This window comes from Janthinobacterium violaceinigrum, assembly GCF_009208555.1.
GTDB lineage: Bacteria > Pseudomonadota > Gammaproteobacteria > Burkholderiales > Burkholderiaceae_D > Janthinobacterium > Janthinobacterium violaceinigrum.
Map to the genome: position 1 here is coordinate 170801 of NZ_WFLI01000007.1, position 49697 is coordinate 220497.

General features: G+C 63.0%; 44 protein-coding genes (1 of these 44 cut by a window edge). 9 read left to right on the forward strand and 35 right to left on the reverse strand.

Annotation, left to right across the window (positions count from 1 at the left end; translation table 11 throughout):
• The 8 genes from GCN75_RS08625 to GCN75_RS08660 form a co-directional block, all read right to left on the reverse strand.
• On the reverse strand, positions 1-606 hold the 5' portion of the coding sequence (locus GCN75_RS08625; protein WP_152282180.1) for a succinylglutamate desuccinylase. 420 nt of this gene lie to the left of the window's left edge; 606 of the gene's 1026 nt are visible here — the first part of the coding sequence; its start codon is at positions 604-606; its stop codon lies beyond the left edge, outside the window.
• The gene (locus GCN75_RS08630; protein WP_152282181.1) at positions 606-5333 is read right to left on the reverse strand and encodes an NAD-glutamate dehydrogenase domain-containing protein; all 4728 of its coding nucleotides are present in this window, start codon (positions 5331-5333) and stop codon (positions 606-608) included. Before GCN75_RS08630 ends, GCN75_RS08625 begins: the two co-directional genes overlap by 1 nt.
• Before the next feature lie 150 nt (positions 5334-5483).
• Entirely contained in the window at positions 5484-6824 is a 1341-nt protein-coding gene (gene astB, locus GCN75_RS08635) for an N-succinylarginine dihydrolase (protein WP_152282182.1), read from the reverse strand.
• Between the two features lie 18 nt (positions 6825-6842).
• The gene (astD, locus tag GCN75_RS08640; RefSeq protein WP_152282183.1) at positions 6843-8339 is read right to left on the reverse strand and encodes a succinylglutamate-semialdehyde dehydrogenase; all 1497 of its coding nucleotides are present in this window, start codon (positions 8337-8339) and stop codon (positions 6843-6845) included.
• Positions 8332-9384, reverse strand: a complete 1053-nt coding sequence (gene astA, locus GCN75_RS08645; RefSeq protein WP_152282184.1) for an arginine N-succinyltransferase — start codon at positions 9382-9384, stop codon at positions 8332-8334. Before astA ends, astD begins: the two co-directional genes overlap by 8 nt.
• 13 nt (positions 9385-9397) lie before the next feature.
• Entirely contained in the window at positions 9398-10429 is a 1032-nt protein-coding gene (locus tag GCN75_RS08650; protein ID WP_152282185.1) for an arginine N-succinyltransferase, read from the reverse strand.
• Between the two features lie 94 nt (positions 10430-10523).
• Positions 10524-11765 carry an acetylornithine/succinylornithine family transaminase gene (astC, locus tag GCN75_RS08655; RefSeq protein WP_152282186.1) on the reverse strand — a complete coding sequence of 414 codons (1242 nt, stop codon included), beginning with the start codon at positions 11763-11765 and terminating at the stop codon, positions 10524-10526.
• A gap of 141 nt (positions 11766-11906) precedes the next feature.
• The gene (locus tag GCN75_RS08660; protein WP_152282187.1) at positions 11907-12851 is read right to left on the reverse strand and encodes a GlxA family transcriptional regulator; all 945 of its coding nucleotides are present in this window, start codon (positions 12849-12851) and stop codon (positions 11907-11909) included.
• Positions 12852-12983: 132 nt separating this feature from the next.
• On the opposite strand from GCN75_RS08660, the gene GCN75_RS08665 reads away from it, so the two are divergent.
• From GCN75_RS08665 to GCN75_RS08675, 3 genes are all read left to right on the forward strand, one after another.
• Complete coding sequence (locus tag GCN75_RS08665) at positions 12984-13418, forward strand: MarR family winged helix-turn-helix transcriptional regulator (RefSeq protein ID WP_193317421.1); 435 nt, start codon at positions 12984-12986, stop codon at positions 13416-13418.
• A 45-nt stretch (positions 13419-13463) separates the two neighbouring features.
• A complete protein-coding gene (locus tag GCN75_RS08670; protein WP_152254785.1) occupies positions 13464-13748 on the forward strand; it encodes a hypothetical protein in 285 nt (94 codons plus the stop codon).
• 214 nt (positions 13749-13962) lie between these two features.
• Entirely contained in the window at positions 13963-14811 is an 849-nt protein-coding gene (locus GCN75_RS08675; RefSeq protein WP_152282188.1) for an HDOD domain-containing protein, read from the forward strand.
• Here GCN75_RS08675 and GCN75_RS29135 read toward each other — a convergent pair.
• The 9 genes from GCN75_RS29135 to queA all read right to left on the reverse strand — a co-directional run bounded on the left by GCN75_RS29135 (position 14808) and on the right by queA (position 23211).
• On the reverse strand, positions 14808-14969 hold the full coding sequence (locus tag GCN75_RS29135; RefSeq protein ID WP_193317422.1) for a hypothetical protein: 162 nt from the start codon (positions 14967-14969) through the stop codon (positions 14808-14810). The two genes, GCN75_RS08675 and GCN75_RS29135, sit on opposite strands and share 4 nt — an antisense overlap.
• Before the next feature lie 211 nt (positions 14970-15180).
• Entirely contained in the window at positions 15181-15807 is a 627-nt protein-coding gene (locus GCN75_RS08680; protein WP_152282189.1) for a glutathione S-transferase family protein, read from the reverse strand.
• 74 nt (positions 15808-15881) lie between these two features.
• Positions 15882-16583, reverse strand: coding sequence for a helix-turn-helix transcriptional regulator (locus tag GCN75_RS08685; RefSeq protein ID WP_193317423.1), 702 nt, complete (start codon positions 16581-16583; stop codon positions 15882-15884).
• The gene (locus GCN75_RS08690; RefSeq protein ID WP_152282190.1) at positions 16580-17329 is read right to left on the reverse strand and encodes a hypothetical protein; all 750 of its coding nucleotides are present in this window, start codon (positions 17327-17329) and stop codon (positions 16580-16582) included. Before GCN75_RS08690 ends, GCN75_RS08685 begins: the two co-directional genes overlap by 4 nt.
• 74 nt (positions 17330-17403) lie before the next feature.
• On the reverse strand, positions 17404-18426 hold the full coding sequence (gene secF, locus GCN75_RS08695) for a protein translocase subunit SecF (RefSeq protein WP_152282191.1): 1023 nt from the start codon (positions 18424-18426) through the stop codon (positions 17404-17406).
• Positions 18427-18516: 90 nt separating this feature from the next.
• Positions 18517-20382 (reverse strand): protein translocase subunit SecD, encoded by a 1866-nt coding sequence (secD, locus tag GCN75_RS08700; RefSeq protein WP_152282192.1) that lies wholly within the window; start codon positions 20380-20382, stop codon positions 18517-18519.
• A 96-nt stretch (positions 20383-20478) separates the two neighbouring features.
• Positions 20479-20811 carry a preprotein translocase subunit YajC gene (gene yajC / locus GCN75_RS08705; RefSeq protein WP_034745505.1) on the reverse strand — a complete coding sequence of 111 codons (333 nt, stop codon included), beginning with the start codon at positions 20809-20811 and terminating at the stop codon, positions 20479-20481.
• Between the two features lie 196 nt (positions 20812-21007).
• Complete coding sequence (tgt, locus tag GCN75_RS08710; RefSeq protein WP_034745502.1) at positions 21008-22147, reverse strand: tRNA guanosine(34) transglycosylase Tgt; 1140 nt, start codon at positions 22145-22147, stop codon at positions 21008-21010.
• A gap of 2 nt (positions 22148-22149) precedes the next feature.
• Positions 22150-23211, reverse strand: coding sequence for a tRNA preQ1(34) S-adenosylmethionine ribosyltransferase-isomerase QueA (gene queA, locus GCN75_RS08715; protein WP_152282193.1), 1062 nt, complete (start codon positions 23209-23211; stop codon positions 22150-22152).
• Positions 23212-23410: 199 nt separating this feature from the next.
• Here queA and recG point away from each other — a divergent pair, with 199 nt between their 5' ends.
• Positions 23411-25513, forward strand: coding sequence for an ATP-dependent DNA helicase RecG (recG, locus tag GCN75_RS08720; RefSeq protein ID WP_152282194.1), 2103 nt, complete (start codon positions 23411-23413; stop codon positions 25511-25513).
• Between the two features lie 15 nt (positions 25514-25528).
• Here recG and GCN75_RS29830 read toward each other — a convergent pair whose 3' ends face one another.
• The 13 genes from GCN75_RS29830 to GCN75_RS08780 all read right to left on the reverse strand — a co-directional run bounded on the left by GCN75_RS29830 (position 25529) and on the right by GCN75_RS08780 (position 37490).
• Positions 25529-25654 (reverse strand): hypothetical protein, encoded by a 126-nt coding sequence (locus GCN75_RS29830; RefSeq protein WP_257620246.1) that lies wholly within the window; start codon positions 25652-25654, stop codon positions 25529-25531.
• Entirely contained in the window at positions 25654-26868 is a 1215-nt protein-coding gene (locus tag GCN75_RS08725; protein WP_152282195.1) for an MFS transporter, read from the reverse strand. The genes GCN75_RS29830 and GCN75_RS08725 overlap by 1 nt, the downstream gene beginning before the upstream one ends.
• An 11-nt stretch (positions 26869-26879) precedes the next feature.
• Positions 26880-27869, reverse strand: coding sequence for a Gfo/Idh/MocA family protein (locus tag GCN75_RS08730; RefSeq protein WP_152282196.1), 990 nt, complete (start codon positions 27867-27869; stop codon positions 26880-26882).
• A gap of 1 nt (position 27870) precedes the next feature.
• Positions 27871-28689, reverse strand: coding sequence for a DUF3025 domain-containing protein (locus tag GCN75_RS08735; protein WP_152282197.1), 819 nt, complete (start codon positions 28687-28689; stop codon positions 27871-27873).
• Positions 28690-28696: 7 nt separating this feature from the next.
• Complete coding sequence (gene pyrC, locus GCN75_RS08740) at positions 28697-29761, reverse strand: dihydroorotase (RefSeq protein ID WP_152254772.1); 1065 nt, start codon at positions 29759-29761, stop codon at positions 28697-28699.
• A gap of 89 nt (positions 29762-29850) precedes the next feature.
• Positions 29851-30186, reverse strand: a complete 336-nt coding sequence (locus GCN75_RS08745; RefSeq protein WP_152282198.1) for a helix-turn-helix domain-containing protein — start codon at positions 30184-30186, stop codon at positions 29851-29853.
• Positions 30164-30562, reverse strand: coding sequence for a type II toxin-antitoxin system RelE/ParE family toxin (locus GCN75_RS08750; protein ID WP_152282199.1), 399 nt, complete (start codon positions 30560-30562; stop codon positions 30164-30166). The genes GCN75_RS08745 and GCN75_RS08750 overlap by 23 nt, the downstream gene beginning before the upstream one ends.
• A gap of 163 nt (positions 30563-30725) precedes the next feature.
• On the reverse strand, positions 30726-32174 hold the full coding sequence (locus GCN75_RS08755; protein WP_226941202.1) for an amidohydrolase family protein: 1449 nt from the start codon (positions 32172-32174) through the stop codon (positions 30726-30728).
• A gap of 37 nt (positions 32175-32211) precedes the next feature.
• On the reverse strand, positions 32212-32937 hold the full coding sequence (locus GCN75_RS08760; RefSeq protein ID WP_152254770.1) for an amino acid ABC transporter ATP-binding protein: 726 nt from the start codon (positions 32935-32937) through the stop codon (positions 32212-32214).
• An 18-nt stretch (positions 32938-32955) separates the two neighbouring features.
• Complete coding sequence (locus GCN75_RS08765; RefSeq protein WP_152254769.1) at positions 32956-33648, reverse strand: amino acid ABC transporter permease; 693 nt, start codon at positions 33646-33648, stop codon at positions 32956-32958.
• Position 33649: 1 nt separating this feature from the next.
• Positions 33650-34399: an amino acid ABC transporter permease gene (locus GCN75_RS08770; protein ID WP_152254768.1), complete on the reverse strand. Its 750-nt coding sequence runs from the start codon at positions 34397-34399 to the stop codon at positions 33650-33652.
• Positions 34400-34484: 85 nt separating this feature from the next.
• Complete coding sequence (locus tag GCN75_RS08775) at positions 34485-35441, reverse strand: amino acid ABC transporter substrate-binding protein (RefSeq protein WP_152254767.1); 957 nt, start codon at positions 35439-35441, stop codon at positions 34485-34487.
• 195 nt (positions 35442-35636) lie between these two features.
• Positions 35637-37490 (reverse strand): ABCB family ABC transporter ATP-binding protein/permease, encoded by a 1854-nt coding sequence (locus tag GCN75_RS08780; protein WP_152282201.1) that lies wholly within the window; start codon positions 37488-37490, stop codon positions 35637-35639.
• Positions 37491-37626: 136 nt separating this feature from the next.
• Here GCN75_RS08780 and GCN75_RS08785 point away from each other — a divergent pair, with 136 nt between their 5' ends.
• Both GCN75_RS08785 and GCN75_RS08790 read left to right on the forward strand, forming a co-directional pair.
• Positions 37627-37992, forward strand: a complete 366-nt coding sequence (locus tag GCN75_RS08785; protein WP_226938791.1) for an acyl-CoA thioesterase — start codon at positions 37627-37629, stop codon at positions 37990-37992.
• Between the two features lie 24 nt (positions 37993-38016).
• Positions 38017-39606: an alkaline phosphatase D family protein gene (locus GCN75_RS08790; protein ID WP_152282202.1), complete on the forward strand. Its 1590-nt coding sequence runs from the start codon at positions 38017-38019 to the stop codon at positions 39604-39606.
• Between the two features lie 3 nt (positions 39607-39609).
• Here the strand turns inward: GCN75_RS08790 and GCN75_RS08795 are convergent, their stop codons facing one another.
• The 4 genes from GCN75_RS08795 to GCN75_RS08810 all read right to left on the reverse strand — a co-directional run bounded on the left by GCN75_RS08795 (position 39610) and on the right by GCN75_RS08810 (position 46447).
• Positions 39610-41292, reverse strand: coding sequence for a long-chain-fatty-acid--CoA ligase (locus tag GCN75_RS08795; protein WP_152282203.1), 1683 nt, complete (start codon positions 41290-41292; stop codon positions 39610-39612).
• Positions 41293-41352: 60 nt separating this feature from the next.
• Positions 41353-43035, reverse strand: a complete 1683-nt coding sequence (locus GCN75_RS08800; protein WP_152282204.1) for a long-chain fatty acid--CoA ligase — start codon at positions 43033-43035, stop codon at positions 41353-41355.
• 276 nt (positions 43036-43311) lie between these two features.
• Entirely contained in the window at positions 43312-44319 is a 1008-nt protein-coding gene (locus GCN75_RS08805; RefSeq protein WP_152282218.1) for an aminopeptidase, read from the reverse strand.
• 52 nt (positions 44320-44371) lie between these two features.
• Positions 44372-46447: a molybdopterin-containing oxidoreductase family protein gene (locus GCN75_RS08810; RefSeq protein ID WP_152282205.1), complete on the reverse strand. Its 2076-nt coding sequence runs from the start codon at positions 46445-46447 to the stop codon at positions 44372-44374.
• Positions 46448-46653: 206 nt separating this feature from the next.
• Between GCN75_RS08810 and GCN75_RS08815 the strand changes: the two genes are divergently transcribed.
• Positions 46654-47847, forward strand: coding sequence for a M20 aminoacylase family protein (locus GCN75_RS08815; protein WP_152282206.1), 1194 nt, complete (start codon positions 46654-46656; stop codon positions 47845-47847).
• Position 47848: 1 nt separating this feature from the next.
• Here GCN75_RS08815 and GCN75_RS08820 read toward each other — a convergent pair whose 3' ends face one another.
• Positions 47849-48751, reverse strand: a complete 903-nt coding sequence (locus tag GCN75_RS08820) for an NAD(P)-dependent oxidoreductase (protein ID WP_226941206.1) — start codon at positions 48749-48751, stop codon at positions 47849-47851.
• A gap of 90 nt (positions 48752-48841) precedes the next feature.
• Here GCN75_RS08820 and GCN75_RS08825 point away from each other — a divergent pair, with 90 nt between their 5' ends.
• Both GCN75_RS08825 and GCN75_RS29515 read left to right on the forward strand, forming a co-directional pair.
• Positions 48842-49414, forward strand: a complete 573-nt coding sequence (locus GCN75_RS08825; protein ID WP_226941203.1) for an acyloxyacyl hydrolase — start codon at positions 48842-48844, stop codon at positions 49412-49414.
• 80 nt (positions 49415-49494) lie between these two features.
• Positions 49495-49697: hypothetical protein (locus GCN75_RS29515; protein WP_226941204.1), on the forward strand; the 203-nt coding region annotated here is incomplete at its 3' end.

Here is a 49697-nt window from a genome sequence, read left to right on the forward strand (position 1 = left end):
GGCGCCGATGGCCGCCTGGCCCAGCCAGTCGACCAGCTGCGCCTTGGCCTCGTCGGCCACCAGGTCGGGCACGATGGCAAACGTGGGATACACGGAAGGCCGGATGGCCGTGTGCAGATCCAGGTGCCAGCGCACGGGACCGGCCGCGCCGAAGAACGCTGCCGTGGCGGCGATCATTTCATCGGCGCGCGCGCTTTCCGCCGCCTGCGCCAGGCTTCCCCGCACGGGGCGGAACATGCGATTGAGGTCGGCGTCGATGAAACGCTTGCCGGCCCGGATCGCATCGACATTGCCCACGCAAACGAGCAAATCGACGGCCAGCTTCGACGCATCGCGCGACAGGGCGTCGAGCAGATGCGCGAGCACCTCGATCGGCCCCGTTTCGTCGCCATGCACGCCCACCGAGACGGCCACGCTGACGCGGCCCTCTCCCGGCTTGAGCACCTGCAGCATGCCGGGCGCCGGCAAGGCCACCGTGAAACCGGCGTCCGAGAACAGCTGCGCCACGGCGCCGAAATCGGCCTGTGCCAGCGCCTGCACCGCCGGCGGCAAGCCGCCGGTACCCTGCACTGCCTGTGTTACTGCTTGTGTTGCTGCTTGCGTCATTACACCGTCGCTTCCGCGGTAGGTTTCGCCGTGATTTTATTCACGGCTTCCGACAAGGTCCACACGTCCAGCATGGCTTGCTCCAGTTCCGTCGCCGCCACATAGGCCGACAGGCCCAGCGCGCCCGTCACCGCATCGACGGCCTTGCCCGCGTTGCCTTGCTCGGCACGCGCCAGCACCTGCGTCAGCAAACGCTGTTGCGTACGGCGCAGCGCCTGCTGCGCGTAGTTGCGCAACTGTTCCTGCGACTTGCCTTGCGCGGCCAGCTTCAGGCCGCGTTCCAGCGTATCGATGCCCGCCTGGCTGCGCAGGGCCAGGCCCACTTGCAGGAAGGCCGCCAGGTCCATCGAAGCAGGACGCGGCACGGACAGGGCAGGGAACAGGAAGCCGGAGACGACTTCCAGCGCATCGACCGCATCCCACGCCTGCACGAAGGCCGGCTTGAGGCCCGGCACCAGCGCTGCCTCGGACTTGATGCCGACGGCTTGCAGCAGCTCGCGCTTCGATTCCGCGCCAAACAGGCGCGTGAGTTCGGCCAGGCCCGCGCCGCGCAATTGCTCTGCCGGCACGGACAGCACGCCGGCGATCATCGTTTGCTGCAGCACGCGCGTTTGCGCATCGACCTTGATCGACACGGCACGCGGAATCGTCAGGGCATCCGCATCGAGCGCGTCGAACACGGGCGCCAGGTTCAGCGCCACCCAGGCCTGGCCCCAGGCCAGGATCACTGCCGATTCGTCCACGCCATGCTCGGATGCCAGGTTGCGTATCATCAGCGGACCGCAGCGGTTGATCACTTCATTGGCCAGCACGGTCGCCAGGATGGCGTTGGCCAGCGGGTGGTCGAGCGCCGAACGGGTTTCCACCAGCAGGGACGGGAAGTAGGGTTTGAGCACCGGCTCGGCCCACGTTTCGTCCGTCAGCGGCAGCGCGGACAGAATGCGCTTGAAGCGGTTCTTCACGTTGGCGATCACCACCGCCAGTTCCGGCGTGGTCAAGCCACGGCCGTCGGCCTTGCGGCGCGCCAGTTCGGCCACCGAAGGCAATTGCTCCAGCTCGCGCGACAGGGCTCCCTCTTCTTCCAGGCTGGCGATCAGGGCGGCATAGCCATCCTGCACGGCGCTCTCGCCTTGCGCCTGCAACTCGCGCACCAGCAAGTGCGTCTGCTGCGTGTTGTCGCGCAAGACCAGGCGCTCGACGTCGTCCGTCATCGCATACAGCTCGCGGTTGCGGTCGGCTTCCGTCAGCTTGCCCGCATTGACTTCCACGTCCAGCCAGATTTTCACGTTGACTTCATGGTCCGAGCAATCCACGCCAGCCGAGTTGTCGATCGCATCGGTGAAGATGCGTCCGCCCGCCAGCGCGAACTCGATGCGGCCTGCCTGCGTCGCACCCAGATTGCCGCCTTCGGCGACGACCTTCACGCGCAGCTCATTGCCGCTGACGCGGATATGGTCATTCGCGCGGTCCTTCACCTGGGCATGGGTCTCGCTGGAGGCCTTGATGTAGGTGCCGATGCCGCCGTTGTAGAACAGGTCCACGGGCGACTTCAGGATGCGGTGCATCAGTTCTTCGGGCGGCAGCGAGGTCTCGGCGATATCGAGCGCGGCGCGGATTTGCGGCGACAGCTCGATCGTGCGGGCGGAGCGCGGATACACGCCGCCGCCTGCCGAGATCAGCTCCTTGTTGTAGTCGTCCCACGAGGAGCGCGGCAAGGCAAACAGGCGCGCGCGCTCGTCGAACGAGACGGCGACGTCCGGCGTCGGGTCGAGGAAGATGTGGCGGTGGTCGAACGCGGCCACCAGTTTCAGCTGGCGCGACAGCAGTACGCCATTGCCGAACACGTCGCCCGACATGTCGCCCACGCCGACCATGGTGATCGGGGTGGTGTTCAGGTCGTGGTCCATTTCATAGAAATGGCGTTTCACGGCTTCGAACGCGCCCTTGGCGGTGATGCCCAGTTTCTTGTGGTCGTAGCCGTTCGAACCGCCCGAGGCGAACGCGTCGCCCAGCCAGAAACCGCGCTGCACGGCGATACCGTTGGCGATGTCCGAGAAGGTGGCCGTGCCCTTGTCGGCAGCCACCACCAGATACGGGTCGGCGTCGTCGAAGCACACGGTGTCGACGGGCGGGACGATATTGCCCAGCGAGCGGTTGTCCGTCACTTCCAGCAGACTGGAAATGAACAGGCGGTACACGGCTTCGCCTTCGGCCGCGATGGTTTCACGCACGGCGTCCTTCGGCATCATCTTGCAGACAAAGCCGCCCTTCGCGCCGGCCGGCACGATGACGGCATTCTTGACCATCTGCGCCTTCACCAGGCCCAGCACTTCGGTGCGGTAGTCTTCCATGCGGTCGGACCAGCGCAAGCCGCCGCGGGCGACAGGGCCGCCGCGCAGGTGCACGCCTTCGAAGCGGCGCGAGAACACAAAGATCTCGCGGTAAGGACGCGGTTCCGGTACCAGCGCCAGGCTGCTGGTGTCGAACTTGAAGATGATCTTGTCGCCGGCTTGATTGTTCTGGAAGTAGCTGGTGCGCAGGGTGGCGGCCATCAGGTCGGCCAGCGCGCCGAGAATTTCCTCGGTGTCAGCGTGGTTCACGGACGGCAGGCCGGCCTTGATGGTGGCGATGGCTTCCAGGGCGGCAGCATGCTGCGCGTCCGACAGCGACGGATCGAAGCGCTGCAGGAAGGCGTCGACCAGGGCTTTCACGTGGGCCGGCTGCTTGCGCAGGCTTTCGGCAATGTAGCGTACCGAGAAGCGGCTGCCCGTCTGGCGCCAGTAGCTGGTGTAGGCGCGCACCAGCTGCACTTCGCGCGTCGACAGGCCGCCTTCGATGACCAGGCCGTTCAGGCGGCCATCTTCGGCTTCATCGTTGAACAGGGCGGCAAACAGTTCCTGCGCCACGGCGACGACGGATGGCTGCGCCAGTTTCGCCGCGCTGGCGGCATCGACCGTCAGGCTGGTGACGAAATAGCGCGTGCCGTCCAGCGGCGAAATCGAAAATGCCTGCTCGCGGTCGATCGCCACGCCCGCGTTATGCAGCGCCGGCAGGATGGCCGACAGCGGCGGCACCTTGTTGGCCGAATACAGGCGGATGGTGGTGACGGCACCCGTCTCGATGCGCACGGCCACGTGCGATGGATCGGTGTTGCGCAAGATGGTGTCGAGGTCGCGGAAAGCGACGGCCGGCGCGGTAGCGGCCACGTAGTCGAGCGGCAGGGTGGCGCAGAGTTTGCGCAGGCTGGTGCGCAGGGCCACGTCGGGCACGGCGTCGGCCACGGCGGCAAAGCCGTTATGCCAGCCATCGAGCACGCCCAAGAGCGGCTGTTCGATATCCGTTTCCAGGTCCAGCGGGTAGCGGGCGGCGTGGGCGATCAGATAGACGCGCGCCAGGGGGCCGTCGGCCACCAGGGTCTGCGTGCTCACATGCGTGGCGCCGGAACTGGCTTGCAGCGCCTTGGCCAGGCTCGATGCCACGCTGGCGCTGTAGCGCTCGCGCGGCAGGTACACCAGCACGTTCAGGTGGCGCGCGTACACGTCGCGGCGCGCGAAGACCTTGGTGCGCGGCTGCTTGTACAGCGAGACGACGGCGCCGCATACTTGCGCCAGCCAGTCGAGGTCCGCTTCCAGTGCTTCGGTGCGCGGCAGGGATTCGAGGATCTCGCGGAATTTCTCGGCGCGGAAGCCTTGCTGGCGCACGCCGGCCAGGCTCAGTACCTTGGCCACGCGGCCGCGCGCAAAGGGCAGCGCCGCCAGCGGGGTGGAATTGCCGGCGCGGGTAAACAGGCCGACGAAGCAGTGTTCGCCCAGAATGGCGCCTTGCGCATCCGTGTCGCGCACGCCGATGAAATCGAGCTGCTGGTCGCGGTGCAGGGTGCCGGCCACGTCGGCCTTGACGATGGACAGCGCCGATTCGCGCTTGGCCAGGGTATCGAAATCGCCCGGGATATTCGCCAGGCAGGTGCCGTAGACGGGGTGCGCCGTATCCTGCAGCACGCCCACGCGGCTCGGGATGTCGCGTTCCAGTTCGCGCACGCCCGGCTTGACGCGGTAATACGCGTAGCCGAACACTTCAAAGCCGCCGCTGCGGGCCCATTCCAGGAAGGCGGCCACTTCCGCGCCTTCTTCGCCATGCTGGGCGGCGGCCGTGGCGACGGCTGCCAGGCGCTCGCTCATGGCGGCGCTGTCGCGGCGCACGACGGCGGCGTCGCGCGCCACCATGTCGATCGAGGCGACCAGCGCGGCCAGCGCATCGGGCGCCAGTTCTTCATCGAGCAGCACCAGCACGTACGATTCGAGCGGGTCGCCAGGCTGGCGCACCGCTTCCACGCTGCCGTCGGCGGCGCGGCGCACGGGCAGCACGGTATTCATCACGCCGCGCACGGCCAGGTGCTGGCGGCGCATGGCCATGACGATGGAATCGACCAGGTAAGGCATGTCTTCGTTCAGGATCAGCAAGGCGCTCGCCATGCCGCCACGGCCATCCGCATAGCGCAGGGTGGCGATTTGGCAGCCGCTGCCGGTGCGCTTGGCCGCTTGCGTAAAACCGTCGACCAGCACGGGCGCCAGGCTGCCGGGCGCGATGTCGGCCAGGTCTTCGGCGTCAAGCGAGTCCAGCCATGCCTGCACCAGTTGTACGACAGGCGCTGCCGCCTTGTTCGCATTGCCAGCCGCGTTAATCAGCTCCAGCGTTTGTGTACGCAAATCTTGTGGCGTGTGATTCATCTTGCATCTCCATTACGGTAATGTGAATGTCCAACGCTGTCGTTCGGGCTTGTGGCTGGGCGGCAGCGGTGTCAAGAGACGGGGGTCGCCCGTCCAATTCTGTGCTACGGATAGTCTGTCTCGGATTTTTTCTGTGTGTTTTTCTATCGCCTACAAGTCGTACAATCCCGGTAAGTTGAGGATGATCGTCAATTCTTCAAGCGCCGCATGCACTTCCAGCGCCAGCTGCGGGTCGGCCAGGTCGCTCGGCTCCAGATGGTCGCGGTAGTGCTTCTCCACCCACTGCACCAGCCGATGGTACAGCGCTTCCGTCATGATCACGCCCTGGTGCATGGCGCGCGCCTCGGTTTCCGTCAGGGCCACGCGCAAGCGCAGGCAGGCGGGCCCGCCGCCGTTGCGCATGCTCTGGCGCAGGTCGAAATGAATCAGTTCATCGACCGGGCCGCCGCTGGCCACCAGGCCTTCCAGGTAGCGCGCCACGGCGCGGTTTTCCTGGCATTCCTGCGGAATCACCAGCGCCATCCTGCCGCCCTCTTTCGTCAGCAGCTGGCTGTTGAACAGGTAGCTGCTGACGGCGTCCGCGATCGGCACCTGGCCCGTGTCCACGCGCAGCGCCTGCAAATCGGCCCCCGTGGCGGCAACGGCACGGTGCAACTGCGACAGGCTTGCCTCTTCGTCCGCAAACGCCTGCTCGTGATAGAACAGCACATTGCCATTGCCGACGGCGATGACGTCGTTATGGAACACGCCCTGGTCGATCACGTCCGGATTCTGCTGCACGTACACGGTGCGCTTCGCATCCAGGCCATGCAGGCGCGCCACGGCTTGCGACGCTTCCAGGGTCTGGCGCGCCGGGTAGCGCTTCGGCGACGGCGCCGATGGATCGAACTCCACGCGACCATACACGAACAGCTCGACCGATGGCGCGCCGTGGTTCGCGCCCAGGCGCGTGTGGTTGGCCGCGCCCTCGTCGCCAAAGGCGGGCGTCGACGGCAGCGCGTCATGCACGGCAAAGTGCCTGTCGTCGCTGAAAATGGCGCGCAGGCTGCGCGCCGACTGCGCGTGCTCGAAGGCGCGGTGCAACTTGTTATTCAGGTTGGCGGCCGTAAAATGCACGCGGCCATCGTGCGTGTCCGCCGACGGGCTGACCGTGGCGGCGTTCGCCGTCCACATGGGCGAGGCCGAATACGCGCAAGCGAGGATGACGGGCGACTCCTTGTAGGCGCGCGCCAGCACCTCGGCGTCCGTGCCCGTGAAACCGATGGAGCGCAGCAGGCGGAAATTGGGCCGGTCCTGCGGCGGCAGCAAAGCTTGCGCAAAGCCGCGCGCGGCCAGCGCACGCATCTTGGCCAGGCCCTGCAAGGCGGCCTGCTTCGGATTCGAAGCGCTTTTCACATTGCTGAACGAAGCCACGTTGCCAAACGAGAGCCCCGCATAGTTATGCGATGGGCCCACCAGGCCGTCAAAATTGTATTCGCGCGTGCTGTGCATGGGTATGTCCTTCAAAACTTAAAAATTCAGGCCGGGCGACAGCTTGGCCGGCATTTCCAGTGCGCTGTTCTCGATCGAGGCGACCGGATAGGCGCAGTAGTCAGCCGCGTAATAGGCGCTCGGACGGTGGTTGCCCGACTTGCCGATGCCGCCGAACGGCGCCGTGCTGGCCGCGCCCGTGGTAGGACGGTTCCAGTTGATGATGCCGGCGCGCGCGCGCACCTGGAAGGTTTGCCACAGGGCCGGATCGTCGGACAGCAAGGCGGCGGCCAGGCCGAATTCGGTGGCGTTGGCCACCTTCAGGGCCGCATCGAAATCGGCCACGCGTATCACTTGCAGCAAGGGGCCGAACCACTCTTCGTCCGGAATGCCAACGGCGCCGGTGACGTCGACGATGCCGGCCGTCACAAAGCCCGCCTGCGGATTCAACTGGCGCATCTGCAGCAGGGTGGTGCCGCCCTTGGCCACCATGTCCGCCTGCGCCTGCACCAGGCGCGCGGCCACGGCGCTCGATACCACTGGACCCATGAAGGGCTGCGGCTGCGCATCGGATGCGCCGATGCCCAGCTTCGCCGCCACTTCCACCAGGCGCGCGACAAACGCTGCACCGGCTGCATTGTCCTGCACCACCAGGCGGCGCGCGCAGGTGCAGCGCTGGCCGGCCGAGACAAAGGCGGAAAAGATCGCGTGATGCACGGCCGCATCCACGTCCTGCACATCCCACACGACGAGGGCATTGTTGCCGCCCATTTCCAGCGCCAGCATCTTGCCCGGCTGGCCGCCGAACTGGCGGTGCAGGCTGATGCCCGTCTGGCAGGAACCCGTAAACAGCACGCCGTCGAGGTGCGCATTGGCGCCCAGGGCCACGCCAGTGTCGCGCCCGCCGTTGACGAGGTTGACGACGCCGTCCGGCAAGCCCGCCTGCTGCCACAGCTGCACGGTTTTCACGGCCGTGCGCGGCGCATATTCGCTGGGCTTGAAGACGATGGTGTTACCGGCGATCAGGGCCGGCACGATGTGGCCGTTCGGCAGGTGACCGGGGAAGTTATACGGGCCGAACACGCCGAACACGCCATGCGGGCGGTGGCGCAGCACGGCGTCGCCATCGGCGATCTTGCTTTGCGTGACGCCCGTGCGCGCGTGATACGACTGCACCGAGATATCGATCTTGTTGGCCATCGTGGCCACTTCCGTGCGCGATTCCCACAAGGGTTTGCCCACTTCTTCCGAGATCAGCAGCGCCAGCGCTTCGGCGTGCTCCTTCAGCAGCTCGCGGAAGCGCACGCAGATGGCGATGCGTTCTTCGACGGGCGTATCGGCCCACGCTTCGAACGCTGCGCGGGCGGCCCGGCAAGCCTGTTCCACTTCGTTGTCCGTCGCTTCCAGGCTGGCCCAGGTCTGCTTGCCGTTCGACGGATCGATGGTGACCAGTTCGCGGCCCGTGCCTGGCAGCCAGGCGCCGTTGATGAAGTTCGATGCTGCGGTAGATGAATGAAGGTCGGACGATTTAGACATGGAGATGCTTCCTCGGGTTGAGTGACAAGGTGCGCACGGTGTCGCCATTGCGGCTACGCAGCAGATGCAGTTCATCGTCATCGAGCGCGATCTTGCCGCTGTGCGGATTGGCGCTGGTGACGATCATGCGGAAATCTTTCAGGTCGGTGTTCGACACCAGATACGGCTCGGCCTGGGCAAGGTCGCTACAGGCTTCCGGTACCGCCTCGGCGTCGAGCACGGCAGGCATGCTGTCGCGCATGGCACGCAGCTCGGAGACGCGCGCCTGCAGCACGGGACCGGCGTCGAAAATATCGACATAGCCTTCGAAGTGCAAGCCTTCCTGTTCCAGCAGGCGGCGCGCGGGCGCCGTGCTCAGATGCACCTTGCCGATGACTTCCTGCGCCTCGTCGGGCAGGTAGGCCACGTACATGGGCTGGCGCGGCATCAGTTCGGCGATGAACGATTTTTTTCCCAGGCTCGTCAGGTCGTCGACGTGGTGGAAATCCATCTTGAAGAAGTGGCGGCCCAGGCCCTCGTAGAACGGCGAGCTGCCGTCCGGCGCCTGGTAGCCGCGCATTTCCGCGATCAGCTTTTCCGTGAACAGGTGCGGGAACTGGGCGATGAACAGAAAGCGGCTTTTCGACAGCAGCTTGCCGTTGTTGCCGCTGCGGTAATCGGGGTGCAAAAACAGCGAGCACAGTTCCGTGCTGCCCGTCAGGTCGTTCGACAGGTACAGCGTTTCCATGCGCGTAAACACATCAAGCTCGCGGCTCGAGTGCACGAGCGTGCCGATGCGGTAGTTGTAGAACGGTTCGTCCAGGCCCACGGCGCCCTTGATGGCGCACACGCCGGCCAGGCGGCCCGTGTCGGTATCCTCCATGACGAACATATAGTCGCGCTTTTCGGGCGGGATCGTTTCGGCGAACGAGGCGCAGGCGATGGCCAGGCGGTCGCCCAGCATTTTCATGTCCGGCTTGAGGGTGGTCATGCCGGTGCCGACCTGGCTGGCCAGGCCGTACAGGGCGTCCAGGTCAGAAGCGTTGATGGCGCGTACTACTAGCATAATGTTCTCTCGGTTAGATGCGTACGCAGATGACGCTGTCGCCTTCGGCCACGGCCAGCGCCTCGAGCAGCTCGGCCGGCAAGCCGACGGTGTCCTGCCCTTCGAGCGCATCGCAGGTGAAGGTGACGGCGCGGAAGTTGCGCTCCGCGCCCGAAGCGATCGCGTAATGCACTTTCAGGCCCGTGCGGCTGGGCGTGACGCCTGCGACGACACGGCGCGTGAGCGAGCCCGTAAACGAGCGCAGCGAATTCTTGTGCGCCTGCAGGATCGGGCCGCCATCGAAGATGTCGATGTAATCGTCGGCTTCGAAACCTTCTTCCGTCAGCAGATTGAACGCCAGTTCGCCGCTCGGGTGGATCTGGCCCATGGCCGCCTGCGCGTCGCCGGGCAAGAGCGGCACGTACACGGGGTAATGCGGCATCAGCTCGACGATCAGGGTGCGGTTGCGCGCGCCGCCGATGACTTTCTCCGCATCGAGGAAATCCATCTGGAAGAACTTGCGGCCCAGCGCATCCCAGAACGGCGACTGGCCGTTGGCGTCCGTGATGCCGGCCAGCGGCACGAAGAAACGATCGCCGAAACGGTGCGGTGCCAGCACGGCGAACAGCAGCCGCGCGCGCGACAGCAAGGCCGCCTCCAGGCCCGCCTGCTCCATATTGCGCACATAGAAGCCGGACAGCTGCGAGTACGCCGTCAGCTCCGAACACAGGGTCAGCGCATGCACGCTGTGACTGATGTTCAGGTCGCGCGAGACTTGCTGGATGACGTCGTTGCGAAAGGAAAAATAAGTACCGTTCGAGCCGGCCGAGGCGAAGATGGCGGCCGTACCGAGGATGCTCTTGTCGAGCAGGGATTCAAGCACGAAGAGATACGACTCTTCGCTGGGGATGTCGACATGGGCGGCAAACGAGGCGATGGAGCGCTCGACGGAGGCGGCGATTTTTTCACGCGTCTTCGGCAGGGTATGGACACCCGGCATGGTTACCGCGGCCAGCGCTTCGAGGGCTGCGATATCCGCAATTTCTACCGGACGGACAACATACATGGATACTCCTTCAGTGCAGACAATGCCAGGGTAGAACCAAGCCGGCCCGCAGCAAAGCGGCGGGCCGGTGATCAAACAGGGAGCGAGGCTAGCCTCAGGCTTTCAGCATGCCGTCGATGGCCACGCGCAGCAGGCGGCCCGCTTCGGCAATCTGTTCGTCCGAGACGATCAGGGCCGGCGCCAGGCGCACCACGTCCATACCGGCGATCAGCACCATCAAGCCTTGCGCTTCGGCCGCTTTCTGGATGTCCTTCGCGCGGCCCTTCCAGGCATCGCTGACTACCAGGCCCAGCAGCAAACCGCTGCCGCGCACGGCGGAGAATACTTGCGGATAATCCGTGATCAGGCCTTGCAGCATGGCGATGGTATTGACGCTCGCATCCTTGACGCGGGCCAGGAAGGCCGGCGTGTTGATCGTCTCCAGCACGGTCAGGGCCACGGTGGCGGCCAGCGGGTTGCCGCCGTAGGTGGTGCCGTGCGTGCCGACGGCCAGGGTTTGCGCCAGTTCATTGGTGGTCAGCATGGCGCCGATCGGGTAGCCGTTGCCCAGCGCCTTGGCGGCCGTCAGGATGTCCGGCGTGACGCCGTAGCCCATGTAGGCGAACAACGCGCCAGTGCGGCCCATGCCGCACTGGACTTCGTCGAAAATCAACAGGGCGCCCGTCTTGTCGCACAGGGCGCGCAGTTCCTTGAGGAACTCCGGATTGCCGGGCACCACGCCGCCTTCGCCTTGTACCGGCTCGACGATCACGGCGCACACGTCATCGCCGATGGCGGCGCGCGCCGCTTCGATGTCGTTGTAGGCGATGTGGTCGATCGATGGCGGCAGCGGCTCGAAGCCTTCCGTGTACTTGGCCTGGCCGCCGACGGACACCGTAAACAGGGTGCGGCCGTGGAAAGAGCTGAAGCACGAAATGATGCGCGACTTGTGCGCGCCGAACCTGGTGTGCGCATACTTGCGCGCCAGTTTCAGGGCCGCTTCGTTGGCTTCCGCGCCCGAGTTGCAGAAGAAGGCGCGGTCGGCAAACGTCGCTTCCGTCAGGGCCAGCGCCAGGCGCAGCACCGGTTCGTTGGTGTAGCCGTTGCCCAAATGCCACAAATTATTGATTTGCTTGGTCAGCACGTCGACCAGGGCCGGATGGCAGTGGCCCAGGCTGTTGACGGCGATGCCGGAGGTGAAATCGAGGTAATGCTTGCCTGCCTGGTCCCACAGATCCAGTCCGGAACCGCGCACGGGCACCATGGCTGCAGGGGCGTAGGTAGGAACGAGGACCTGGTCAAAGGTTTCCCGGGTGACTGGACGAGCCGTTACGGTCGAATCAAGCTTGGCATTCATAGCATTTCCCCATCAATATGTTAGGTACTCCGCAGCTACGACAGCTACGTGTGTACTGCATTATAAAAAGCGGGATGCTAAAACTCTTTTGAATCTGCGACAAGGATTTTCACAATTCATCACAGCTGCCTTGACACGGGGCTAGGCAGGCGGCATCAGCTTGCGCTGCCGCTCTTCACGGGGGGTATTGCCAAATAAAGTGCCAAACGCCGTGGAAAAATGGGAACCGGAGGAAAAGCCGCACATCAGGCCCACTTGCACGATGGAATAATGTGTATCGAGCAATAGTTGCCGCGAGCGCTGCAGGCGCAGCTCCAGGTAGTAGCGCGACGGCAGGCTGCCCAGGTATTGCTTGAACAGCCGCTCCAGCTGGCGCCGCGACAGGCCCACCAGGCTGGCGATGTCATCGGTCGACAGCGGTTCTTCGATATTGGCTTCCATCAAGGTCACCGCTTCGGACAATTTCGGCTGCAGCACGCCAAAGCGCGCCTGCAGGGCCACGCGCTGGCGCTCTTCCTTGCCGCGCACCTTGTCCACGCACAACGCTTCCTTGACGAGCGCCTGCACGTCGGCGCCAAACACGGTCTCGATCAGGGTCAGCGAAAAGTCGATGCTGGCCGCGCCGCCGCAGCAGGTGATGTGGGGGCCGTCGATGTCGAACAGGTGCGGCGTCAGAATGGCCCGCTCGGCCTTGGCCTCCGCATCCGCGTACAGGGCCCAGGGCAAGGCGATGCGCACGCCATCCATCACGCCCGCGTCGGCCAGCCACAGCACGGCCGCGCCCACGCCGCCCCAGAACGGCGCCGAACGGCAGCGCTCGATCACAGCCCGGCACAGCTCGGCGCGCAGCGGCGCCTCCGTTTCATCGGCCACCAGCAGCGCGATATGCCAGTTGCCGCCCTGCTGAGCCACCTGCTCGGGCGTACGCACGTCCAGTTGCAGGGCTTCCGGTCCCAGCGCCCGCGCGCACAGGCGCAGCGGCTGCACCAGGCCCGCCCAGGTAATCGACTCGGCATCGCCGGCATGGACCAGCAGCAAACGCAACGGTTTATCGAGGCCGATACGGGAGAGATTTGCGAAAGACATCGGCGGGGCAGGATACGGACAAGGGCTGAGTTGCACACATGATACCGGAGTTCGGCCCCATCGAAGCCCTGTTGCAACCGCGCCTCCCGACGCGGCGGAAAAAAGCGGAACGGAAGGATATAATCACGCTCTATGGGTGAACGATATTTAAAAAGTATCCGGCTGCTGGCCGAATGCATGCAGGGCTTCGAGCGGTTTTCTAGCGACTTCGTGCGCCAGTACGGCTTGACGCATGCGCAATTCGACATCATTGCCACGCTCGGCAACACCTGCGGCATGTCCTACAAGGAACTGGGCCAGAAAACCCTGATTACCAAGGGCACCTTGACGGGCGTGGTGGACCGGCTCGAACAAAAGGGGCTGGTGCTACGCGAACGTTGCACGAAAGACAAGCGCTCCTATTTTGTGCGCTTGAGCTGCGAGGGCGAACAGGTGTTCCATGACGTGTTCCCCAAGCTGACAAAGCAGGGCCAGCGCTTGTTTGACGGCTATACGGAAGACGATTTCATGCGCCTGGAAACCACCCTGGCAGGCTTGAAACACGCCATCGCCAACGGCCACAGCTGACCATTCATCAAGCACAGACATTCAAACAAGACAAAGGAAACCAAGTTGAAAACCACACTGCTCGAAGGCAAAAAGCCCGCTCATTTCGATAAAAGCATCATCGGCAACCTGCTGCTCAACGCCAGCACGCCGGAGTTGGTCCGCCAGGAAAAACTGATCATCGGCGTGCGCAACGAAGACGGCGAAATCTACCGCCTGATCGGCGCCACCAAGCACAACAGCTTCATGAACGCCGTCGAAGAATTGTTCGACCTGGGCCTGACCGATGAACTGGAAGACAGCGACGAACTGGTCGAAGGCTGCGACGCCATCTTCAGCGAATCGCTGTAGGAGCACTTAGCAGGACCTGCTGCGCCGTGGGCTGTGCGGCCGGCGGCTCCTGTTCAACGCCCTGACGATCGCTATCGTTAAAAAAGGCATGCCCCTGATCCAGCGGCATGCCTTTTTCCGTTTACGGGGCTTTGCTTGCCTTTTGCCCGGCTGTTTGCGAAAAGATCACGGTTAAAAAGTTCCGTACGGAAATATTGCGAGTATAATTTTTTCAATGAACAGACTCGACGCCTTTAAAAGCATCGCCGCACAAGCCGCTCGTGGCGAGCTGACCTTTCCTGCCAATGTGGACGCTTCGCTCAAGCTGCAAGAGGCGCTGGCCGATCCCGACTGCCATATCGAGGCCGCCGCCAAGCTGGTGCAGGCCGACCCGCTGCTGGCCGCGCGCACGGTGGCCATCGCCAATTCGGTGGCGTTCAACCGTTCCGGCAACGAAATCACCAGCGTGCGCAATGCCGTGCAACGGCTCGGCGTGCGTACCCTGCAATCGGTGGTGGCATCGCTGATCGTGCGCCAGCTGGGCAGCACCATCACCGATCCCGCGCTGCAGGCAAAGGCCAACCAGCTGTGGGAACACACGGCCCACGTGGCGGCCCTGTCGCAGGTACTGGCCCGCCGCGTCACCAAGGTGGACCCCGATACGGCCCTGTTTGCGGGCATCATGCATGAAGTGGGCGGCTTTTATCTGCTGTCGCGCGCGGCCGAATTTCCCGGCATCCTGGACGGCGAACCGCAGGACTGGGTCGAACATGGCGAACAGGCGATCGGCCATGGCGTGCTGACCAAACTGAAGGTGCCGGAAGCCGTGATGGGCGCCATCGATGCGCTGTGGGAAGGCTTGCGCGCCATCCCGCCCGAATCGCTGGGCGACACCCTGCTGCTGGCAAACGACTTGGCGCCCGTCTCGTCCCCCCTGAACGAAAGTCCGGCCGCCATCGCCGTGCGGGCCGCGCGCGCCGCACGCAGCATCGATTGCCTGATCGGCGACGATGCGACCTTGTCGAGCATCATGGAAGAATCGGACGATGAAGTGCAGTCGCTGCTGAAGGTGCTCGTGCACTAGCCTGCCGGCTTGTTGGCCACTGGCGGCGGCGCCGGCTTGACCGTTTCGACGATCAGCACATGCTTGTCCATGGCCTGCGTTCCCTGTTGTTGCTGGACGACTTGCGTGGCGACCGCCCTGGTGCTCAACAGGGGCTGCGGATGGCGTGGCATGAACATGGCGTAGCTGCTGGCAGTGGGATAGGCCCCATATGCGCAGCAGGTAGCAAATTATCAAGCCTTAAATTATCCCCCCCCCTTCAAACGCCGGACAAAAAAAACCCGCTCGAAAGCGGGTAAAGTCCAAAGCTAGGGATGTCCTGAAAGAGACAGCCCTATCTTATGCGCTGCGCCACAGCGGCTCCGTGCGCTGGCACACTTAGTGCGCACATTATTGCGGCAACAGCTCCACTTCCGTTTCCTGCCAGGCCCGCAACTGCCGCACGCGGGCAAACCACGCGTGGATGTGCTGGTACTGCGCCAGCGGCAGCCGCACCGCTTCGCTGTACATCAGCGGCGCGGCCACGGCGAAATCGGCCAGGGTCACGTCTTCGCCGCTGAGCCAGCTGCGTCCCGCCAGATGCGCGTCCAGCACCACGGCGCAGGCATGCAGCTCGTGCTCGCCGCGCGCCTCTTCCAGCGGATCGGCCGGACCATTGCCCGTCATGCCCTTCCATGCGCGTTCCCAGGCCAGCACGCTGATGGCGGGCGCAAAGTGCTGCGCCGCCCAGAACAGCCAGCGGTTGACGTCGGCGCGGGCCTGCGGCGCCGAAGGATAGATGGTCTGGCCCGGCACCTGCTCGGCCAGGTATTGCATGATGGCGCACGATTCCCACAGCAGGAAAGCGCCATCGGCCAGCACGGGCACCTTGCCGTTCGGATTCAGTTCGCCCAGGCGGCGGCGGTCATCCGCATTCATCAGGTCGACTTCGGCCAGTTCCAGAGGCAAGCCCAGGTGGATCGCCGTCATCAGGGCACGGCGGGCGTTCGAGGACATGGGGTGGTGGTACAGACGCATGATGGAGTACTCCGGTGAGTGAAGAAGCCACCATCGTAGAACCAGTCACTGACAGTTTTTGTCAGGAGCAGCTATCAGGATTCCGGATCAATATCATGCGCCTTGCGCCAGGTGTCGAGCAAGGCGTGGCGGCGCGTGGGATAGCGCTCCTCGTGCCGCTGCACGCTGGCGATGCGGTCGATGCGGAAGTGCCGGTAATCGCCGCGCAGCTCGCACCAGGCGGCCAGCAGGCGCTTGCCCTCGAAAAACGCCAGGGCGAACGGCCAGACGGTGCGCGAGGTGGCGCTGCCGTGTTCATCCTGGTAACCCAGCGTGATTTTCTGTTCATAGCGGATCGCCTCGCGCACGGGCTGCACATGCAGGTCGGCCGGCTGCGTGCCATCGGCGGGACGGCCCAGCGGTACCCACAGACTGGTGTCGGCCATGCTGTCGCGCAAGTCGCGCGGCGAGGCGGCCGCGATCTTCGCCAGCGCATTGCTGGCCGCCTGCGCCAGGCCCGCATCGCCTTGCCGGCGCACCCAGCGCGCGCCCAGCACCAGCGCCTCCAGTTCATCGGGACCGAACATCAGCGGCGGCAAGAAGGCGCCACGGCGCAGCACATAGCCGATGCCGGCCTCGCCCTGCAGGGGCGCGCCCAGTTCGGCCAGGGTCTGGATATCGCGGTAAATCGTGCGCTCGGATACGCCCAGCTGCTGCGCCAGCTGGGCCGCCGTGACGGGCACGCGCCTGGCGCGCATGGCGTCCATCAGCAGGAACAGGCGTCCGCTGCGGCTCATGGACAGTCCTGCAATGCCTGGTCGCCCATGACGAGGGCCGACAGGGCCGGCACGTACAGATAGCCGTCGGGCGCCAGACGCGCCGCGCGCGGCCCCTCTTGCACGCCGGCGATGCCGTAGCAGCGCTGCAGGCGGGCCGCGGCGGGCCACCAGTAGACGGCGGCATCCTGGTCGGGAAAGCGCTGGCGCACGCTGTCGGCCTGCGCCGCCACCTGCCGGAAGTCGCGGTAAAAGGCGGGGGCAATGCCCAGTTCCGCGGCAAAAGCTGCTTCCTCCGCCGCCGACGCGGCCAGGTGCGCCGCCAGCGCCGCCGTTTCACGCTCGAGCTCATCGGCCGGCACGCCCGCCTCCACCAGGCTGCGGCGCATGTACTCCGGGCCTGCCTGCGCGCGCAGGAAGGCCGTGTCCTGCAGCGCCAGCACGGCGCCGGCAGGGATGTGCTTGCGGCGCGCGGCCGGAAAGACATACAGCGCGCAACTGCCCGCGCAGACGGTGTCGACGGCCAGGTCCCACTGCCGCTGGCGCAGGTAGCGCCCCAGCTGCATGGCCGCCTGCGGATCGCCACCGCCGCTATTCACGCGCAGCATGGCGGTTTCCGACGTGGCCAGTTGCCGCACCTTCTCCGCATCGCTGTCAGCGATGGCGCCGCGCACGACGATGGCGTCGCCGGCCGCCCGGCTGACATCCGCCGCGCCGGCCAGCGCGGTCACGCCCATCATCGCCGCCATCCATACAAAACGCTTCATCGTCATCCGTCACAAAAAAAAACGACCACCGCGAGGGGTGATCGTTCCTGGGTTCGCTGTGCAAAAACCTGCGTTTACACCACGGCGCCGTCGGTTTCGTCTTTTTCCTTGATCGGCTTGATCAAGTCTTCGCGCTTGACGCCCAGCCACATGGCGATCGAGGCCGCGACGAACACGGACGAGTAAATACCGAAGCAGATACCGATGGTCAGCGCCAGCGCGAAATGGTGCAGGGTCTGGCCGCCGAAGACCAGCATCGACAGCACCATCATCTGCGTGGAACCGTGGGTGATGATGGTACGCGAAATGGTGCTGGTGATCGCGTTGTCGATCACTTCATGCACGGAAGCCTTGCGCTGCTTGCGGAAGTTTTCACGGATACGGTCAAAGATCACCACCGACTCATTGACCGAGTAGCCCAGCACCGCCAGGATGGCCGCCAGCACCGTCAGCGAGAATTCCCACTGGAAGAAGGCGAAGAAACCCAGGATGATGACCACGTCATGCAAGTTGGCGATAATCGCCGAGACAGCGTATTTCCACTCGAAGCGGATGGCCAGGTAGACCATCACGCCCAGAATCACCATCACCAGCGCGTTCAAGCCGTTCTGCGTCAATTCGTCGCCCACTTGCGGGCCGACGAATTCGACTTTCTGCAGCACCAGCGCTTCGTTGCCGGCAGCGTCCACGCAGGCGGTCTTGATGACGTGCTCGCCCTTGTCGGTAACGGTATCGATGCCCTTGGTCGTGCCTTGCTCGACCTTGCACAGCGTTTCAAACACGCGCTGCGAAGTGTTCGCGGCAGTCACGCCCTTTTCCACCGGCAGGCGGATCATCACGTCGCGCGCCGTGTCGAAGCTGGTCACGCCCGGCTCTTCGTAGCCCATCTTGATCAGGGTGCCGCGTATGCCTTCTAGGTTGGCCGCTTTCGGGTACTTCACCTCCAGCACGGTGCCGCCCTTGAACTCCACGGACAGGTGCAAGCCCTTGTGGAACAGGAAGAAGACGGCGGCAATGAAGGTCACGGCCGAAATGACGTTGAAAATCAACGCATGGCGCATGAAGGGAATATCTTTTTTGATCCGGAAAAATTCCATGAAATCCTCTGAGTTCTGTTCTGTGCGTCCGGCGGCTGGGCCGCCGGACGCTATCGCTGTTGACGCTATTCGGTAAGTCGGAGCCCTGGCTTATTTGCTCGTGCCCGGCACCCATACCGTGCCGATCGACAGGGTCGTCAGCTTTTTCTTGCGGCCATACCAGAGGTTGACCACGCCGCGCGACACGAAGACGGAGGAGAACATCGAGGTCAGAATACCCAGGCAATGCACAACAGCGAAGCCGCGCACGGGACCGCTGCCGAAGGCCAGCAGCGCCAGGCCGACGATCAGGGTGGTCACGTTCGAGTCAAGAATCGTGGCCCAGGCGCGGTCGAAGCCGGCGGCGATGGCCGCTTGCGGCGTATTGCCGGCGCGCAGCTCTTCGCGGATACGTTCGTTGATCAGCACGTTGGCGTCAATCGCCATGCCCAGCGCCAGCGCGATAGCGGCGATACCGGGCAAGGTCAAGGTCACCTGAATCATCGACAGCAGGCCGACCAGCAGCAGCAGGTTGGTGGCCAGGGCCAGCACGCTGAAGGCGCCGAACAGCATGTAGTAGGCGATCATGAAGATGGCGATGGCAATGAAGCCATACAGGGTCGAATGGAAGCCCTTGGCGATGTTTTCCGCGCCCAGCTGCGGTCCGATCGTGCGTTCTTCGATGACGGTCATCGGTGCCGACAGGGCGCCCGAGCGCAGCAGCAGCGCCAGTTCATTCGCGTTTTCCGCGCCGCCCATGCCGGTGATCTGGAAGCGCGAGCCGAGTTCCTGCTGGATGGTCGCGACGGACAATACTTCCGGCTTGCCCTTTTCAAACAGCACGATGGCCATGCGCTTGCCCACGCGCTCGCGCGTCGCTTCGCGCATCTTGCGGCCGCCGTCGCCATTCAGGTCGATCGACACGGCCGCTTGCTGGTTCTGGTCGAAGCTGGCCGTGGCGCTGGAGATATAGTCGCCCGTCAGGATCACGTCTTTCGCCAGCACGACAGGTACGCCCTTGCCGACCGTGAACAATTCCGAATTGAACGGGATGGCGCTCGACAGTTCGGTGCCAGGCACGATGGTTTCATCGACCAGGCGCACTTCCAGGGTAGCCGTGCGGCCGATGATGGCTTTCGCGCGGGCCACGTCCTGTACGCCAGGCAGTTGCACCACGATACGGTCAGGACCTTGCTGCTGGATCAGCGGCTCGGCCACGCCCAGCTCATTGACGCGCTTGGACAGGGTGGAGATATTCTGTTTCACGCCTTCGTCGATGGTCGCTTTCAGGGCGGCCGGCTTCAGGGTGATGTTCAGTTTCAAATCGCTGCCTTCGCCCGCATCGGCGAACGCCAGTTCCGTCATCTGGTCGGACAGGACATTTTTTGCTTTCAGGCGCGTTTCCGCGTCGCGGAAGTTGATTTGCACGCTATCGCCCACGCGCTCGATGCCCGCATGGCGGATATTCTTGTCGCGCAACACGCTACGCGAGGCGGACTGGACGCCCTGGACTTTCTTGTTCAGTACGGCTTTCGCATCGACCTGCATCAGGAAGTGCACGCCACCGCGCAAATCCAGGCCCAGGAACATGGGCAAGGCATGCAATTTTTGCATCCACATCGGCGTATTGGCTTGCAGGTTGACCGTCACGATGAACGCGGGATCGGTGGAATCGGGATTCAAATCCTTTTCCAGCACCAGTTTTGCCTTGAACTGGGTATCGGGATCGGCAAAACGCACGCGCACGGAGGCCAGGTTGCCGACACCATCCATGGTGACGCCTTCCGACTTGACGTTCTCTTTCGTCAATATTTGCTCGACTTGCGTCATCAGCTCGCCCGTCACTTTGACAGTCGACTTGCCGCTGGTTACTTGCAGCGCCGGTGACTCACCGAAATAATTGGGTGCCGTATAGAGTGCGCCCAGCAATAAGGCGACGACGATGATGATGTATTTCCAGGCAGGATAGCGATTCATAGTGATTCAGCGTTCAGTGTTGAGCGTCGGAGGCGTCGCGAGGGGCGGCGGATAGCCACCCCGGTCTATCATTGCCAAGGCAATGACAGCGAGGAATTACAGCGCCTTCAGGGTGCCTTTAGGCAGCAAGGTGGTAATGGAGCTCTTTTGCACCGTGATTTCGGTGCCGGTCGCCACTTCGATAGTGACGTAAGCGTCCACTACCTTGACAACGCGGCCCAGCATGCCGCCGGCGGTGACGACTTCGTCACCCTTGGCCAGCGCGTCCATCATCGCCCGTTGTTCTTTGGCGCGTTTTTGCTGTGGGCGGATCATCAGGAAATACATGACCACGAACATCAATACCAGCGGCAGGAAGCTGGTCAGGTTGCCGCCGAGGCCCAGGGCGTCGGTTGGGGCTTGCGCATAAGCGTTGGAAATGAAAAACACGGTGACTCCAGTTCTAATCAGTTTGAAAAAATAGCGCTGTATTCTAGCATTGGCCATACGCCATAACCCGAATTGCAGGCATGGCAACTTTAAATGGGGCTAAAAAAGCATTATGCAATGCTTTATCGCCCCAGTCCAAGCACCAATACACAAAACTTCGGGCCATGCGGCAGCCAGGGCTCAAGCTAAGCTTTTCTTAAGTTCCCCGTGCGCGTTCCGCATGGAATTGCAAGGTAAATGCGTGGAAACGGTCTTCGTCCAGCGCTTCGCGCATCTGGCGCATCAGGTCCAGGTAGTAATGCAGGTTGTGGATGGTGTTCAGGCGCGCACCCAGGATTTCCTTGGAGCGGTGCAAATGGTGCAGATACGCGCGCGAGAAATTGCGGCAGGCGTAGCAGCTGCACGTCTCGTCCAGCGGCGCCTGGTCTTCCTTGTACTTGGCGTTCTTGATCTTGATGTCGCCAAAACGGGTAAACAGCCAGCCATTGCGGGCATTACGCGTCGGCATGACGCAGTCGAACATGTCGATGCCGTTCGACACGCCCGCCACCAGGTCTTCCGGCGTGCCCACGCCCATCAGGTAATGGGGCTTGTTGGCCGGCAGGCGCGGGCCCACGTGGGCCAGCATGCGCATCATGTCTTCCTTCGGCTCGCCGACGGACAGGCCGCCGATGGCGATGCCGGGGAAATCGATCTCTTCCAGCTTGGCCAGCGACTCGTCGCGCAGCATTTCAAACATGCCGCCCTGCACGATGCCAAACAGCGCATTCGGGTTCTCGCCGCGGTGGAACTCGTCCTTCGAGCGCTGCGCCCAGCGCAAGGACATGCGCATGGACTTGGCCGCTTCCTCGATGGTGGCCGGGCGGCCCTGGATCTCGTACGGCGTGCATTCGTCGAACTGCATGACGATGTCGGAGTTCAGCACGCGCTGCACCTGCATCGACACTTCCGGCGACAGGAACAGCTTGTCGCCGTTGATGGGCGAATTGAAATGCACGCCCTCTTCCGTGATCTTGCGCATGGCGCCCAGCGAAAACACCTGGAATCCGCCCGAATCGGTCAGAATCGGCTTGTTCCAGCCCATAAAACCGTGCAAGCCGCCGAATTTTTCCATGACGGTGTTGCCAGGACGCAACCACAGGTGAAACGTGTTGCCCAGGATGATCTGCGCGTCGATCTCGTTGAGTTCCAGCGGCGACATGGCCTTCACGGAGCCGTAAGTGCCCACTGGCATGAAGATCGGCGTCTGCACGACACCGTGGTTGAGTTTCAAGGTGCCGCGGCGTGCCTTGGTCAGGCCGCTCGTGTCGGTCTTGAGGAGGGTAAATTCCAGCATTCTTATTCTTTCACGGTATGGGTAAGATTCAGCGGAAGCGGCGCGCGCGATTGCGTAGTGAGCAGCATCGCATCGCCATAGCTGAAGAAACGGTAGTTCTGCGCGATCGCATGCGCATAGGCGCTGCGGATCGGCGCATAGCCGGCAAAGGCCGACACCAGCATCAGCAGGGTCGATTTCGGCAAATGGAAGTTGGTGATCAGGCGCGTCACCGTCTTGAACGCATAGCCAGGCGTGATGAACAGGGCCGTATCGGCGCTGCCCGCCACCAGCTGGCCGCTTTGCGACGCCGATTCCAGCGCACGCAGGCTGGTCGTGCCGACGGCCACCACGTCGCGTCCCGCCAGTTGCGTGGCGCGCACGGCGTCGACAGTTTCCTGCGGCATGGTGTACCACTCGGTATGCATCTTGTGCTCGGCCAGCACTTCCGTGCGCACGGGCTGGAAGGTGCCGGCGCCCACGTGCAGGGTCACATAGGCAAAGTTGACGCCCTTGGCCTTCAGCTGATCGAGCAGGGCCTGGTCGAAATGCAGGCCCGCCGTCGGTGCCGCCACGGCGCCAGGCACCTTGTTGAACACGGTCTGGTAGCGCGTTTCGTCAAATGCGTCCGCATCGTGCTCGATGTAGGACGGCAGCGGCAGCCGGCCATGCGCCTCGATCAGCTCGAACACGTCGGCGTCGAAGTGCAGGGTAAAAAATTCGCCGGCGCGCTGGCCGACCGTCACGTCGAAGGCATCGGCCAGGCGGATACGGCAACCGGGCGGCGGCGACTTCGACGCGCGCACCTGGGCCAGCACGGTGCGCTCGTCCAGCACGCGCTCGACGAGGGCCTCGATCTTGCCGCCGCTTTCCTTGACGCCAAAGAAGCGCGCTTTGAGCACGCGCGTATCGTTCATCACCAGCAGGTCGCCCGCTTGCAACAGCCCGACGATGTCGGCGAACTGGCGGTCGACCAGGGCCTCGCCGTCCAGATGCAACAGGCGCGAGGCGCTGCGCTCGGCCAACGGAGTTTGCGCAATATTTTCTTGCGGCAAATTAAAATCGAAATCGGAAAGCGAATACATGCGTTTTGCTTCAAAAGTACGTCAAAAATGATTAGGAGTGCGCAATGGAACATCTGGCACTATACTGTGCGCCTATACAGGCATTACAATAATCCGCCGCAACACGCGATGACTGCGGTACGCACAGGGTGTGCCGGACAACCCTCTATTTTACGCTAGCGGCATAAAAACCTGCGCTAATGGCACCAAAACCTTGCATATGCCCGATCCAACGCCCGATCTTCCTCCCATAGCCAAGCCCGCCGCGAAGCCGAAAGCGGTCAAAAAGGTGGTCAGCACGGAAAGCCGGCTGGCCAAACTGGGCTTGCGCACGGATATGGACCTGGTGCTGCACCTGCCGATGCGCTACGAGGACGAGACCAAGGTCTACACCATCCGCGACGCCTGCCTGCGCGGCGGCGAGTCGTGGCAGGTCGAGGGGGTCGTCACCAAGTGCGAAGTCAATTTCAAGCCGCGCAAGCAGCTGCTGGTGACGATCGCCGACGAAACGGGCAATTTGCTGCTGCGCTTCATGAATTTCTACGGCAGCCAGGTCAAGCAGCTGGCCGAAGGCACGCGGGTGCGCGCGCGCGCCGAACTCAAACACGGATTCTTCGGCGCCGAGATGGTGCACCCGACCTACAAGGTGGTCAACGAGGGCGCGCCGCTGCCCACGGCGCTCACGCCCGTGTATCCATCGGGCGAAGGCCTGTCGCAGCACGTGCTGCGGCGCGAGATTGCCGACGCCATGCGCCGCATCGACTGGCAGGACACCTTGCCCGAGCACCTGCTGCGCGAGATGCAACTGTCGCCGTTCCGCGCCGCCGTGCACCTGCTGCACTATCCGCCGCAGGACATCGACGAAAGCGCGCTGATGGACCGCTCGCACCCGGCCTGGGTGCGCATGAAGTTCGATGAGCTGCTGGCGCAGCAGCTGTCGCTGAAACGCGCCCAGCGCGCGCGCCGCTCGAAAGGCGCCGCCTCCTTGCCCATCGTCGGCACCCTGTCGGAAGCCTTCGGCGCCGCCCTGCCCTTCAAGCTGACGGGTGCGCAGGCGCGCGTGCTCGAGGAAATCCGCGCCGACCTGCGCCAGCCGTATCCCATGCAGCGCCTGCTGCAGGGCGACGTCGGCAGCGGCAAGACGGTGGTCGCCGCCCTGTCGGCAACGCAAGCCATCGACAGCGGCTACCAGGCCGCGCTGATGGCGCCCACGGAGATCCTGGCCGAGCAGCACTTCCGCAAGATCGCCGCCTGGATGGAGCCGCTGGGCGTGAAGGTGGCGTGGCTGACGGGCAGCCTGAAGAAAAAGGAAAAGACGGCGGCGCTGGCCCTGATCGAATCGGGCGAGGCGCAGCTGGTGATCGGCACGCATGCGCTGATCCAGGACAACGTGCTGTTTGCCAAACTGGGCCTGGTCATCGTCGACGAGCAGCACCGCTTCGGCGTGGGCCAGCGCCTGACCCTGCGCAACAAGGGCGACAGCGCGGCCGTGCCGCACCAGCTGATGATGTCGGCCACACCGATCCCGCGCACCCTGGCCATGACGTATTACGCCGACCTGGAAGTGTCGGTGATCGACGAGCTGCCGCCGGGCCGCAGCCCCATCGTCACGCGCGCCATCGACCAGAACCGGCGCGACGAAGTCATCGCCCGCGTGTATGCGGCCGCGCTGGAAGGCCGGCAGGTGTACTGGGTCTGCCCGCTGATCGAGGAATCGGAAGCGCTGCAGCTGCAAACGGCCACCGACACCTACATGATGCTGGCCGAAGCCCTGCCCGCGCTGCAGGTGGGCCTCGTGCACGGCCGCCTGAAGCCGGCGGAAAAGCAGGAAGTGATGGACGCCTTCATCGCCGGCCATATCCACGTGCTGGTGGCCACCACCGTCATCGAGGTGGGCGTCGACGTGCCGAACGCTTCGCTGATGGTGATCGAGCACGCCGAGCGCTTCGGCTTGTCGCAGCTGCACCAGCTGCGCGGCCGCGTGGGACGCGGCTCGGCGGCCAGCGTCTGCCTGCTGCTGTACCAGGGTCCGCTGGGCGGCGTGGCACGCCAGCGCCTGATGACCATGCGCGAAACGACGGACGGTTTTGAAATTGCCCGCCGCGACCTGGAAATCCGCGGCCCCGGCGAATTCCTCGGCGCGCGCCAGTCCGGCCAGGCCATGCTGCGCTTCGCCGACCTGGAAACGGATCAATGGCTGGTCGACCAGGCGCGCGACGTGGCGCACGACCTGCTGCACGCCACCACTGCCGCCGCCGCAGTCACCGTGGAAGCCCACCTGGCCCGCTGGCTGGGCGGGAAAGAGGAATTCTTGAAGGTGTAAAAAACCGGCTGCCTGCTACATGCACATCCAGAAGCGGTTCGCCAGGTCGAGCATGAAATCGGGCCGCAGATAGGCCAGGAAGACGATGGCCAGCAGCGCGGCGCCGGCCAGGCGCCATAGCCACGTGCGCCAGCTGGCCATTACGCGGCCACCGCCACGCGCTTGACGGCGCGCTCGTCGATGGGCAGGTTGATCAGCGCGGCAAGCAGGCCCAGGCCGATGGTGATCATCCACACGATGTGGTAACTGCCCTGGTGCTCGTACAGATAGCCGCCCAGCCACGCGCCCAGAAAACTGCCCACCTGGTGCGAGAAGAACACCATCCCGGCCAGCATCGACAAATGCTTCACGCCGAAGATGCCGGCGATGATGCCGTTCGTCAGCGGCACGGTCGACAGCCACAGCACGCCCATGCCGGCAGCGAACAGGTACACGGACCACGCCGACAATGGTGCCAGCAGGAACACGGTGATGACCACGGCGCGCGTCACGTAGATGGCCGACAGCAGATAGCGCTTGGCGATCTTCCCACCGAGCTTGCCCGCGTAATAGGAGCCGACGATGTTGAACAGGCCGATCAGCGCCAGCGCCGTGACGGCGATGTTCGGATTCATCAGGCCCTGGTCCTTCAGGTAGGCGGGCAAGTGCACGCCGATGAAGACCAGCTGGAAGCCGCAGACAAAATACCCTGCCAGCAGCAGCCAGAACGACCGGCTGGCGATGGCTTCGCCGAAGGCCGCGCCCACGCTTTGCTGCGGGCCGCTGGCATGCGACACGGGCGGCTCGCGCAAGTAGAAGGCCATCGGGATCATGGCCAGCAGCACCAGCGCGGCCAGCACATAAAAGGCGTTTTGCCAGCCCACGGCGGAAATGAGCTGCTGCTCGACCGGCATCATCAGGAACTGGCCGAACGAACCGGCCGCCGACGAGATGCCGAAGGCCCACGAGCGCTGCTCGGGCGGTGCGCTGCGGCCGATGATGCCACTGATGGCGCCAAAGGCCGTGCAGGCCAGCGCCAGCCCGATGAAGATGCCGGAACCGACGATGAACAGCGTCGGCTGCGTCACGAGCGCCATCCACACGAGGCCCGCCATGTAGCTGATGGCGCCGACGATGACGACGCGCATGGTGCCGAAGCGGTCGGCCGCCATGCCGGCGAACGGGCCGAAGACGCCCCACATCAGGTTTTGCATGGCCAGCGCCAGCGAATACGTTTCGCGCGTCCAGCCATTGGCTTGCGAGATCGGCTGCATCCAGAAACCCAGCCCATGGCGCACGCCCATCGCCAGGGTCAGCACGACGCCGCTGGCGATCAGGACGGTTTTCAGGCTGGGACGCGATGGGTGCAATGTCATGGGATTCCTGTTCACGCCTGATCGGCTGGATAAACGAGGCCGATCTGGCCACGCATGGTGTCAAGGTTGTGCATCAGCGCCACGCTGTCGGCGTGCGGCATGACGGGGCTTTCCAGCAAGCCGGCACGGATGCAGCGCATCGCCTCGATCGCCTCGTGCGCATAGCCGTTGCCCAGGTGGGGCGCGGCGACCACGCGGCGCCCGCCATCCAGCGTTTCGACGATCAGGTGGTCGGGTTTGTAAAAACGGTTGGGCAGGCGAATCCGCCCCAGGCTGCCGGAAATGGTCATTTCCGTCGGCGTTTGCGCGCGCAGGCTGCAGGCGCAGGACGAGGTGCCGCCGCCCGTGTGCAGCAGCGAAAACACGACCTGTTCATCGACGCCGGTGGCGCCCATCTCGGCCAGCGCCTGCACCTGCGATACGGGGCCGAGGAAGAAGGCGGCCATCGACAGCGGATAGATGCCCACGTCGAGCAGCGCACCGCCGCCGAGTTCCGGATTGAACATGCGGTGCTCGGGCGGGAAATTGGCGACAAAGCCGATATCGGCCTGCACCTGCTGCAGCACGCCGATTTCGCCGCTGGCGATGATGCGCCTGGCTTCCTGCACGGCCGGCAGGAAACGGCTCCACATGGCTTCCATCAGGAACAGCTTTTTATCGCGCGCCAGGTCGGCAACGGCCTGCGCTTCGCGCGCGTTCATGGTGAACGGTTTTTCGCACACGACATGCTTGCCGGCGGCCAGGCACAGCAGGGCATTTTCCGCATGCAGGGTGTGCGGCGTGGCGATGTAGATCACGTCCACGCCGGGGTCATCGGCCAGCGCCTGGTAGGAACCATGGCAACGCTCGATGCCGAATTCGGCGCCGAAGGCCTGCGCGCCGGCAGCACTGCGCGAAGCGACCGCCACCAGCTGCGCGCCGGGCGCATCGCGCAAGCCATTGGCCATCGCGCGGGCGATCTTGCCGGTGCCGAGGATGCCCCAGCGGACGGTATTTTCCATGCTATTGCTCTCTTTCTGCGCCAGCTGCCTTGCGCTTCGGGCGGAACACCGCCGCGTCGTTGTAAAAATCGTCGTCCTGGTCTGCGCACCAGCCGGGCAAACCGAGCACAGGCAGCGGCGTGAAGTCCGCCGTGGTAAGGCCCTGCTGCGCCAGGTCCTGCGCCACCCGTTCGTCGAGCCAGGCGCGCCGCGCCGCGCCGTCGAGCGCAAAGTAGGCGTCGCCGGCGAAGATCACGCGCGTGTGCGCCGTGATGGCCTTGCGCGGCGCCACCAGTTTTTCCATCAGCGCGTGGCCGAACAGCCAGACGTCGGCGTCGCCGCCCGCGCCAAATTTATCGCGCTGCGCAATGAATGCGCTGCGCCAGTCATGCCCGCGCAAAGCCGCTTCCAGCGCGCGCCCCGCGTCGCAGTCGCGCAGCACCAGCAGGGCGGAGTTTTCGTCAAAGATCGTCGCGCCGTCGCGCGCGGGGCCGCGCGACTTGCCCACGCCGGACAGGGCGATCTGCGCCGCCTGCAGCGCGTTCAGCTGCCGCTTGATGCGGGGGAAGGTAAGCCACACGAGCGCGTTGAAAAAATCGTGCAGATTGTCGCGCGTGGGCACGCCGCCCGTCGCGCCGATGAACTCTTCATAGGCTACGCCTTCGGGCAGGTCTGCTTGCGGCACGAAGGCCAGCGGCAGGCCGGATGGATTGCGCAAGTCCAGCGCCCGCGCCTGCCCGTTGAGCGCGGCGATCACCGTGTCGCGCTGCAGATCCAGCTGCCGTCGCGCCGGCAGCACCGTGGCAAACCAGGGGCGGGTCCAGTCTATCGATGGCAGCATGGAGCGATTACACCATTTTCCAGTTGATCTGCTCGCCCGCGTTGAGCGGAATCACATGGCTGTCGCCCAGCGGCAGCGACGCCGGCAAGGTCCAGCTTTCGCGCTTCAGGGTGATGGTGTCCGTGTTGCGCGGCACGCCGTAGAAGGCCGGGCCATGGAAGCTGGCGAACGCTTCCAGCTTGTCGAGTGCGCCGGCCCGTTCGAACGCTTCCGCATACATTTCCATCGCATGCAGGGCCGTGTAGCAACCGGCGCAGCCGCAGGCCATTTCCTTGGCGCCTTGCGCGTGCGGCGCCGAGTCGGTGCCGAGGAAGAAGCGCTCGTCGCCGCTGGCGGCCGCCGTCATCAGCGCCAGGCGGTGCTCTTCGCGCTTGAGGATGGGCAGGCAGTAGTAATGGGGGCGGATGCCGCCCTTGAAAATCTCGTTGCGGTTGTACAGCAGATGATGCGCCGTGATGGTGGCGGCGATCGGGCCTTCCGCTTCGGCCACGTACTGCGCCGCATCCTTGGTGGTGATGTGCTCGAACACGACCGACAGGGCCGGGAAGGCGCTGCGCAGCGGACGCATCACGCGCTCGATGAACACGGCTTCGCGGTCGAAAATGTCGATTTCCGGATCCGTCACTTCACCGTGCACGAGGAAGGGCATGCCCACTTCCTGCATCACTTCGAGGACCTTGTAGCAGTTCTTCAAATCCGTCACGCCCAGGTCGGAATTCGTCGTGGCGCCGGCCGGATACAGTTTGACGGCCTGCACGATGCCGCTGTCCTGCGCGCGGCGGATTTCGTCGGGCGAAGTGTTGTTCGTCAGGTACAGCACCATCAGCGGATCGAAATTCACGCCTTCCGGCACGGCCGCCAGGATGCGCTCGCGGTAGGCGGCAGCATCGGCCGTGGTGGTAACGGGCGGTTTCAGGTTCGGCATGACAATGGCGCGGCCGAACTGGCGCGCGCTGTGCGGCAACACGCTGGCCATGACGGCGCCGTCGCGCAGGTGCAAATGCCAGTCGTCTGGACGGGTGATGGTGATGGAGGATGGAACGGCGGTCTGGGTGTGATCGAGTGTGGACATGGCGGCTGCTCTCAGGCGGTCATTGCGAATAGCGCCATTTTACCAGCCGCGGGACTACAGCACCGGCCGGGCAAGCCTGTGGGGAATGCTCAGGCGACAGCCAGTTTCAGGTGTCCGATGGCGTCGGCGCTCGGCCTGACGCGGATCTCGATGTCGTAACCGAGGCGGTTCAGGCAATCCATCAGTTTGCGCTCGGACAGGCCGGAAAAATCGCCACGCAGCATGCCCGACACTTTCGGCTGCGCGATTCCCATGCGCTGCGCCGCTTCGTCCTGCGTCAGCTCCAGCTTGCGCATGGCATGACGGATTTCGCCAACCAGACCGGACTTGATTTGCAGCTTGTCGGCGCCAGGCAGGCCCAGGTCGGCAAAGACGTTACCGCTGGACAGTTCAAACTCTACCTCATCGGCGATGCGTTTTTTCATGGCGTAACTCCTCTATCCATTGTTGTGCACTGTGAAGGCGGGCGCGCACCAGATCCATATCCCGCTTCGGCGTCGCGATACCGCTCTTGCTCTTCTTTTGAAAGCAGTGCAGCACGAACACCGCCTCCTCGAACTTCACCGTGTAGACGGCACGGTAAGTGCCACCCGCATCGTCCTCGACGATTTCCAGCACGCCCGCGCAACCGAAGCCGTGCAATACCTTGGCGCTGTCATGACGGTCACCGCGCTGCGCCAGATCCAGCGCATGGCCAAAGAACGAACGTATGTCCACAGGCAAGGCCATTAACTCTTTCTTGGCGGAAGCGACCCACACCAGCGGCTTATGGGGCTTTGCCGGTTTCTGGACGGTCTTCATGGATTATACCTTTATTAGTATAAATCGGAAGAATTGGCTGGCAAGGAATCAGCGTACGGCGGATTGACTGGAGATCGTTTGCGGCACGCCAAGCACGGGGGCTGGCAGACGGCAAAACGGCCGGTATGCGCCGGCCGTTTTCAATATCAGGAGTACACGCGAATCAGGATTTGGCCTGAGGCGCCTCCTGCTTCGCCACCCAGGCGCGGATATCGGCCAGCATCCGGTCCAGCGCGGCGCGGTCATACACGTGGCCGCGGCTGACCACCAGGCGGATCTGGCGCGTGGCGCCGATGTCCTGCAGCGGGTTCGCATCGAGCACCAGCAGATCGGCCGCCTTGCCCGCCGCCACGCTGCCGTAGCGATCCAGCTTGCCCAGGAAGCGGGGACCGTTGATGACGGCCGACTGCAAGGCTTGCTGCGGCGTCAGGCCATACTGCACGTACAGGCCGATTTCATCGTGCAGGGCCTGGCCTGGATAGTCGAAGGAATTCAGGAATCCCGCGTCCGTGCCGGCGATGATGCTCACGCCCTGCTGCTGCAGGATCGGCAGCAGCTGCGCCGACTTTTCAAACTGCGCGTGGCGCTGGGCGATGGCTTCCGGACCATCCTTGGCAGCGCGCTGCACGCGCCAGTCGTAGGTGGCGCGCAAACCCTTGCCGATGTATTGCAGGGCCGGATCGTGCGTGTGGTCTTCGCGGTCCAGGTAAGCCGTCACGCGCGAACCCCACAGGGTCGGCACGATGGCCGTGCCGCGCGCGGCCAGGTAACTGAAGGCCTTGCGCGCCGTCGGCTCGTCGTAGCTTTGCAGGCTCTCGCGCATGGCTTCGCGGCCGGTCAGGGTACCGGCAGCCACCTTGGCCGTCAGCTCCTGTTCGCGCGGCGTGGTGGCGCGCAGCAGGTAGGACTGGTGTTCGATGGTGCCCAGGCCCGCATCGGCCATCTGCTCCAGGGTCAGCTGCACGGGGATATGACCCGAGGTGCGCATGCCCCGTTCGCGCGCCTGGTGCAGCGCTTCCAGGTACAGCTCCGGCTTCAGGGTGTTTTCCGTGATCTTCACGAAGTCCACTCGCTGCGCCTGCAGGCTGTCGAGCGCGCGCGTGACTTCCTGCGGCGTGCCCACTTCGATGGTGCCTTTCCACAGCGGCTTGATGCCTTCGAGCTTCGCGCCGGACGTAAAGATCGTCGGGCCTTCCAGCTGCCCCGCGTTGATCTGCTGGCGCCATGCCAGCACCGTGTCGGGCAAGTCGCCCGAGCAGTCGCGCACCGTGGTGATGCCATGCGCCAGGTACAGGGGCAGCAGCTGCTTGTTCTCGTCGATCAGCTCGGGGCCGCCGCCAAAGTGCACGTGCGTGTCCCACAGGCCCGGCATCAGGTATTTGCCGGGCAGGCGGATGGTCTGCTTCGGCGCGTAGTTGCGCAGCTGCGCGTCGTCGACGACGGCGACGATACTGTCGCCCTTGAGCAGTACGGATTGTCCCTTGACGGCACGGCCGCCGGCAACATCGATCAGGGTGGCGTCGCGCAGGACGATGTCGACGGCGATCTTGTCCGCCGCGTGGGCTTGGGCGAGCAAGCCCAGCGCCAGCATCGCGCCGGCTATTTTTTTCATGACAGGCATTGGTACTCTACTTCAAAGTGATGGAAATTTAATGGATGATCTTGGCGAGGAAATCGCGCGCCCGGTCCGAGCGCGTCGTGTTGAAGAAGTCATCCTTGCTGCAATCCTCGATGATCTTGCCCTGGTCCATGAAGACGATGCGGTTGGCCACGCGCTTGGCAAAGCCCATTTCATGGGTGACGACCATCATCGTCATGCCTTCCTGCGCCAGGCCCACCATCACGTCGAGCACCTCATTGATCATTTCCGGATCGAGCGCCGATGTCGGCTCGTCGAACAGCATGGCGATCGGGTCCATCGACAGCGCGCGGGCGATCGCCACGCGCTGCTGCTGGCCGCCCGACAGCTGCCCGGGGAATTTATCCTGCTGCGACAGCAGGCCCACGCGGTCCAGGTATTTCAAGCCCTTGGCATTGGCTTCGTCCGCGCTGCGGCCCAGCACCTTGATCTGGCCGATGGTCAGGTTTTCGCGGATGGACAGGTGCGGGAACAGCTCGAAATTCTGGAACACCATGCCGATGCGCGCGCGCAGTTTCGACAGATTCGTCTTCGGGTCATTGACGGTGATGCCGTCGACGATGATCTGTCCCTGCTGGATCGGCTCGAGGCCGTTGACGGTCTTGATCAAGGTCGACTTGCCGGAGCCGGACGGGCCGCAAATGACCATCACATCGCCCTTGGAAACCTTGGTGGTGCAATCGGTCAGTACCTGGAACTGGCCATACCATTTGCTGACGTTATTGAGTTCAATCATCTTATTCTTTCTTTTCGGTTAGCGAATGATGGCGACGCGTTTCTGCAGGCGCTTTACCAGGAACGACAAGGCATAGCACAGCACGAAATACACGACGGCGACAAACACGTACATCTCCACCAGGCGGCCGTCGCGCTGCGCGATCTTCGAGGCGGCGCCGACGAAATCGGGGATCGACAGCACGTACACGAGCGACACGTCCTGGAACAGCACGATGGTTTGCGTCAGCAGCACGGGGATCATGTTGCGGAACGCCTGCGGCAGCACGATGCTGCCCATCGTCTGCCGGTAATTCATGCCCAGCGCCTGGCCCGCCCACACCTGGCCGCGGGGAATCGACTGTATGCCGCTGCGCATGATCTCGCAATAGTAGGCCGCCTCGAACATGATGAAGGTGATCAGCGCGGAAGAAAACGCGCCCACTTTCACGGGTTCGTTCGCGCCGATGACCCAGGCGGCGATGTACGGCACGAGGAAGTAGAACCAGAAGATCACCAGCACCAGCGGGATCGAGCGTATCAGGTTGACGTAGCTCGACGCCACGCCAGAGACGATGCGGTTGCCGGACAGGCGCATCAGCGCCAGCAGGGTGCCCAGCACGATGCCGCCCACCATGGCCAGGGCCGTCAGTTTCAGGGTAAACACCATGCCGGTCTGGAACAGGTAGACCCACGAGCGGGAGATGACGTCGAAGTCGAAATTACCGAACATGTCAGTGTCCTCCCGTCTTGGCGCCGGCGACGATGAAGCCGGGGATGGCGACCTTTTTCTCGATCAGGTGCATCAGCACCACGACCAGCAGGTTGACGACGACGTAGATGATGGTGGCGGCGGAAAACGCTTCGAACACCTGGAAGGAAAACTCCTGGATGGCGCGCGCGCTGGCCGTCAATTCGATCAGGCCGATGGTCAGCGCCACGGAACTGTTCTTGATGATGTTCAAAAATTCGCTGGTCAGCGGCGGCATGATGACGCGCGCGGCCATCGGCAGCAAGATGAAACGGTAGGTTTGCGGCAGGGTCAGGCCCAGCGCCGTGCCGGCCAGTTTCTGCCCGCGCGGCAGCGCTTCGATACCCGTCGTCACTTGCACGGCCACGCGCGAAGAGGTAAAGAATCCCAGGCACAGCACGGCCGTGACGAACGGCGCGTTCGGCAGCGACTTGACCCAGGCGCCCAGGTCCGGCGGCAGCAATTCCGGCATGACGAAATACCAGAGGAACATCTGCACCAGCAGCGGCACGTTGCGGAACAGTTCAACATACGCATTGGCCACGCCGACCAGCCATTTATTCGGCAAGGTGCGGACGGTGCCGATCACCAGACCCAGGATCAGGGCCATGATCCAGGCCGTGCCGGCCGTGGCCAGGGTCCAGACGAGGCCGGACCACAGGGTGTCCATATACGTGCCCACGCCATCGGGAGACATCTCCCAGAAAATGCGCCAATTCCAGTTGTAATTCATGATCATCCTTCCGATGCAGCTCACAAGGCGCGGCCCCCCGCAAATGAAACGGGAGGCTTGCGCCCCCCGGTTTTTTACGCAGTCTTTACTTTTTCCGTTTGTCCGATGTCTTCTGCGCTTCGGGAACGGCCGCATACGCAGCCGGGTCGCCCGAGTCGGTCGGATTCATGAACACGGCCTTCAGCTGCGGCGGCATGGGGAATTTCAGGTTGATGTTTTTCGGCGGGATAGGCGAAGTAAACCATTTCGCGTAGATGCGGTTGATGTCTTCGCTCTTGTACAGGCGGATCAGGGCTTCGTCGACCACTTTCTTGAAGGCAGGGTCGCCCTTGCGCAGCATGATGCCGTAGGGCTCGACGGACAGCGCTTCCTTGGTGATTTCGTAGTCGTTCGGGTTTTTCGAATTGGCCACTTGCGAGGCCAGCAGGATATCGTCGTTGGCTTCGGCCACCGCGCGGCCCGTTTCCAGCATCAGGAACGATTCAGGGTGATCCTTGCCGACGGCAATCGTCATGCCCAGGTTCTTTTCCTTGTTCAGAATCGTCATCTGCTTGATGGTCGACGTGCCTGCCGTGGCGACCAGGGTCTTGCCGCGCAAGTCTTCCAGGGTCTTGATGTTCGAGGTTTTCTTCGACAGCACGCGGTTACCGATGACAAACATGGTGGGCGCGAATGCCACCTGCTGCTGGCGTTCCAGGTTGTTCGTCGTCGAGCCGCATTCGAGGTCGATGGTGCCGTTGGCCATCAGCGGGATGCGGTTGGCCGAGGTAACGGGGCTCATCACCACTTTCAGTTCGCTCATGCCCAGATGCTTTTGCAGGGCCGTGACGACTTTCATGCACAGGTCGATCGAATAGCCCTGGTATTGCTGCTTGTCATCGAGATAGGAGAAGGGAACGGAGCCGTCGCGCACACCGAGGGTGACGGAACCGGCTTTCTTGATCTTGGCCAAGGTGCCGGTCAATTCCTGGGCCTGGACTGGCGACATGCTGCTGATGACGCCAACGCTGAGCAGCGTGGCGAAGATTTTGGTCAATTTCATAAATTCTCCTGGGCGGACAAACCGGATGTACTCCGAACGAAACAACTGTGGTGCAGACGCCACCAATGGAATTAATTTTATTTCATTTTCAGCGCTGGACTAGCCGTTTTCTGCGATTGCCATCAAATAGGCGCTATACGCGCGCCTGAAGGGGCGCGGCTGTAGCATTTTTCCTACTGATTTCCCATTCCCGATTTATTTTGCTGGCGCCAGGCCCGCCAGCGCCTCGTCCTCTTCCCCCTCATCGTCCAGATTTGCCTGCTGGCGTTGCCACATCTGCGCGTACAGGCCGTCCGCTGCCAGCAATTGCAGATGCGTGCCCCGCTCGACGATACGCCCATGGTCGAGCACCAGGATTTGCTGGGCGTCGGCCACCGTCGACAGCCGGTGGGCAATAACCAGGGTGGTGCGGTTTTTGGCGATCTCTTTCAATTGCGACTGGATCGCCTGCTCGGCCTTCGAATCGAGCGCCGATGTGGCCTCATCGAAGATCAGGATGGCCGGGTCCTTCAGCAAGGTGCGGGCGATGGCCACGCGCTGCTTTTCGCCGCCCGACAGCTTCAAGCCCCGCTCGCCCACCATGGAATTGTAGCCATCTGGCAAGCTTTCAATAAAATCATGGATCGACGCCGCTTTCGCCGCCGCCACGATGGCGTCCTTGCTGGCGCCCGGCTTGCCGTAGGCGATGTTGTACTCGATGGTGTCGTTGAACAGCACCGTATCCTGCGGCACGATGCCGATGGCCGCGCGCAGGGAATCCTGTGTGATGGCGCGCAAGTCCTGGCCATCGATGGTGATGCCGCCGCCATCGACTTCATAGAAACGGAACAGCAAACGCGACAAGGTCGACTTGCCCGATCCGCTATGGCCTACCACGGCCGTCGTGGTGCCGGCCGGAATCTGGAAATCCACGTCGAACAGGATTTGCCGCTTGGCTTCATAGCTGAAATCCACGTGCGCAAAGCGTACGGCAGCGCCCCGCGTGACGAGCGGTTCTGCTTCCGGCGTATCGGCGATTTCGCGGTTCTCGTTCAGCAAGGAAAACAAACGCTCCATGTCGGCCAGGCTTTGCTTGATTTCGCGGTAAATGACCCCTAAAAAATTGAGGGGTATGTACAACTGGATCATGAAGGCGTTCACCAGCACCAGGTCGCCCAGGGTCATCGTGCCGGCGATCACGCCCACCGTGGCGCGCCACAGGATCAAGGTGACGGCCGTGGCGATGATCAAGGACTGGCCCGTATTGAGCAGGGACAAGGACGTCTGCGATTTCACGGCGGCCGATTCATAGCGCTGCAAGCCCTCGTCGTAGCGCTTCGCCTCGTAATCCTCGTTGCCGAAATATTTCACGGTTTCATAGTTGATCAGCGAATCGATGGCCTTGGTATTTGCCTTCGAATCGAGGTCGTTCATGGTACGGCGGAAATGCGTGCGCCAGTTCGTCACCAGCACGGTAAACGCGATGTAGGACACCAGCGCCACTGCCGTGATGACGGTGAACCAGATGTCGTAATGCAAGACCAGATAGCCGAGCACGAGGGTGATTTCCACCAGCGTCGGCAAGATGTTGAACAGGGTGTAGGAAATGAGCGAGCCTACGCTGCGCGTGCCCCGTTCGATATCGCGCGTCATGCCGCCCGTTTGCCGGTTCAAGTGGAAACGCAGGGACAAGGCATGCAGGTGGCGGAACACTTGCAGGGCGATGGTGCGCACGGCCCGCTGCGTGACCCGGGCGAACAGGAATTCGCGCAATTCCGTAAACAGGGTGGTCGACAGGCGCAGCAAGCCATATGCCACCAGCAAGCCCACGGGCAGCACCAGCAGCGCTTGCGGATGGGCCGCCGTGATGGTCATGGCATCGACGAGTTTTTTCAGGATCAGGGGCACGCCCACATTGGCCAGCTTGGCGCCCACCAGGCATAGCAGCGCCAGCAGCACCCGCCATTTGTAGACCCATAGATACGGCAGCAAGGTCTTGATGGTGGCGAAATCGCTGTGGCTGGCGGAGGCTGGCGAGCGGGGCGGAGGGGGAGTCTGGGAACGGCGCATGGCGAAGGTCGGCTTTTTATGGTTCAATCGGGGCAATTGTAGCCTTTCATGAGAATAAAAGATGAGCACCTCCCCCGACCGCCCTGATAACTGCCTCGCCTCCGGCCTCCCAGCCGGAAAAATGCCGGAATTGCGCATGATGCCAGCGCCTTCCGACGCCAATGTGTACGGCGACGTGTTCGGCGGCTGGATCATGGCGCAAGTCGATATCGCCGGTTCCCTGCCGGCCACGCGGCGCGCCAACGGCCGCGTCGCCACCATTGCCGTTAACTCCTTCGTCTTCAAAAACCCCGTTTTCGTCGGCGATCTGCTATCCTTCTACGCTGAAATCGTCAAGGTCGGCAATACCTCGATCACCGTCAATGTCGAAGTGTATGCCGAGCGCAACCGCCTGCAGGCGTGCATCGTGAAAGTCACGGAAGCCACCCTGATCTATGTGGCGACGGATTCCGACCGCAAGCCGCGCAAGGTGCCGCCCATCGAAACCCTGCTGTCACAATAATCCCGCGTTGTATTTTCAGACGGCATGGATAGCCAGCGCCGCGTCTTCCTGCAAAGCGCTGCCCGCATAGCGTCCCTGGCCGCCGCCGGCAGCATGCTGTCCGGTTCCGGCGCGCGCGCGGCCACGCGCCTCAATGGCGCAGGCTATCCGTTTGCGCTGGGCGTCGCTTCCGGCTCGCCCTTGCCCGATGCCGTCGTGCTGTGGACGCGCATCTGCCACGATCCGCTGCACGCCGCCGCCACGCCCGCCATCGCCTTGAGCGTGCGCTGGGAAGTGGCGGACGACGAAGCGTTCCGGCGCATCGTCGCCAAGGGGCAAGCCACGGCCACGCCCGCCCTCGCGCACAGCGTGCATGTGGACGTGGCAGGCCTGGCGCCCGGACGCTGGTACTGGTACCGTTTCATGCTGGGCGACGCCGTCAGCCCCGTGGGACGCACGCGCACGGCGCCCGCTGCCGATACCCTGCCCGCTTCGCTGAAGCTGGCCGTGGCCTCGTGCCAGCACTGGGAATTCGGCGCCTACGCGGCGCACCGGCATATCGCCGCGGCCGCGCCCGACCTGGTGGCCTTCCTCGGCGACTACATATATGAATGGGGGCCATACCAGCTGCAGCACCCGAGCCGGGCCGTGCGCACGCACGAAAGCTTTACCCTGGACGAATACCGCGCCCGCTACGCGCAATACAAGAGCGACAAGGATTTGCAGGGTGCGCACCTGGCCGCGCCATGGATCGTCACCTGGGATGACCATGAAGTGGCCAACGATTATGGCAATGATCGCGACGAGTTGCTCACGCCCACCTTTTTGCAGCGCCGCGCAGCCGCCTACCAGGCATTCTATGAACACATGCCGCTGCGCCTGCTGCCGCTGGGCCGGCGGGGCTATGTCGACATGCGCATCTACCAGCGCTATGACTGGGGCCGCCTGGCGCGCTTCCACGTGCTGGACGACCGGCAATACCGTGCCTATCACGCGTGCGCCAAGCCGGGCCGCGGCGGCTCCAATTCCGTCACCACGCGCAGCTGCCCCGACTTGCTCAAGCCGCAACGCACGATGCTGGGCGAAGAACAGCAGCGCTGGCTGCAAGCGGGACTCGATACCTCTCCCGCGCACTGGAATATTTTGGCCCAGCAAACCCTGATGGCGCAATCGAGCCAGGTGCCCATCGTGCGGCCCGGCGACGAACGCATCTGGACCGATGGCTGGGATGGCTATCCGATGGCGCGCCAGCACCTGCTCGACGCCCTGCGCAGCAGCGGCGCGCGCAACCCGCTGGTGCTGTCGGGTGACGTGCATACCTTTTATGCCACGGAACTGAGCCGCAACGCCATGCGCCCCGCCAGCAAGGATAATCCCGTGCTGGCCACCGAGTTTTGCGGCACCTCCATCACCTCGAGTTCACGCCCGCAGGCGCGCACGGAGCAGTACGTGGCGATGAATCCGCACATCCGCTACGGCCGCAGCGACAAGCGCGGCTACATGCTGCTGGACATCACGCCAGAGAAAACCACGGCCCTGTTCCAGGGCCTGGAGAATGTGCGCGACAGCGCGTCCCCCATCGCGACACTGGCCAGCTTCACCGTGCAGGACGGCAAGGCTGGCGTGCAGAGATAGTATTCAAGCCGCTTTCTTTTCGTCGCGCAATTGGCGGCGCAAGATCTTGCCGACATTGGTTTTCGGCAATTCATCGCGGAACTCGATGTATTTCGGCTTCTTGTACGCCGTCAATTCATGCTTGCAATGCTCGCGGATCTGTTCCACCGTCAGGTTCGGATCCTTGCGTACGACGAACACTTTCACGGCTTCGCCCGAGTTGGCATCCGGCACGCCGATGCAGGCGCATTCCAGCACGCCCGGGCACGATGCAACCACGTCTTCCACTTCGTTCGGATACACATTGAAGCCGGACACGATGATCATGTCTTTCTTGCGGTCCACGATCTTCACATAGCCGCGCTCGTCCATGACGCCCACGTCGCCCGTCTTGAAATAGCCGTCGGCCGTCATCGACTTGGCCGTCTCGTCCGGACGCTGCCAGTAGCCGGCCATCACTTGCGGGCCGCGCACGGCGATCTCGCCCGGCTCGCCCAGCGGCACTTCCACGCCATCGTCGTTGAGGATCGCCACTTCCGTCGAAGGGAAAGGCAAGCCGATGGTACCCGTGAATTCCGTGATGTCGACGCGGTTGCCCGTCACGACAGGCGACGTTTCCGACATGCCATAGCCTTCGATCAGCGGACAGCCCGTCAGTTTCAGCCAGCGCTCGGCCACGTTGCGCTGCAGGGCCATGCCGCCGCCATTGCACACTTTGTAGCTGGAGAAATCGAGCTTGGCGAAGTCGGCATTGTTCAGCAGCGCGTTGTACAGGGTATTGACGGCCGGGAAGACGACGATCTTGTGCTTGGACAATTCCTTGACGAAACCGGGAATGTCGCGCGGGTTGGGAATCAGCACGTTCAAGCCGCCCACGCGCATGCCCATCAGGGCGCTGACCGTCAGCGAATAGATGTGATACAGGGGCAAGGCGCACATGAAGCCCATCGAGGTGGCGCGCATTTCCTTGGTCATCACGGGTGAAATCCACGCCTCGTTTTGCAGCACGTTGGCGATCACGTTACGGTGCAACAGCATCGCGCCCTTCGACACGCCCGTCGTGCCGCCCGTGTATTGCAGGAAGACAATATCGTCATGGCCTTGCTGCACCGGCGTGAGTGTCAAACGGGAACCCTCGGCCAGCATCTTGTTGAAACCGATGGCGCTCGGCAGGGAAAACGCAGGCACCATTTTCTTGATCTTGCGCACGACGAAGTTGACGATGGTGCCCTTCACGCCGCCCAGCAAGTCGCCCATGGTGGCCACGATCACATGCTTGACCTGCGTGTGCGGCAGCACTTGCTCCACCGTGGTGGCGAAGTTTTCCAGCACGATGATCGCCTCGCTGCCCGAATCGATCAGCTGGTGCTGCAATTCGCGCGGCGTGTACAGCGGATTGACATTGACCACCGTGTAGCCGGCGCGCAGGATCGCCGCCATCGCCACCGGATACTGCAGCACGTTCGGCAGCATGATCGCCACGCGCGCACCCGTTTTCAGACCCTTGCTTTGCAGCCAGGCCCCCATCTGCAGCGACAGCTTGTCGAGCTCGCGGTAAGTGAGGAATTTATCCATGCACACGAAAGCGTTGCGGTCCGCATATTTCTGGAACGACTCTTCCAGCAAATGCGTCACGGAACGGTACTGCGTGCAGTCGATCTCTGCGGGAACGCTGTCCGGGTACGACTTCAACCAAATCTTGTCCATCAATTGCCTCATCTTTATCTGTATTGAAGGGGGTGCCGCCTTGGGCGCCCCCGGCACTGTTTATGCTGCTATCTTCGTTTCGTCACGCAGGGCGCGACGCAAAATCTTGCCGACATTGGTCTTCGGCAGTTCATCGCGGAACTCGATATATTTCGGCCGCTTGTAACCCGTGAATTGCTCCTTGCAATACGCGGCCAGCACGGCCTGGGTCAGGTTCGGATCCTTGCGCACCACAAACACTTTCACGGCCTCGCCCGAATGCTCGTCAGGCACGCCCACGCAGGCGCACTCGAGCACGCCCGGGTGGGCCGCGATGACGGCTTCGACTTCGTTCGGATAGACGTTGAAGCCGGAGACGAGAATCATGTCTTTCTTGCGGTCCACGATCTTCACGTAGCCGCGCTCATCCATGATGCCCACGTCGCCCGATTTGAAGTAACCGTCGGGTGTCATGACCTTGGCCGTTTCATCGGGACGGTTCCAGTAGCCGCTCATCACTTGCGGGCCGCGGATGCCGATCTCGCCCGTCTGGCCCAGCGGTACTTCCTTGCCGTCATCGTCGAGGATGGCGATATCGGTCGACGGCACGGGCAAGCCGATGGTGCCCGAGAACTCCGTGCTGTCGGCGCGGTTGCAGGTGGCGACGGGCGACGTTTCCGACAGGCCATAACCTTCGATGATGGACACGCCCGTCACTTGCAGCCACTTGTCATTGACGGCTTGCTGCACCGCCATGCCGCCGCCATTGGCGATCTTCAAGCCCGAGAAATCGAGCTTGGCAAAGTCGGGATGATTGACCAGCGCGTTATACAGCGTATTAACCGCCGGTAACAAGTTGAATTTGTACTTGCCCAGCTCCTTGATCAGGCCCGGGATATCGCGCGGATTCGGGATCAGGATATTCAGTGCGCCCACGCGCGTGCCCCACATCGCGCACGCCGTCAGCGCAAAGATATGGTACAGCGGCAGGGCGCAGACGATGATCAGCTGCTCCTTGCTGTTCTGGTCGAGCGCTGCGCCCGACCACGCTTCGCTTTGCAGCACATTGGCGATCACATTGCGGTGGCTCAGGGTCGCGCCCTTCGACACGCCCGTGGTGCCGCCCGTGTATTGCAGGAAGGCGGCGTCGTTGATGCTCAGCTCGACCGGCGTGAGTTTCATGCGGCTGCCCAGCGCCAGCGCCTGCTTGAAACGCATGGCGTTCGGCAAGGAATACGCAGGCACCATCTTCTTGACGTTGCGCACGACAAAATTGACGATCATGCCCTTCAAGCCGCCCAGCATTTCGCCCATGCTGGCGACGACGATGTGCTTGACGGCCGTCTTGCTCAGCACTTGCTCCAGGGTATGGGCAAAGTTTTCCAGCACGATGATGGCTTCGCTGCCCGAATCGTTGAGCTGGTGCTCGAGTTCGCGCGGCGTGTACAGCGGGTTGACGTTCACCACCGTGTAGCCGGCGCGCAGCACGGCGGCCAGGGCCACCGGATACTGCAGCACGTTCGGCATCATCAGGGCAACTCTGGCCCCTTTTTTCAAGCCGCGGCTTTGCAGCCAGGCCCCCAGCTGGCGCGAATAGGTGTCGAGTTCGGCATAGGTAAGAAATTTGTCCATGCAGACATAGGCATTGCGGTCTGCATATTTCTGAAACGCTTCTTCCAGCACATGCACCAGCGAACGATATTGATCAGGATCGATGTCGGCGGGAACGCCGGGAGGATACGACTTCAGCCAAATTTTTTCCATCCTGTGCCTCTTGTCTCGAATAATCGTGGGGGAGCCGGCGCACCCTGCCGGCGCGGATCATTGCTGCGGATTCTGTCGTCCGGCAGTCAGTTTGAGCATTCTGACGAGCATTTGCTCTATGCTACTAATGCGATGCTATCGGGCGCCGCGCTTCCATGCAAGCGCTTTCAACAGTATTCGAGCGGCAACTCTAGGGGCTTTTTATGCTGCAATGCAGCATGATAAATACACTGTTACAGGATCGTTTGCCTTGGCGCGCGAGACAATCTTTACGGGTCAGGGGCTGGACAATTGTTCCAGCGCACGCCTGCGCTCAGGCTTATTCATCTGGGCCATTGTGTGCACTGCAGCATAAAAAGCACGAAAGTTCTTTTTTTCTTCCAGCAATTTTTTGAAGGCAGGCAAAAATTCATTGTAGGTAGACACGGAAGCCAGGTGCGCATTGCTCAATGGCTGCTCGAACCAGCGGTCATAACCGGCAAAACCACCCCAGCGCTGCTTCAGTACCTGATACGCATCTTTCAATGCCGCAAACACCTGCGCCTTGCGCGCGCGCTTGTCCGCATCGCTGGCGTCGCTGGCATACACGGCCTCCAGTCGCCCCCGGTATTGCAGCAGCAAGGCCAGAAAATCCTGGCGCCGCGCCGCGTACTGGGCATACGACGCGCGCATGGCGTCATTGCCCTCGCGCGCCAGCCAGCGCTGCACACCCGCCTCTTCCACCGCGCCGGCAAACGACTCGTTGAAGGCCGAATCGCCGGGCACGTACACCACCTGATGCGCCAGTTCATGGAAAATCAGGCGCGCCAGTTCCGCATCGTTGTAATTGATAAAGGTCGACAGCAGGGGATCGTCGAACCAGCCCAGGGTGGAATACGCGGGCACGCCGCCCACCTGCACGTCGTAATGCTGGGCGCGCAACTGCTCGGCATACGCGAGCGCCTCGTCCTTGCTGTAATAGCCGCGATAGCTGACGCAGCCGGCAATGGGAAAACACCATTGCAGCGGCTGCAGCGACAATTCCGGCGTGGCCACCACGTTCCACAGCACGAACGGTCGCCGCAGGGCCGCGTAGTTCTTGTAGCTGCCGTTGTCGGGCAAGTCCAGCTCGCTGACGGCAAAGCGGCGGATCTGCTGCGCCTTGGCCAGGCGCACCTTCAGGCGCGGCTCGGTGGCCGGATCATCGAGCCAGTCGCCGATGGGCCGCGCGCCGGACCACAAGGCATATTGCCCCTGCGCCGCTTGCGTGTAGTAGCGCAGCTGCGTGCAGCCGCCCAGCAGCATGCACAAGCTGCCGACAAGCAGCCGGGCGGGCCAGCGCGCCAGCGCATTCACCTCAGCCGGCCTTTTCCACTTCGACCAGCGTATCGTAAAAGGTGGGCGCGCGGCCCATGTCCGTCAAGCGCTGGCTGGTCACTTCATTGGCGTTCTTGCCATCGCTGGCCAGTTTCTTCCACCACACGGACAAGCCCACGACCAGGCCACGTCTCGCCTTGTCCGTGACCCGGGCCTTGGCAACAAAACTGCCGCGGTCATTGAAGATGCGCACCATGTCGCCGGCCGCGATGCCGCGCGTGGCGCCATCGTCGGGGTGGATATCGAGGTGCGGCTCGCCTTCGGCCGCGCGCAGGCTTTTCACGTTGACGAAGGTGGAGTTGAGGAAATTGCGCGCGGGCGGCGAAATCATGGCCAGCGGATAGCGGGCCGCCAGCGCGGGATTGCTGGCCAGCGATTCATGCGGTGCGATATACGTGGGCAGGGGATCGAGGCCCGCCTGCGCCATGGCTTCCGAATAAAACTCGCACTTGCCCGACGGCGTCGGAAAGCCCCCCTCGGCAAACGGCGCCTCGGGCATGGCCAGCTTTTGCCAGCCCGTGCGTTTCAGCGATTCCCAGTCGAAATGCACGGCGCGCGCATCCGTCGCATCGAATGCCTTGGCCGCCAGCGCATCGTCGCTTTCCTGGAAGCACGGGTCATCAAAGCCCATGTATTGGGCCAGCAGGCGGAAGATTTCCGTATTCGCCTTTGCTTCGCCCAGCGGCGCCACGGCCGCATTGTTCGCCATCATGTACAGGTGGCCATAGGTGGCATGCGTATCGACGTGTTCCAGCTGCGTGGTGGCGGGCAGCACGATGTCGGCGTAGTCGACAGTATCGGTCTGGAAATGTTCGAGCACGACCGTAAACAAGTCTTCGCGGGCAAAGCCCTGCGCCACTTTCGAGGAATCGGGCGCCACCGCCAGCGGATTCGAGTTGTAGACGATCACGGCTTCCACTTGCGGGCCAAAGTCGGGCGAGCTGGCTTTCAGCAGATCGTCGCCGATGGTGCTCATGTTGATGGTGCGTGGCGTGCCTTTCAACAAATCGGGCCGCTGCAAGGCCTTGCGGTTGATGGGGAAGGACCCCGAGCTCGACAGCTGCATGCCGCCGGCAGGGTGGCGCCAGGCGCCTGTCAGGGCGGGCAGGCAGGCGATGTTACGCACCGCCATGCCGCCCCCATGCACGCGCTGCACGCCGTAGTTGGTACGGATGGCGGCACCCTCGCCAGAGCGGCATGCCTGGCCGTACAGGCGCGCCAGTTCCACCACTTCCGTGGCCGTGATGCCGCACACCTCGGCCACGCGTTCGGGCGGCCATTCCAGCGCACGCTGATGCAAACCATCATAGCCCACGGTGTAGCGTTCGATGTAGTCATGATCGAGCCAGTCTTCGGCAATCAGGACATGCATCAAACCCAGTGCCAGTGCTGCATCGGTGCCCGGCAGCAAGGCGACGTGCTGATGGCATTTTTCCGCCGTCAGCGAGCGGTAGGGGTCGATGGCGATCAGCGTGGCGCCATTGCGCTTGGCCTCTTGCGCGCGCATCCAGAAGTGCAAATTCGAGGCGATCGGGTTGCCGCCCCAGATGATGATCAACTTGGCGCTCTGAAACTGTTCCAGGTCCGTGCCGATGCTGGCACCCACCGTGTAGCGGTAGCCCGTGGCGCCGGCCGAGGCGCAGATGGTGCGGTCCAGCAAGGAAGCACCGAGCTGATTAAAAAAACGCGACGACATCGATTCGCCCTGCACCAGCCCCATGGTGCCGCAGTAGCTGTACGGCAAGATTGCCTGCGGATCGCGCGCGGCAATCGGTTTCAATCGGGCCGCGATGGTCTGCAATGCCTCCTCCCAGCTGATGCGCTCGAACTTGCCCTCTCCCTTCCTGCCCACGCGGCGCAGCGGATGCAGCAGCCGGTCCGCATGGTAGGTGCGTTCCGTGAAGCGCGACACCTTGGTGCACAGCACGCCAGCCGTGGTGGGATGGTCAGGATCGCCCTTGACGGCGGTTGCCACGCCATCGGTCACGGTAACCAGCAAGGCGCAGGTATCAGGGCAGTCGAGCGGGCAGGCGGCGCGCACGTGGGTGGTGGTCATGGGGCAATCCAAAAACGTTGGGGGAAGGCGATACTGTAAACCATTCCGCCCGCTTGCTGTTGGCGCCATGGCAAGCACGTCCGTGCGCTGGATTTCCCCGGCAAACAAGGGCTACAATGCATTATTAGCCGCGCCTGTTTTTGATCAAACAAGCGCGGTCCGGCGCGCCATACATTGCTGCGTGCCAGCATCCACAGGAGAGTCCGATGAAACTAGTTGATCCCATCTTGGCGTTTCAATCCGAGCTGCAAGGTATCCGCCGCGACCTGCACGCGCATCCCGAGCTGTGCTATGAAGAACAGCGCACCTCGGACGTCGTTGCTGCCAAACTGACGGAATGGGGCATTCCCGTGGTGCGCGGCCTGGGCCGCACTGGCGTGGTCGGCATCATCCAGCATGGCACGTCCAAGCGCGCCATCGGCCTGCGCGCCGACATGGATGCCTTGCCCATGCAGGAAATGAATACCTTCGAACACGCGTCGCGCCACCCGGGCAAGATGCACGCCTGCGGCCACGACGGCCACACGGCCATGCTGCTGGGCGCGGCCCATTACCTGGCGCAGCACCGCAACTTCGACGGCACCGTGTACCTGGTCTTCCAGCCGGCGGAAGAAGGCGGCGCCGGCGCCCGTGAAATGATCGAAGATGGCTTGTTTACCCGCTTTCCCATGGATGCCATCTACGGCATGCACAACTGGCCCGGTGCCGAAACGGGTACCCTGAGCGTGGTGGAAGGGCCGATGATGGCCTCCAGCAATGAATTCCACGTCACCGTCAAAGGCAAGGGCGCGCACGCGGCCCAGCCCCACAAGGGCATCGACCCCGTGATGGTGGCCGTGCAAATCGCGCAAAGCTGGCAAACCGTCATCACGCGCAACAAGAGCCCGCTCGACACGGCTGTGCTGTCGATCACGCAAATCCATGCGGGCAGCGCCACCAATGTGATCCCCGACGACGCCAGCCTGGTCGGCACCGTGCGCACCTTCACCACGCCCGTGCTGGACTTGATCGAGGAGCGCATGCGCGAGATCGCCGTGCACACGGCCGCCGCCTTTGGCGCGGAAGTCGATTTCCACTTCAAGCGCAACTATCCGCCGCTGGTCAACCACGCGAAAGAAACGGCGTTTGCCGTCGACGTGATGAAAAGCGTGGTGGGAGCGGACAAGGTCAACGCGAATGTGGAACCGACCATGGGCGCGGAAGACTTCGCCTTCTTCCTGCAAGAAAAAGCCGGCTGCTACATCTTCATCGGCAATGGCGATGGCGAACACCGCGATGGCGGCCACGGCCTGGGTCCATGCGTCTTGCACAATGGCAGCTACGACTTCAACGACAATCTGCTGCCCATCGGCGCCAGTTTCTGGGTCAAGCTGGCCGAAGCGAGCCTGCCCGTCGCGTGAATCAGCTCAGCTGATCCGGACCATCGCCCAGGCGCTGGCCCGGATTCAGTTCTTCCAGGGCCAGCAAGGCCGCCGCATGGTCTGCCGTCGGATACGTTTCGGCAATGCTTTCATAGCGCTGTGTCACCAGTTGCGTCACCGGCAAGGTGACGTGCGCGGCATCGGCCGCCGCGAGGATGTTGTGCATGTCCTTGATCTGGCTTTTCACCTGCCCACCAGCAACAAAATTTCGTTCCAGCATGCGTTGGCCATGCACATCCAAGATCTTGCTCTCTGCAAAACCGCCACGGATGGCCGCCCTGACGGCAGCCGCATCGGCGCCGGCCGCCTGGGCCAGCAACAGCGCTTCGGCCACGATAGTCAATGTTGCACCCACGATCAGCTGATTGCACAACTTGGCAACTTGCCCACTGCCGGCCGGTCCCACCAGGGTCGGGCGGCCCATGGCGGCCAGGATGGTTTCCACACGCGCGTAATCGGCGCTGCTGGCGCCGGCCATGATGGCCAGGGTGCCCGCCTGCGCCCCGCCGACGCCGCCCGAGACGGGCGCATCGATGAAGGCATGGCCGGCAGCTTCCAATGTGGCGTGGAATTGCTGGGCTTCTGATTGCTTGGTGGAACTCATATCGATCCACACCGCGGCGGCAGGCAAGGCCGGCAGCGCCTCCTGCAGCACCTGCGCCACGATGGGGCCGGCTTCCAGCATCGAGATGACCACGTCCGCACCGCTGACCGCCTCCGCCACGGAAACCGCCGGCCGCGCGCCGGCCGCACGCAGGACTTGGGCCTTGCTGTGCGTGCGATTCCAAACTGTGACAGAATATCCAGCGCGTAGCAGGCACCGGACCATCGGATCCCCCATCAGACCGATACCAAGAAATGCGATTTTTGTAGAGAATGTCAATTGAACCCCTGAGATCAACAAGTGGCGAGAGCGGCATGCAAAGCAAGGTGCCTGTACAGACAAGACAATAGCCTATCGGCCAATTTTACGATGAAAGCCTCTATGTTCTTCAAGAAGAATCTCCTCAAATCCATCGCCGCCGTTGCCGCGCTGATGGCGGCCAACGCCGGCTTTGCCGCCGACGACAAACTGATCGACTCCGTCTACGGCGAATATGCCAAGGGCGTCAAAGTGCAAATGCTGCGCGCCGGCGTGACGTCGAACTGGGACAAAGCCTGGTTTGTATCGAATGGCACGCAGCTGAGCGGTTACTGGGATGCCAGCATCGGCGGTTGGGATGGCAAGAGCTATCGCAATGTCCCTGGCCAGCATCAAAAACTGTGGGATCTGGGCTTTACTCCCGTGTTCCGCTTTGAAAACACGAATAAATTGGGCTTTTATGCGGAAGGCGGCATTGGCGTGCACATGCTGTCCAAGCTGTACGATAACGACGATAACCGCCTGTCGACCCACTTCCAGTTCGGCGACCATATCGGCGTCGGCTACGTCTTCAATAACAAATGGGAAGTCGCTGCGAAGATCCAGCATTTCTCGAACGGCGGCTACAAGAAACCGAATAGCGGCGTCAATTACATGAACGTCAAAGTCGCTTATCACTTTTAATGGAGTTGATAAATGACAAAGGCAGCGCATAGCGCTGCCTTTTTTTACGCCTGTTGCATAGGCGGCGTGCAGAGGCCGGCATGGATCGGCTCTGGCGCAGGCCGGATGCGCGCAAGCGCGTCAGCCGACATCAGCATCAACGTTACCAACAAAGCACCAGACGAAAAAAAACCCCGCCATTGCTGGCGGGGTTTTTCTCTACTGCGAATAACAAGCCTGACGATAACCTACTTTCACACTGGTTGCAGCACTATCATCGGCGCAAAGTTGTTTCACGGTCCTG

Excerpts from the sequence above, each read along its gene's own strand:
- GCN75_RS08800 (WP_152282204.1), bottom strand. The coding sequence starts at position 43,035 with ATGGAAAAAATTTGGCTGAAGTCGTATCCTCCCGGCGTTCCCGCCGAC.
- GCN75_RS08680 (WP_152282189.1), bottom strand. The coding sequence starts at position 15,807 with ATGCGTCTGTACCACCACCCCATGTCCTCGAACGCCCGCCGTGCCCTG.
- GCN75_RS08745 (WP_152282198.1), bottom strand. The coding sequence starts at position 30,186 with ATGAAAAAACGCATCGCCGATGAGGTAGAGTTTGAACTGTCCAGCGGT.
- GCN75_RS08825 (WP_226941203.1), top strand. The coding sequence starts at position 48,842 with ATGAAAGCCTCTATGTTCTTCAAGAAGAATCTCCTCAAATCCATCGCC.
- GCN75_RS08725 (WP_152282195.1), bottom strand. The coding sequence starts at position 26,868 with ATGACATTGCACCCATCGCGTCCCAGCCTGAAAACCGTCCTGATCGCC.
- GCN75_RS29830 (WP_257620246.1), bottom strand. The coding sequence starts at position 25,654 with ATGGCCAGCTGGCGCACGTGGCTATGGCGCCTGGCCGGCGCCGCGCTG.
- recG (WP_152282194.1), top strand. The coding sequence starts at position 23,411 with ATGCCCGATCCAACGCCCGATCTTCCTCCCATAGCCAAGCCCGCCGCG.
- GCN75_RS08780 (WP_152282201.1), bottom strand. The coding sequence starts at position 37,490 with ATGCGCCGTTCCCAGACTCCCCCTCCGCCCCGCTCGCCAGCCTCCGCC.
- GCN75_RS08730 (WP_152282196.1), bottom strand. The coding sequence starts at position 27,869 with ATGGAAAATACCGTCCGCTGGGGCATCCTCGGCACCGGCAAGATCGCC.
- astC (WP_152282186.1), bottom strand. The coding sequence starts at position 11,765 with ATGAATGCCAAGCTTGATTCGACCGTAACGGCTCGTCCAGTCACCCGG.
- GCN75_RS08665 (WP_193317421.1), top strand. The coding sequence starts at position 12,984 with ATGGGTGAACGATATTTAAAAAGTATCCGGCTGCTGGCCGAATGCATG.
- astA (WP_152282184.1), bottom strand. The coding sequence starts at position 9,384 with ATGCTAGTAGTACGCGCCATCAACGCTTCTGACCTGGACGCCCTGTAC.
- GCN75_RS08775 (WP_152254767.1), bottom strand. The coding sequence starts at position 35,441 with ATGAAATTGACCAAAATCTTCGCCACGCTGCTCAGCGTTGGCGTCATC.
- GCN75_RS08675 (WP_152282188.1), top strand. The coding sequence starts at position 13,963 with ATGAACAGACTCGACGCCTTTAAAAGCATCGCCGCACAAGCCGCTCGT.
- GCN75_RS08810 (WP_152282205.1), bottom strand. The coding sequence starts at position 46,447 with ATGACCACCACCCACGTGCGCGCCGCCTGCCCGCTCGACTGCCCTGAT.
- secD (WP_152282192.1), bottom strand. The coding sequence starts at position 20,382 with ATGAATCGCTATCCTGCCTGGAAATACATCATCATCGTCGTCGCCTTA.
- GCN75_RS08765 (WP_152254769.1), bottom strand. The coding sequence starts at position 33,648 with ATGTTCGGTAATTTCGACTTCGACGTCATCTCCCGCTCGTGGGTCTAC.
- GCN75_RS08690 (WP_152282190.1), bottom strand. The coding sequence starts at position 17,329 with ATGAAGCGTTTTGTATGGATGGCGGCGATGATGGGCGTGACCGCGCTG.
- GCN75_RS08755 (WP_226941202.1), bottom strand. The coding sequence starts at position 32,174 with ATGAAAAAAATAGCCGGCGCGATGCTGGCGCTGGGCTTGCTCGCCCAA.
- GCN75_RS08790 (WP_152282202.1), top strand. The coding sequence starts at position 38,017 with ATGGATAGCCAGCGCCGCGTCTTCCTGCAAAGCGCTGCCCGCATAGCG.
- tgt (WP_034745502.1), bottom strand. The coding sequence starts at position 22,147 with ATGCTGGAATTTACCCTCCTCAAGACCGACACGAGCGGCCTGACCAAG.
- GCN75_RS08660 (WP_152282187.1), bottom strand. The coding sequence starts at position 12,851 with ATGTCTTTCGCAAATCTCTCCCGTATCGGCCTCGATAAACCGTTGCGT.
- GCN75_RS08785 (WP_226938791.1), top strand. The coding sequence starts at position 37,627 with ATGATGCCAGCGCCTTCCGACGCCAATGTGTACGGCGACGTGTTCGGC.
- astB (WP_152282182.1), bottom strand. The coding sequence starts at position 6,824 with ATGCACAGCACGCGCGAATACAATTTTGACGGCCTGGTGGGCCCATCG.
- secF (WP_152282191.1), bottom strand. The coding sequence starts at position 18,426 with ATGGAATTTTTCCGGATCAAAAAAGATATTCCCTTCATGCGCCATGCG.
- GCN75_RS08735 (WP_152282197.1), bottom strand. The coding sequence starts at position 28,689 with ATGCTGCCATCGATAGACTGGACCCGCCCCTGGTTTGCCACGGTGCTG.
- GCN75_RS08795 (WP_152282203.1), bottom strand. The coding sequence starts at position 41,292 with ATGGACAAGATTTGGTTGAAGTCGTACCCGGACAGCGTTCCCGCAGAG.
- GCN75_RS08750 (WP_152282199.1), bottom strand. The coding sequence starts at position 30,562 with ATGAAGACCGTCCAGAAACCGGCAAAGCCCCATAAGCCGCTGGTGTGG.
- GCN75_RS08685 (WP_193317423.1), bottom strand. The coding sequence starts at position 16,583 with ATGAGCCGCAGCGGACGCCTGTTCCTGCTGATGGACGCCATGCGCGCC.
- astD (WP_152282183.1), bottom strand. The coding sequence starts at position 8,339 with ATGTCTAAATCGTCCGACCTTCATTCATCTACCGCAGCATCGAACTTC.
- GCN75_RS08805 (WP_152282218.1), bottom strand. The coding sequence starts at position 44,319 with ATGCTGCTGGGCGGCTGCACGCAGCTGCGCTACTACACGCAAGCGGCG.
- GCN75_RS08815 (WP_152282206.1), top strand. The coding sequence starts at position 46,654 with ATGAAACTAGTTGATCCCATCTTGGCGTTTCAATCCGAGCTGCAAGGT.
- GCN75_RS08650 (WP_152282185.1), bottom strand. The coding sequence starts at position 10,429 with ATGTATGTTGTCCGTCCGGTAGAAATTGCGGATATCGCAGCCCTCGAA.
- GCN75_RS08770 (WP_152254768.1), bottom strand. The coding sequence starts at position 34,399 with ATGAATTACAACTGGAATTGGCGCATTTTCTGGGAGATGTCTCCCGAT.
- GCN75_RS29135 (WP_193317422.1), bottom strand. The coding sequence starts at position 14,969 with ATGTTCATGCCACGCCATCCGCAGCCCCTGTTGAGCACCAGGGCGGTC.
- GCN75_RS08760 (WP_152254770.1), bottom strand. The coding sequence starts at position 32,937 with ATGATTGAACTCAATAACGTCAGCAAATGGTATGGCCAGTTCCAGGTA.
- GCN75_RS08630 (WP_152282181.1), bottom strand. The coding sequence starts at position 5,333 with ATGAATCACACGCCACAAGATTTGCGTACACAAACGCTGGAGCTGATT.
- pyrC (WP_152254772.1), bottom strand. The coding sequence starts at position 29,761 with ATGTCCACACTCGATCACACCCAGACCGCCGTTCCATCCTCCATCACC.
- queA (WP_152282193.1), bottom strand. The coding sequence starts at position 23,211 with ATGTATTCGCTTTCCGATTTCGATTTTAATTTGCCGCAAGAAAATATT.